A 56,647-nucleotide genomic window follows, 5' to 3' on the forward strand; every position below is an offset into this window, starting at 1 on the left:
CGCCCGAAATTATCGTCACCTGACCCATCGCACCGTCTCTAGTACCGGTGCAAACACCAGTGCTTGCACCGGTGCCATCTCCAAATATCAGCCGATCACCGCAAGGCGGCCCTCACCGGAGGCGTACCGCCTTCCTTGCTCAACGCTTCAAGATGGTCGCTCAAACTGAACAGGGACTTCGGATCCACCACGGCTCTCCATAATCGCTCCCGATCAGTGAATCACCATGACCGCGTAAACGCTACAGGTTTTTGCGGGTCTCCAGCTCAAGGAACGCGGCTATCTCGCCGTGGGTGGGCAGATCGTCGATGCCACACTGGTGGCTGCGCCCAAGCAGCGCAACAGCTGGCATGGCGCCTGAAAAGGATGCGATCAAGGCGGGCAAGAAGGCCTGCGAGATCTGGCCCGATGAGCCAGTCAGGGCGGCGCAGAAGGACACCGACGCACGCTGGACGCTCAAGTTCGCAAAGGCCAAACCCTTGGCGAATGGCAAGCCGGGCATCGACATCGCCATCCCGAGCTTCGGCTACAAGAGCAGCGTGTCGATCTGCCGGACCTTCGGCTTCATCCGCAAGGGCAAGGTCACCGACGCAGCGCGCTTCGACGGACGAATGCTGCGTGATGTAGTCACCAGCGACAACACCGCCTCCGATGTCTGGGCCGACACGGCCTATCGGAGCCAAGCCAACGAGGCATGGCTCAAGCGGCAGAGCCGGGTCAGCCGAATCCATCGCAAGAAGCCACGCGGCAAGCCGATGCCCGAACGCACCACCAGAGCCAACGCCGCCAAATCGAAAATCCGCGCCCGCGTCGAACATGTGTTCGCCCGGCAGAAAGACCAGATGGGGCTGTTCATCCGCACCATCGGCATCTAGCGCGCCGAAGCCAAGATCACCCACGCCCCCCTCGTCTACAACATGCACCGACTCATCTTCCATGAACGACGGGTAGCGACGGGATAGCTGCGCCTGAAAGACGGCAATGCCAACAAAAGCCATCAGAATGGAGACCCAAGCGGCCCCAATCATGCCAAATCCTGCGCTGAACGCTCAAGTCCGCTCAGATCAACGGGTTGATGGAGGTGCCCAGGTCTTCTAATTGAATACGCCAGTCGTCGAGGCTCCGTCTACCGTGATGATGCTGCCAGAAATATATGAGGCCCGGGGCGACGCCACGAAGCAAATGACATCGCCGACTTCCTCAGGATCAGCCATTCGCCCGAGCGGGAAGGTTGCGTCCATTTCCGCCTGTAGCGCTTTGGGCGTCTTGCCTTCGCCTTCGGCGCGCTTTTCGATCAGGCGTCGCCAGCGATCCGTCATAACCCCCGAAGGCGCTACCCCGGCAACAAGAATGCCATGCGGCGCGCCATGATCCGCCAGCGACTTCGTAAAGTTGATCAATCCGGCGTTTGTGACGCCGACCGCCATGTAAGACGCTTTCGGGTTTCGCGCAGCAGCACCAACGACGTTGACGATGCGACCGCCGCCCTGATCGCGCATGAGCGGGAACACCGCCTGGGCGGTGCGGATGTAGCATTGCAGTTTCTCATTCCAACCATCCAGCCATTCCTGGCTGGAGATCGCCATAAAGTCGCCAGCGGGTAGTTTACCAGCGGCATTATTGACTAACACGTCAATGCGCCCCGCATAACGCTGCGCGGTCTCGATCAGATTTTGCACATCGTCATCGCGTGTAATATCGCAGGGGCATGCAATTACGTCATGCCCTGCCTTGCGCAACGCGGCGACCTCCACCTCCAAAGCCGGGCTTGCACGCGCAGCGGCAATCACCCGGGCACCTTCCATGGCAAAAGTCCGGAGCGCCGCTAGCCCGATGCCCTTGCTAGCACCCGTCAGCACCACAGTTTTGCCGCTTAGCTTCAAATCCATCGACAGGATCCCTTCTTGGTTTCGACCGGCATTGACGGCCACATCAGAAAATGGCCGAAACAATGTCAGCAGGGTAAACTCACCAGTGACTGTATCTCCTTCTTGGGCGGCGTGGGCGCGCGTGAGAGCCCGACCGTCATTATGATGCTCATGGCGGGAATACATTCGCCGCGCTGCCCCAGGAAATTGGCGAGCCAGGCGAGCGCCGCGCGCGGATCCCCGAGCGCGTTCGCGCCGATCCCATGAGCGATCGTCGCGCCTTTCGACGACATTAGCACGGCGCACAGGCGCAGGTCATCGAGCGACCGGAATGATCGAGGCGGCCGAGCACCACCCGCGCGCTCGAGCTGTTATCCGCGATATTGTCGACCGCGGAAAAGCAATAGCTCTGATAGCGGGTATGCACGATTTCGAGGCTCGCAATTGCGGAAACCACCGCATAGCTGATGCTAACGCGCGTCTGATCGGGGCCATGGACGTCGCGCCCCACACGCAGTGTGATTTCAGGCTCGATCAGGGGATGGAACAGGTTTTCGCTATCTACCCGACCCGTTCTTTCGGACACGAGCAGATCCTTTGTCAGCACGCCGAAATTGGGGTCGTTAATGCCCATCTGCGCGCGCATCTCGGCGCTAGTGTAGCCCAGCTTGAAACCGATCTTCTGTCGGTCGCGCCTCTGGAAGGTGCGCGCGGCAATTGCATAGATGTCGTCCTCCGACAGCCTGGGGTGAGCGGAGCTAAGCGGCGCAATGCGGCGGCGCTCCCATTCCGCCCGCCACAGTTGTGCCGAGCAAGCATCTGTCAGACCAGCAGGCGACTGGTCGCCACGATTCTCGCCGGCGTCCGCTTTCCACAGACCCTCTGAATTGTTCATGATGCTTCTTCCTGAATAGCCGTGCCCGCACGATTGGCGCGCCGCAGGATTTGGCGGGCGCGGACCCTGACCGGGGCATCGACCATGGTTCCATCCACGGAAGTCGCGCCATCCTCACCTGTAGCCAATATCCTTTGCGCCCAAGCCAGCTCCTCCCGTGTGGGGGCGAAGCCGTTTCGCACCGGCGCAATCTGACTGGGATGGATGCAGAGCTTGCCGCCGAACCCAAGATCCAAGGCATAACGCGCGTGATCTTCCAGCAGCGCTTCTTCGCCCAGCGACGTGCACACGCCGTCGATTGGCGAAAGCAAGGATGACAGACGCGAGGCGAGTACAATCTCGCTGCGCGCCGCCAGCAGCGGCTCGCGCCGATGCGCGGCGCCGATATCCGCGCAATAATCGATGCTGCCGAACGCCAGGCGCCGCACGCAGGCGGAGGCGGATATCTCTCGCGCCCTCGACAAGCCAAGCGCCGTTTCGAGCAAGGCGATGACCGGCTGGCCCGCGACCACTTCGGAAGCCTGCTCGACGTCATGCGCGGACTCGGTTTTGGCGAGCATCAACCCGGACAGGGGAAGCGATGCGATCGCCGCCAGATCCTCTTCGTGCCATGGGGTATTGACTGCGTTTACACGCACAAAAATATCCATGTCAGCGGGCAAGGCGACGACGTGGCAAAGTGCTGTACGGGCTTGCACCTTATTGGCGGGAGCAACCGCATCCTCAAGGTCGATGATAATAGCATCCGCGCCCGAGGTGGCCGCCTTCGCATAACGCTCGGGCCGGTCGCCAGGCACGAAAAGCAGTGTGATGCTGCTCCGCATGGTCAAGATACCTTCGTGTCCACGGTGCATATGCCCCAAGTAGGCCCTCGACTGCACCACATACGCCGCACCCTTCTCTGCCTGGTCCTGTTCAAGACAGGGCAAGACCAGCTCAACCGCCGCGCTTCAGGGTCTCGCGCGCGATCACCAATTGCTGAATCTGAGAAGTGCCCTCGTATATACGAAAGATGCGCACGTCGCGATAGAAGCGCTCGATACCATGACCGGCGACATATCCGGCGCCGCCGAAGATCTGCACCGCGCGATCGGCAACCCTGCCGACCATTTCAGACGCAAACAATTTTGAAGCGGCCGCCTCCAGTGTGATACTCTCGCCGGCGTCGAGCTTGCGCGCGGTCTCAAGCATTAGCGCTCGCGCGGCCAGCGCCTCGGTTTTGGAATCTGCGATCATCGCCTGGACGAGCTGGAACTCGGCGATAGGCTTGCCGAACTGGCGCCGTTCGGAGGCAAAGGCGACGCAATCGGAGATCAGCCGCTCGGCCACGCCGACGCACAAAGCCGAGAGGTGCAGCCGGCCGCGGTCGAGCACCTGCATCGCCACACGGAACCCGCTTCCCTCCTCGCCGAGGCGGTTCGCCGCGGGGACACGCACGCCGTCGAAGTTGACCGTGCAGATATGCGCGCCCTGCTGGCCCATCTTGCGCTCGGGCGGCCCGACGCCCAACCCCGGCAATTCACTGGGTACAAGGAAAGCGGTGACGCCTGCCCCGCGCTTTTCATCCGGGTTGGTCCGCGCCATCACCGTGAACAGACCGGCCTTGTCGGCATTGGTGATATAGATCTTGGATCCGTCGAGAACATATTCGTTACCCTCGCGCCGCGCGCGTGTCCTGACCGAGCCAGAATCGCTGCCGGCCTCAGGCTCGGTCAGCGCGAAGCTGGTGATGATCTCTCCGCTCGCGATTCCCGGAAGCCAGCGGTGCTTCTGCTCATCATTGCCGAACATCACGAGGCCCTGGCTGCCGATGCCAACATTGGTGCCGAAGGCCGAGCGGAATGCCGGGCTGGTACGACCGATCTCAAGCGCGACGAGACTTTCATCTTCCATGGACAGCCCCAGCCCGCCGAATTCCTCCGGGATCGACAGGCCGAACAAGCCGAGCTGGCGCATTTCATCAATCACCTCGTTCGGGATCTCATCCGCCTCGGCGACCTTTGCCTCGATCGGCCGCAGCCGTTCGCTAACAAAACGGCGAATGGTGCCGATCAACTGATCTCGTGTCTCCAGATCGAGTGCCATGGCGGCATTTCCTTTCATCTTTTGATATTCACGACCGTATCGTTGCAGAGGCAGAAATAATGGTACGGCCGTCGTGTCCGATTGCGGCAAGACTGATTTCACCGCCGTCCCGCCGCCCCACAAGATGCATTTCAGGCCCCGCGAAAGCGGGCGTGCGGGCACGAAAGGCGAAGCTGGTGAGTACGTCCGAGCCGAGTTCACGCACGCACAAATCGAGCAGCAGGCTTGCCGTCAGCGGCCCTTGTACCACTAGGCCGGGATAGCCCTCAACCGCCGTCGCATAGGGAAGGTCATAGTGGATGCGGTGGCTATTAAAGGTTAACGCCGAATAGCGGAACAACAGCACCTCGTTCGGGACCATGTGCCGGTGCCAGGTCCAGTTTGATAGATCGGGCCGTGCTCCCCCCGTATTGGCCGTCGCCTGGACGGATCCCACCGCTTCACGATAGACGATCGTCTGTCGCTCGCGGATCGCGACGGTTCCACCCGCGCTGGTGACGTGATCGACCTCAACGAACGCAAGGCTGCCCGCGCTCCCGTCCTTTTCAGCGACCGACATTACCGTCGAAACACGTTCGATCTGCGCGCCGATCTGAAGCGGGGTATGGAAACTGACATCACTCGCCACCCACATCCGTCGCGGGAGCGCGATCGGCGGGAGGAACGCGCCCCGCACGGGATGCCCGTCACTGTCGATATCGGCCATGTTCGCATCCGGCAAGCACAGGCACCAATGGAAGCCGTGGGGCGCATCCGCGCCAATGGGTTGCGGCACGTCGAGCAGCGCGGCGAAGCGGTTCACCGCCGGTTGCGAAACCATGTCGTGCGTACGCAAAGGCTTCCCGAGCCAATCGTTCCAGCGTTGGCTCATCGTGCGACCCTCGCCATCAATAGGCCCTTGGCAGGCCAAGGACATGCTCGGCGAGATAGGATAGGATGAGATTCGTCGAGATCGGCGCGACCTGATAAAGGCGGTTCTCGCGGAACTTGCGCTCGATATCATATTCGGCGGCGAAGCCGAAGCCACCATGCGTTTGGACACAGGCCTCGGCCGCGGCCCAGCTTGCCTCGGCCGCGAGCATTTTCGCCATATTGGCTTCAGCTGCGGGGTTCTCGCCCGCCTCGTAGCGGCGCAGCGCGTCGTGAACCATCAACTCCGCGGCGCGCATCTGCGCATAGGCGCGGGCGATCGGGAACTGAATGCCTTGATTCTGTCCGATCGGCCGCCCGAAAACGCACCTTTCCCTGGCATAGGCGGCGGACTTGTCTATGAACCATTTGGCATCGCCAACGCATTCGGCAGCGATCAGTATCCGCTCGGCATTCATCCCGGACAAGATGTATCGGAAGCCCTTGCCCTCCTCGCCGATCAGATTGGCGCCAGGGATGGCCACATCGTCGAAGAAGATTTCGGTCGTCGAATGGTTCATCATGGTGTCGATAGGACGAATCGACATGCCCTTCCCGTGTGCTTCACGCATATCGACGAGGAAGGCCGAAAGGCCATCGGTGCGTTTTTCGACCTGGTCGCGGGGGGTCGTACGAGCGAGCAGCAGCATCAAGTCCGAATGCTCGGCGCGGGACGTCCATATTTTCTGCCCGTTCACAATGTAGCGATTGCCGTCGCGCTGCGCGAAAGTCGTGATAGACAAGGTGTCGGTGCCACTTGACGGTTCGGTCACGGCGAATGCCTGGAGCCGCAGCGCGCCGCTGGCAATTCCGGGCAGATACTCGGCCTTCTGCGCCTGCGATCCATGGCGGAGCACCGTGCCCATGATGTACATTTGCGCATGGCAGGCGCCCCCATTACTACCCGAGCGGTGGATTTCCTCCAAGATCGCTGCGGCCGCCGAAAGCGGCAGCCCGGCACCGCCATATTCCTCCGGGATCAGCGCGGCGAGATAACCCGCGCTGTTCAACGCCTCGACAAACTCGCCCGGATAAGCGCGGTCCTTGTCCTTCGCGCGCCAATATTCGCCCGGGAAGTCGGCGCACAACTTGGCAACCTCTTCCCGGATCGCCTCATACGCCTCGGTCATCGTTCTGCGGTCCCGCGCTCGAGGAGACCACGTGCGATAATGTGCGCCTGTATCTCGGCCGCGCCTTCGAACACAGAGAGGATGCGCGCGTCGCACAGGATGCGGCTGATCTCGGTTTCCAGCGCATATCCGTTGCCCCCGTGGATCTGCAGGCTCGCGTCGGCGTTGGTCCAGGCAACCCGCGCGGCAAGCAGCTTCGCCATCCCTGCCTCTACGTCGCTGCGTCCGCCGGCGTCTTTGGTGCGCGCCGCAGCATAGGCCAGTTCGCGGGCAGCCACCGTCTCGAAAAGCATCGCAACGAGCTTGTCGGCAACCCGCGGGAAGTCGACCAGCGGGCGTCCGAACTGGTTGCGCGCAAGGGCGTAATCGATCCCGAGCTCGTACGCACGCCAGGCAACGCCGACCGCGCGCGCAGCAGTTTGGATGCGTGCGCCTTCAAAGGTGCGCATGAGTTGGCGAAAGCCTTCGCCCTCAACGTTCCCGAGCAGGCTCTCAGCGGATGCCTCGAAGCCATCGAAACTCAGCTCATATTCGCGCATACCACGATAGCCCAGGACCGCGATCTCGCTTCCGGCGAGACCAGGACCAGGGAACGGGTCGGTCTCGCTACCGCGCGGCTTGGCGAGCAGGAACATGCTGAGCCCACGATGGCCCTCGCCGCCGGTGCGTGCGAGCATGGTCATCAGATCGGTACGTGCGGCATGGGTGATCCAGGTCTTGGCGCCTGAGATGCGCCAGCTCCCGTCGGGCGCCGCCACCGCGCGCGTGGTCAGGCTGGCAAGGTCGGACCCGGCACCGGGCTCTGTGAACACCGCGGTTGGCAGAATCTCGCCGCTTGCCAGGCCCGACAGCCAGCGGGCCTTCTGAGCCTTGCTGCCGCCGAGCCCGATCAACTCGGCGGCGATTTCGCTACGCGTGCCAAGCGAACCAGCCCCGATCCAGCCGCGGCTCAGTTCCTCAGTCACGACGCACATTTCCAGCTTGCCAAGCCCAAGCCCGCCATATTCGGGATCGACGCATATGCCGAACGTCCCGAGTGCGCCGAGCTCTGCGATCAGCGCGTCCGGTATCAGCGCGTTGTCGAGATGCCAGCGATGTGCAAACGGCGTGATCCGCTCGGCGGTGAACCGTCGAAACTGAGCGCGGATTTCGTCGAGCGCTGCGTCGCCGGACGCCTCGTTCACGCTGGCCCCGGCACGCACCAGCGCGATCAGGCTGGCGCGGCTTCGCGCGTCCGCGCACGCGATCAGCGCGCAGACTGCAGGATCATCCACCATCCGGCGTGCCGACGCCTCGAGCCCCATTCGCCCGGGCCGAAAATATTCGTTGGGGCCGATGGCGAGTCCCCCTGCAAGCTGGCTGAGATAGTCGGCGAAGGCGAGGCGCAGGATCAGCGCATCGATTTCGCCGAAATCGCCACGCTCCTGCGCCGCCACCGCCCAGCCCATCAGCGCTTTGAGCGCGGCGATCGTCGTTTCAATCCAGGCATAGCCATGGGCATCATGCTGATGGTGATCGAGCAGCGCGGGATTGACTGCGGCGCCCTCACCGACATTGCCCAGGAGCCGGCTACGAACGTCGGCGGCGAAGCTGCGCGCTGCGTCAAGCGCCGCTGCCGTCTGGTCGACCAGAGCCTCGAGCGACGGATAAGCCGAACAGCCCATCTCAACCCGCGGCCACGATGCCGCTGTCGTGCAGCTTGCCGACCTCGCCGGAGCTTAGGCCAAGCACGTTGGCGAGAATCTCATCGGTATGCTCGCCGAGCCGCGGCGCCCGGGCCGGTGGCAGCCGTTCGGCTTTTGGGATTGTGGCCGGCGCGCCGGGTATCGGGTAACGTGCACCGCTTGGCTGCTCGACCTCGGTAAAGATCGGATTGGCACGGACCAGATCGGGATCATCGGCAGCTTCCCGCATACTCTGGTAGGGACTCCAGCAAACCCCGAGCGGTTCGAACGCGCAGGCAAGATCGGCGAGTGTGCGCTTGGCGACCGCCTCCTCGACCAACGGCACCAGCTTATCGCGATGCTCGAAGCGGATACCTTCATCGCGTGCGAACGAAACGCCCTGCCCGGCCTCGATCTGTGCAACCCCTTGGGCAATGCCGAGCGCCTCAACGAGACCTTGCCACTGGCGCACAGTAAGCGCCATCAGCATCAGCCGGTGGCCGTCGGTGGTTGTAAAATCGCGCCCGAACGCACCAAATATCTGGTTGCCGAGCCGTGGCCGGTTCGCATCGCTGTCGAGCACTTCGGCAAGCATACCAAGGTTGGCGACACTGGCGATCGCCATATCCGCCAAGGGGACGCGCACTTCCTGGCCAGCGCCGGTATCGCGTCGATGGCGTTCGGCAGCAAGGAAAGCAAAAGCGGAATAGGCACCGGTCAGCAAATCCCAGGCGGGCAGCACATGATTGACCACCGCATCGCCAAGGCCGGACGGTCCGGTGATCTGGGGAAAGCCAACCGCGCAATTGACGGTGTGGTCTAGCGCGGGACCGCCATCGGCGCGGCCCATGATCCGCAGCGTGACGAGGTCCGGCCGCAATGCAGAAAGGCGTTCATGCGACAGGAACCCTTCGACAGGATAGTTCGTGACGAACAGTCCGCCCGTTGGCCCTGGCGCGGTAATCAAGGTGGTCGCAAGTGCGCGGCCTTCAGCACTTGCGAGATTGATCGCAATCGACTTCTTGCCCTTGTTGAGCGATTCCCAATAGAGACTGGCTCCGTTCTTCGCGCGCGGCCAGCGCCTGAAATCGGGCCCACCGCCAATCTGATCAAAGCGGATCACCTCGGCCCCCATTTGCGCCAGATACATGCCGCAAGTGGGAGAGGCGACGAACGATGACGCCTCGACCACGCGCATCCTGTCAAGCAGCCGGTACATCGCCGATCAGCCCGGCGTTGCGCGCGGGCGTGCCGCAGTTCCGGCCTGGTAACTACGCATCCGGAAGGCCCACGATGGCGACCGCACTGACATTCTGGTTGGGCATACCGCCAAGGTTGTGCGACAGGGCGAGCCTTGGCGGTGTGCTGCGCTGGCGTTCGCCCGCGCGCCCGAGCAATTGCAGATAATTCTCGTAGATCATGCGCAGTCCCGACGCGCCGATCGGATGGCCAAAGCATTTGAGCCCGCCGTCAATTTGGCAAGGCACCTTGCCGTCGGCATCGAAGAAGCCGTTGAGCACGTCCTTCCAACCCTCGCCTTCGGGACTAATGTAAAGGTCTTCCATCGTTACTAATTCGGTGATCGAGAAGCAGTCGTGAACCTCGATTAGGCTGATTTCGTCTCTTGGGTTGGTGACACCGGCCTCGTCATAAGCCTTGACGGCGGCGGTACGCGTGGTGTGGAAATAGCTTCCGTTCCAGCCCGTGCCCTGGCTCTCCCACCCGTTGGAGGTGACGATTTGTAGCGCCTTGACTGTTACCAGGTCCCGCTTGCCCAGCGTATGGGCGATCTCGGGTGTCGTGACGATCGCGCAGGCCGCGCCGTCGGAAACACCGCAACAATCGAAAAGCCCCAGCGGATCGGCAATCATCGGCGCGTTCATGACTGTGTCAATGTCGATCAACTTGCGCAAGTGTGCTTTAGGGTTTTTCGCACCATTGGCGTGGCTCTTTACCGAAACATGTGCCATCGCCAGCTTGAGGTCGTCCTTCGACACCCCATGCGCGTTGCGATAGGCCGCAGCGAGCTGGGCGAAATTGCCGGGTGCAGAGCCAGTGACGCCGATCATGTCGAAGGTCGACCCGCGCGTGCGCACCGGCAGCCCGCCATAGCCGGTATCCTTGAGCTTCTCGACCCCGACCGCGAGCGCAATGTCGGCGGCACCCGATGCGACGGCATAGACGGCGCCGCGAAACGCCTCGGTGCCGCTGGCGCAATAATTCTCCACCTTGGTGACGCCGATATTGGGCAGGCGCAGCGCGGTGGCGAGCGGGATGCCGGACGGGCCGATATTGACCGCGTCGAACGCCACGCTCAGCCATGCAGCGTCGATCTGTGAGGTGTCGATGCCCGCGTCGGCGATGGCTTCCTGAAAGGCCTCGACGGCGAGCTGCTCGGCGTCCTTGTCCCAGCGTTCGCCAAACTTCGCGCACCCCATGCCGAGGATTGCGACCTTGTCCTTGATGCCTTTAGCCATCGGATTACTCCCCCGCTGCCGGTTGCTGCACCGGCACGGCTTTCCAGAAATACTTGATGAAATCGCGTTTCTCGTCGACCGCCTTGATGCGGAACATCATCTTCATCGCCAAGCCGACCTCGATGCTCTCGGCATCGACATCGGCGAATTCGGTAAACATCCGCCCGCCGCCCTCGAAATCGATCATGCCATAATATTGCGGCGGGGCAGGCGAATAGGTCAAGCTGTCGGCGGTGTAGGTGACGATCCGCGCCTGCTTTTCGGCGAGCGGATAATCTTCCTGCGTGCCAATGGCACGGTCGGTCGGATTGACGCTGATTTCCGAGCGCGGGAACTGGACGGTCCCGGTCTTGGTGCAGCGCCCGCCGACCAGACCAAGCACTGTCTTGCGGTTGCGGAACAAGGTTGTGCCGGGCTGCTTTTGGTCGGCCTCGGCACGCATGCCACGGTCGAGATCGAGCAGGCCGCGGTGGAACAGGAAGCGCAGGTAATTCTCATCCGCCTTGCCGCGCGCAAGCGCGCCGGAAAAGCCGTCACGCCTCGGCAGGTTAGCGATGGCTTCGGTCGTCTCGAACAGCAGCACGTCGCAACCCTGTCCGAAGCCGACCAGCATGATCGTCTCGCCGGGCCTTGCCTGTTCCAGCGCCGCCGCCAGCATCAGCAGCGGATGGGCAACTCCACTGTCGCCGACGTTCGGCGCAAGGGTATCGGCAACGGCGGCGGCGGGCACGCCAAGCTTTTTTGCAAGGCCTTCGGGCACGCCACGCACGGTGATGGGGATCAGGAGGCGGTCGATCTTCGCCGGATCAACGACAAGAGTTTCGATCGCAGCGGCGAGCGCATCGCCGAGGAGCATGGAGTAGCCCTCGTCCCGGATCCAGCGGCTTTCCCACGTATAATCGAAGTCGGCACCCGATGCTCGGAAATGGTCGACGAAGTCGAGCGTCACACTGTGTGACCCGATAAAGCGCGCAATCGGATCGCCAGCGCCAACGAGTATCGCGGCGGCAGCGTCGCCCTGGACCAGTTCCCCTTCTGATGCGGGACGCGCCTTGCGCAACTCGGACGCGACGCAAAGCTGCGTTCCCCCGTTTACTCCGGCGTTCAGCGCCTGAATAAGCGACGATGTGCCAGCACGCTGGCTTCCCGCGACGTCCAGCGCTGAGATGCTGTCCGACAAAGTCAGCGCTTCTTTGACTATACCGCTGTTTAGCCGATCGGCAAAGGGGTGGGTGGTCGAGGCGAGCGACAGCGCTGTGACTGTGCCGCGGTCAAACCCGGTGAGGCAATCGCGCGCCGCCTCGACTGCCATCGTGACGCTGTCCTCATCCCAGTTGGCAATCGCACGCTCGCCCATCGCGAGGCCTTTGAGGCCGGCCGCAAACCAAGCGTTGGCCGCGAATATCGCCGAACGTTGCAGCCGCAAGCGAGGTATGTAGGCGCCATAGGAAAGGATTCCGGAATCGGCGTTCATGATGGTGCCATCTCCGCATAACCGTTGTTGAGAACGACCACACTGCGCTCCTCAGCAGTCGCTCGGAAGGCGGCGCGGTCGCCATCCTCACGCCAAATTTCTACCCTGATCGTCTCCCCCGGAAAGACTGGGCTCGAGAAGCGTACATCCATCCGCTTAAGCAGCGTTGGATCGTTACCGCATAGAGCCGACAGAACAGCGCGGCCCGCAATGCCGTATGTACACAGGCCATGTAGGATTGGACGCGGGAACCCTGCTGCGCGCGCCACGTCCAAATCGGCGTGCAGCGGATTATAATCGCCTGACAGCCTGTAGATCAGCGCCTGTTTCTCATCGGTGGGCAGCTTCACGACATGGTCAGGTGCGCGATCGTCCGGGAGCGGACGGGGGCGAGGAGCGCCATCGGCCTGGCCGCCAAAACCGCCGTCGCCGCGCAGGAGCAGAGTATTGCGCACCGTCGCGAGGTGTATACCGGTAGAATTCTCGATACGACGCGAGGTAAGTATGATCGCGCCCTTGTCCACGCCCTTATCGAAAATGGCATCAATGCATGTACGGCCCAAAAGATCGCCTTCTGTGGGAAGTGTCGCAAACAGTTCAACCGAGGTCTCACCATGAAGGATCTTCTGCCATGAAATGCCGTAAGCAGGATCCTGCCAGAAGAAGCCGGGATAGGCGAGTACCACTGCCATTGACGGCAGGGCCTGCAACCCCTTCTCGTACACGAAGCGCAAATCATCAGCACCCACACCCAAAGCGTATAAGATCGTGTCACGTTTGGTGAAGCTGTGCCGGGTTTCCTGAGGCGGTAGCTGTAGCAGTCGATCCGGGTCGAGCGCCACCTCAGATAGGATCCCAGCTGAAAATATCTGTCGATCTCTGCAGCGGGTGGAAGCTGGGCTTAAGCGCAGGCAGCAATTCGCTCGCGATCGTCTCGACGGTCCAGCCGTCGGAGCGGTGTACAGAGCGGAGCGGACGCGGCACGCTGAAAAGGAAAATCTCGTTCTTTCTAACCGCAAATATCTGGCCGCTCACATCTTTCGATGCGTCGCTGGCGAGGAATGCGGCAAACGGCGCGATCTTTGCCGCCGACATCGACTTCATTCGCTCGACGCGACGCTTGTCGTCCTCGGTCTCGGCCTGGATCGTGCCGATCATTCGGCTCCAGGCAAAGGGCGCGATGCAGTTTGAGCGTATGCCAAAGCGCTGCATGTCGAGCGCAATCGAGTTTGACAAGCCCACAATGCCCAGCTTCGCGGCGGAGTAATTCGCTTGACCAAAATTGCCGATCAATCCTGACGTTGACGTGAAATGGATGAATGCCCCGGAGCCCTGCTCCTTGAAGTGCGGCGCGGCAGCTTGCGACACGAGGAAGCTACCATGCAGATGAACGTCTATCACGGCGCGCCATTCGGCCTCATTCATTCGGTGAAAAATGCGGTCGCGAAGGATACCGGCGTTGTTCACCACGGCGTCGATGCGTCCAAAGGTGTTGACCGCATCCTCGATAATCGAAGCCGCGCCAGACGAATCAGTGACACTGGCGAGATTAGCGCACGCCTTGCCGCCCGCCGCCTCGATCTCGGCAACCACTTGTGATGCGGGACCCGCATCCTTGCCTTCGCCCGAAGAGGAAGTGCCAAAATCATTGACTACAACGCAGGCGCCTTCGCGAGCGCAAAGCAACGCGATCTCACGACCAATCCCTCCTCCCGCACCAGTCACAGCAACGACCTTATTCTCAAGCATTCCCACCCTTCGCATCTCCCTGTAATGCCGTGGCTCTCCCTCAAGCTCGGTAGCCAAACGCGGTTCAAAGCCAGCGCCATGACCACTCCGTCACCGAGCCACGGATGCCGACCGCCATCATTCCGCCGGTTGGATTGTCGAGTCTCTAGATTGACGATAGGCTAGATGAGATGCGATGTTTTCTGGCTTGAGCCCGAATGCTGTCTGCCTGCTGATGTCCTGACGGTTGATCTCGTCATATTTAACGAAATAGGCCCTGTGCATCCGGTAAAAAGGAATTTCCGGATAGAGATGATGGATCAAGTGGTAATTCTGATAGACCAGCAATGGCGTCAGCAGCCATTCCCATCCATAGCGCATCGTTGTCGCCATGTAGGGCTGCTCGTCCTGCGCGACCATAGCCGGATAGTGCGGCAGAATCACGAAAACCACAGCAATCAGGAATAACGTTATGCGCGAGGGCAGGAACCATAGCATGAACAGTTCAAAACCAAATCCAAAATAGAGCGCACCTACGAACAAGGAGAGCAAACCGCTATAGAACAGGACGAGTTCTTTCCCGTGTCTCTTGCGAACGCTCTGGCCTCGTTTCAGGAAGTAGTGGATGTACGCACCATCAAAAAACGTCCAACGGAAGGGCACCTGCCACCAAGGCGATTCATGCTCGAAGCGATCGGGGTCGAGTGGACCATTGGCGTAACTGTGATGCTTGTTGTGTACCCAGCGTAATAGCACCATCGGCGCATAGGGGAACAAGAAGAAGAGCCCGATCGCCCCAATCGACTCATTCAGCCATTTTACTCTCGAGAGAGAATAATGCGCTGCGTCGTGTATTACGCTGAAAAGTAGGTAAGTGATCAAGCCGTTGGCAATGGTGCCAAGCCAAATGGGCATCTTCCCCGTCAAGGAGAGATACCAGACGCAGCCGATACCACCCATCGAGGCGACAAACAACAAGGCGGTTGGCAGCGCCAGCACTGGAGGTTGGCGAAGTTGCTCAAAATATTCTTGCTGGCTTTTTGGAAAAGCACTCGCAACCATGCCACGTCTCCCGAATTCTTACTTGTTGATGAGGGCGGCCAATCAAGTTTAGCGCCCAGTCTGCCAATTGGCCAATTACGGTCCGCGCGTCCCAATTTTGGCTGTCGTTCAACAGCTTTAGCTATAGCAGGTGTTGCATAATATGCAACACCTATCACCGGATCGTCATATCGGATAGACCAAATATCGTGGAAGCACAGAGGTATCGAGCTCAGCCCGCCGCGACAATAGCTTCAGCCCGCCATTCTTTTGTTGCCGCACGCTGTCAAGATATTGGCCTGCGGCAAGCACCTGGGTGATGCCACTGTCTTTAGGCGTCATGAACACGGAAAAGTTGGACCGCATTTCCAAAGTGGCTGTATCGGCTCGATGATAGCTGGTCATTTGCACGAAATGACGTGTACGATAGTCCTGAAATGTGCCGACCCAAATGTCATTTACGAAAGTGACGCGATCCTCGAGCCTCGCCCGGCAGTCGTCGTACATAAAGCCAAGGGCAAGTCCGTGCTCTGAATTTTCCGCCGAACGGCAGAAATACGACGCATTCTCCTCGTCCGCGTAATTATCAAGCCATCTCTGCATATCTTTGCTATCAAGCGCGTCAGCATCCGCTAGCAGAACGGCATTGAGCGCCGCTTCAAGCGACATATCTGTCTCTATCATGCCGTCGCCCTCTCGAAACCCATGACCGACCGATAATATTCCCAGCGCGGCAGATTGCCGCTCTCGTCGTTTTGAAGGAACTCCGATTCCAGCTTCAAAGGGTCATGCACTCCCTTTTGGAAGATGGCAGAGCCGGGCGTATGATTTCCGATATGGATGCGATGGAAAATCGAGGCATCTTCCATGCTGATCAGGCCGCATGGCCCCAGCAGGTTTGAACTTTGCCGCAGTCTGTGCCGAACCATGTCCTCGTCGTCATCCTGATGTGCGAAATAGGCGTAGTGGACCTCGACCGTCTCAGCATCGATTGGTGTCGCAAAACGCAAATTGATGACATCAAGATGCTTCGTCGAAACAAAAGTGGGAAAGAGAGAAACGATCCGTGAGCCGACCGCCGGATCCTGCCCTTTGAATTCGATCAGCGATTTGTCTTTCAGCACGCTGGGCCCGGTTGCCACAGAAAGCGCAGATTCGAAACAAATGTGGCCGCGTTTTGTTGCTGTAAACTGGCGACCGTTGCCGCCTTGCCAGTTAAGCATCTTGAACGCCTGATGAAGCAATGGGGCATGATAGCCATCATTGTCGGTGTACGACTTCCAGTTCGTATCATAGCGCACTTTCTGGTAGCCGAGCAGTTTGAGACGCCCATCGCCTGCTAGCAGTTCGCGCAACGTATTCTGCGAATCTCCAAGATATGCCAATAGCGGCTCGGTTTCTGATGAGAGCGTGACGAAAACAAGGCCGAAAAAAATGTCAAACCGCGGCTGGGCAAGCGGATAGTCTGCTTTGTTGAAGCCGGGAAGAAATTCCCGAGGGTTCGGACAGCCGACCAGATCGCCTTTCGAATCGAACAGCCAACGGTGATAGGGGCATTCAAATTCGGTCTTGTTGCCCATGACCGCCGTTTCGAGTTGATTGCCGCGGTGCGAGCACGCGTTATAAAACACCCGCACCACGCCCTCGACGTCGCGCCCGATAAGCAGTGGCACACCCGACAATCGGTATGTCTTGAAATCACCTGCGTTAGGCAATTCACTTTCATGAGCGACCGGATGCCATTCAGTACCGTGGAAGATACGCTTGACCTCTTCCGCGTATATGTCCTCTCGGACAAAAGCCTCTTTTGGAACTTCATTGTAGTTTTTTGGCCAGGACAACTTCATTTCGGTCATCGCTCTCTCCCAGTTATCACGCTTATCTTATTTCTCGGCTTCGAGCGCTCTGCCGAGATCCGCCCACATAATGCCCGATTTACGGGCACCTTCCAGGAACGGTTCGGGACATAGATGATAGGGCGGGCGCACCGGACCAGCTTTCATCCACCCACCTGCATTCATCCGAGCCTTTTCAAGCGCGATGTTGTACGTTGAGAAGTCTTTGAAACTCCCATTAGGAAACAGCGGCGCTGCGGTAGGACCGAGCAGCGCCTGAAAGGCACGTGCCTCCTTCCAGTTACCGGTCGAGCGCGCGTTCAACACTACATCGCGCAAGGTAGTGGTTACCAACGGGCAACATACAGCACCACTCGACCAGAATGCGTCGATCGAATCGTCCATGCGGGCCGCAGCATAGTAGTCGAAGTCGATCGGCAATAGCTTTATGCGGCCCCGGATCGTTGCAAGGTCTGCCAGTAGATTGCCGACACCGATATATTTCGCTGTTACGACCTGAGGAATATCAGCCACCTGACCCCAGAAGGAGCGCGAAAATTCGAATTTGAAGGCTTCGGGATTGGCATAGATCGCTATGTTCATCTCTGGTACGGCTTCAGCGACATCCTTGTAGAACTGGACTGCAACCTCAAGACTTGGCGCGCACCACATAGGAACTCCAAGCATTGTACCATCCGCACCGAGCTCTAGTGCTTGCCGGGTCAATGTTACGGTATCGCGGGTATTGAGACAGGTTGTGCCGACAAATATTGGCACTCGACCGGCTGCGGCATCAACCAGCGCCTTTATGAAATCGAGCTTTTCCCCGTGAGTCATAGTCGCCGCTTCGCCAAGCGTCCCCATGCTGAGTATCCCGTTTATACCCGCCTCTACCAGGCCATTTACAACGCGAGCAGTTTCATCGAGATCTACGGTATTCGTCGCTCTCCAATCCGACGCATTATCCTTCGCCGGAGTGGGAATAATCGCCCACGCACCTGTCACCTCACTAGGGGTCATAAGTCTATGGGTCATCTTCGTGGCTCTCCTAACATTTGGTCCGATGATGCAGCCGAGCTGCTGGACGTTATTCATTGTGTAATGCTTTGCCTTGCATGACACAAGGCGAGAGGATAAACAAGGGCAGCGCGATACGGCTTTTCGGTTCGTTGCGTGAGCTCGCTAAGGATGGACGCCCTAATTATGACTTCGACAAGACGGTTCGATAAACAAGTCGCAGTCGTGACGGGTGGAGCGCAGGGGATCGGGCTAGCCACCGCCACACGCATGGCGGAAGAGGGTGCGATCGTAATCATCGCCGACCGCGCCGTTGAGGCTACGCGGGCTGCGGTCGAACGGCTGCAGACCAGTGGCGCGAATGTCCACGCCGCCAACTTCGACCTAGAGACTTGCGAGGGGGCCGTCGAACTGTACCGGCTGGTTGCCGATCGCTTCGGAAGAATCGATGTGGCGGTTCACAACGTTGGCGGTACTATTTGGGCCAAACCCTACTGGGACTATACATCAGACGAGATCATAGCTGAAATAAACCGGTCATTGTGGCCGACTCTTTGGTCCTGCCACGCCGTTTTACCCTTTATGTTGGCAGCCGGGCGCGGTTCCATTGTCAACATCGGTTCTGTCGCCACGCGCGGCGTAAACCGGGTGCCTTATGCTGCGGCCAAGGGTGGGGTCGCTGCATTGACTGCCGCTTTATCGCTTGAACTGGAAACGAGCGGAGTTCGCATCAACTGCGTTGCGCCGGGCGGTGTCAATGTGACGCGTGTAACGCCACGCGATCCTGTTCCGATGACCGATGCTGTGAAATCAGGCTTTGTAAAGGTCATGGAGCAGACCGTGCGCGACACCCCAATGGCCCGGTTCGGCGAACCCGAGGAACTCGCCGCAGCAATTTGCTTTTTCGCCTCTGAGGAAGCGTCCTATATCACCGGGCAGACTCTATTCGTTGCAGGCGGAGGGATCGGATAAGAACCCTCAGCTTAGCCAAAAAATGGCTAAGCTGCCTGCTGGAGCAATTCGCGTAAAGACACGCCTGTATCGCCTAGCCGATCCGCGCCGGCGCTCAACCGACGTTCGACAAGTCGCTTGCCTATCCCCATATCAGCGGCCCTGTTGACGGTGAGGACGCCGTCAATGATTTTGTCTGACAGGAAGAAAGCAACGAAAGCGTTGCTTTCGATATCCCCGCGAACGACGATTTCTGCCTGCACCGGAATTTGTCCCGAAAACTGAATGTTCAAATCGAACTGATCGCTCCAATACCACATCGGCTTACAGTAAGCGACCTCATGGCCCAGCATAGCCAAGGCTGCAGCCTGAGCTTGGTCGACCGCGTTCTGATATGTTTCCTGCCGGAAGCGTCCGCCAAAAAAACCATCCTGCTCGGCCACATCACCTGCGGCAAATACCGCCGGATTACTGGTCTGGCATCGACGATCGACAACGATCCCGTTGTTCACTGTCAAACCTGCGTCAATCGCAAGAGACGTTGCGGGAATGATCCCCACTCCGACAACGACAGCATCGCAGGGGATGAGAGTGCCGTCGTCTATCTCGACAGCGGAGACACGCTCGTTCGCGAATTTGAATCCCGTTACGCCTCGGTTGAAATGAGTTTTGACGCCTCGCTTGCGGTGCTCATTGCCGAGCCACTGCCCGAACCGCTTGCCAAGCGCCCGCTCCATCGGCGCCGCCAACGGCTCAACTACGGTCACATCACAGCCCAGCTTGATCGCACTAGCGGCCACTTCAGCGCCAATCACGCCCATCCCCACGATGACGACCCGCGCCCCCGGCCGAAGATCGACGGCCATTCTGGCGGCGTCTTCACAAGTGCGCAGATAATGCACGTTGGAGCATTCAGCGCCTGCTAAGTTGAGCTTGCGGGCGTGTCCACCGGTCGCTAGCAGTACCTTGTCAGCGATGACCATCTGCCCGCCCGCCAGGCGCACTCCGCCCCCGGTCAAATCCAGTGATTCGACCCGTGTATTAAGCAGCAGATCGATCCTGTTCTGGGCGTACCATTCTTCATCCTGCAGGAAAAAATTGGCTGGAGCTTGGGAAGTATTCCAAAGGAACTCCTTTGATAAAGGCGGCCGTTCGTAGGGCCTCAAAGGCTCCTCACCGATCAGCGATATCCGACCGTCGAATCCAGCCTGCCGCAGCGCCTCTGCCGCTCGCCCACCAGCGAGATTGGCACCTACTATCGCTACCGATCGCAATTATTACCTCCCAGTTCGATGGACACATCCATACCCTAAAATCTATTCTAATATGTATCTACCATTGCACATTATACAATTGGTTAAGAAGCGTCAACAGCAGCATCAGTCGGGTCGGTGCATTTTCTCGAGCTTGAAGGCAAGTTGCCGACGTGTCAGCCCCAAATCTCTGGCCGCTTGAGCAACGTTGCCACCAGTGGCTTCAACTGCAGCCTGTACGATGACACGTTCTATCGACGCAAGCGTTTCACCCTTTTGACGCATCAAGCCAGCAAGCTGCTCGATCGATAGTGTCTCTTCCTGCTGCGCATCCGCTCCGACGAGGTGGCCCTTCTCGTTCAAAGCAAGTCCGCTTTTGACGTGCAGCCGATCAGACCCGATGAAAATATGCCCCAAGTCAATAGCACCAGCTTCGTCGGCAAGGAGAACGGCGCGCTCTACCATTCTCTCCAATTCCCTCACATTTCCCGGATAATCATGCATCAGCAGCGCGTTAATCGAGCGCGCTGTGAAACCTTGAACCGCACGCCTGTGGCGCCTGGCATATTTGGCCCGGAAATGTTCCATCAGACGCGGAATATCTTCCCTGCGCTCCCGCAAGGGCGGAACACGTATCGGAAGCGTAGAAAGGCGGAAATACAGATCGGGCCGGAAGGCACCCGCAGCCATAGCAGCCTCTAGATCAATATTCGACGCGGCGATAAGGCGGACATTCACATGGATTGTCTTGGTGTCTCCTACCCGTTCGAATTCGCCCTCCTGAACTGCCCGCAAAACTTTGCTTTGGGCCAATGGCGAGAGCATCGAAATCTCGTCAAGAAACAGCGTGCCGCCGTTGGCGAGTTCGAAGCGCCCCAGCCGGTTGGCCACGGCTCCTGTAAAAGCCCCCTTGGCCACGCCAAATAGTTCCGCTTCGATCAAACCTTCAGGAATCGCAGCACAATTCAGAGCGACAAAAGGCGCATCTCGACGAAGGCTAAGTTGGTGGGCCATCTTGGCAAACACCTCCTTGCCGACGCCGGTTTCCCCCAGGAACAGCAGACTGGCGTCGGTTCCCGCCGCCCGCTCGATTAGATTACGTACTGCGTGAAAGCCCGCAGATACGCCGGCGACAAAGTCAGTTTCTGGGCATTGACCTCCAGCCGACACGAGCGGAACCACGGCCCTTTCCGTATCCTCCAGGCCGGACCATTCGGATTCTGGTTTAGCATGGAGCACGCAGACCGGATCACCCATCCCCTGACACTCGATTTCGCGCATGATTATCGACTGTCCAGCAAATGTACTGGCAAACCCGCTGGCGAAACCGGTCTGCAACCAGCACACCGGATCGGCGCTGATCCCTTCGGTAGCAAGGTGGATTCCCGCCTCGATCGAATCGTGGACCAGGAAACGCCCTTCGAAATGGCCGCTTGCAAGGTCGCTGTCCAAAGTTTCGATTTCGGTCCAGCCGAACCCGGTCAACGCATGAGCCTGCGGACCCACTGAAAAGGCTTCGAGAAAATCACGGTTGGGCCGAAGATTTTTTGCCTCCACGGCACACCGCGCGCCTTCCGCGAAACCTAACTCCCAAAATAGCTGCCGCGCGCTGGCGAGACCCAACTGGACGACCATCGCGTTCCGCAACATGGTCAGCGCCGAGTTACTGAGCAAAACGCAACGTTCGCTGTCACGCCAGATGCGGCCCTGTTCGGGCGAGAACCGCAGTCGGCTTGTCAAATCGGCATATGTGGGGAGATGCTTCATGGCTCGTCATAACATATATGGCCACTGGCTGCCATAGAAGTCCCAGCATTCGACAAATATGTCGATATTTCGGGTGGCTGCGATACCCCATCTGCGCAATCTTCCTGGAAATACGCTGTTCCATGATTTGGCACGGTTCATGCTAACAACACTTGGAACAGGCGTCGGAGCGCGCTGACCGCGAGAATCTGACGGCGGACATTGGGAGAGGGAAGACAGAATGGATGTTTCCGGACTGGTCGATACGGCAACGGGCCGTCAATCGCGGGCGATATATTCGAGCGAGGAACTTTACCGGCAGGAGCTCGAACGCATCTTCGGGCGGTGCTGGCTGTTCCTCGTGCATACTAGCCAGATTCCTGAGGCTGGCGACTATTTCCGTACCTTTATGGGCGAGGACGATGTCATCGTCATTCGCCAGAAGGACGGAACGATCAAGGCCTTCCTGAACAGCTGCACGCATCGCGGCAACAGGATCTGCCGCTCCGACCGAGGAAACGCGAAGGCGTTTACCTGCAATTATCATGGCTGGTCGTTCGCACCGGACGGCTCGCTCAGCGCTGTACCGCTGGAGAAAGAAGCTTATTTCGGTGAGTTGGACCGCAGCAGGCTGGGCCTTGTTCCCGTGGCCCACGTTGCTGAGTATAAAGGCCTCGTCTTTGGCTGTTTCGATGCCGATCCGCCTTCACTCGAAGACTATCTTGGCGATGCAAAATTCTTCCTCGACGTCTGGCTCGATGCAATGCCGGGTGGAACGTCACTCGTCGGTGAAACCCAGAAGATGGTGCTCGCCAGTAATTGGAAGCTGCCAGTAGAGAATGTCTGTGGCGACGGCTATCATCTCGGCTGGGCGCACGCCGGGGCGATGAGGGCGGTGCAGTCTCTGGATCTTGCCGGTCTTAGCGTCGGCAATTCGAGCACGGATCTCGACGGCGGGCTTTCCGTTGCCGGGTTGAACGGCCACATGGCCCTGACCTCCCTCGACGGGGTTTCGGGCTATGCCTTCTACCCCAAACCAAAGCCAATGCTGGACTATCTTGAATTCAATCGTCCACAGGTGATCGAACGGCTGGGCAAGGTGCGCGGCGAGCAGCTCTGGGGTTCGCAGATCAATATCACGATCTTTCCCAACCTGCAGTTCCTGCCGGGCCTCAACTGGTTCCGGGTCTATCATCCCAAGGGTCCGGGCCAAATCGAGCAGTGGACCTGGGCTATGGTCGAAAACGACATGCCCGCCGAGATACAGGCGGCGATCCTGGACAATCAGTGCCTGACCTTCGGCCTGGCCGGCCTCTTCGACAACGACGATGGCGATAATCTTGCTGCCTGCACCGAACAGTCCCGTGGATGGCGCACAGCGCAAATGGACGTGTTCACCAACATGGCGCTAAACCGTTCAGGGCCGCGCGAAGGTTTCCCCGGCGACATCGCCGCCGGATTGGTGAGCGAGCACAACCAGCGTTATTTCTACCGCCGTTGGCAGGAACATATGCAGGCTGACAACTGGGCCGGTGTTCCCACCTACAACATCAATTCAGTGGTCGCCGAGGAGACAATCAATGCTTGAGTCGGGCGTCGCTCCGATGTCCACGGAGAGTGTCACCGGCCTGACTCAGCGCCTGTACCACGAAGCGCGTCTGCTCGACGCGGAGCGCTTCGAGGATTGGTTGGAATTCATGTGCAACGATGTGACTTATCGCATGGAGCTCAAGAGACGGCGGTTCCGGGCGGATCGTTCGCCGCCCGCGGCGGTTGGCGTCGGCGTCGTTTTCAACGAGAATCTTGCGCGGCTCAAGCTGAGGATCGATCGCCTGCGCTCCGGATTTGTATGGGCTGAGGATCCGCCAAATTTTGTGCGCCGCGTCGTTTCAAATGTTGAGGTCGAGCGCGCGGATGCCGAAAACGAGGCTATCGTGCACTCGGTGATCGTCATCCATCGCAACCGCATCGACGGCCTGACAAGGGTTCTTACTGCCGGGCGCTCCGATCGTTGGCGTATGCATGCCGATGGCTGGAAATTGGCGGCGCGCGAAATAGCACTTGATCACGCGGTACTGCCCGACAGCAACATCAACGTATTTTTCTAACATGTAATCATTGAGAGGAGAATGACATGCGCATTGAGCGGATCGGTCGTGAGCCGGAGTTTTCGCGTTACATGAATCTCAAGGAAGGCTGGCTCGATCGCAGGATCTTCAGTGATGCGGATATCTATGAAGAAGAGCTCTATCGTATCTTCGCACGGTCCTGGCTGTTCGTTGCCCATGAGAGTCAGTTGCCTAAGGCTGGCGATTTCCTGACAACCCACATGGGTGAGGATGGCGTAATCGTCGCGCGACAGCCCGACGGTTCGATCAGGGTGTTCTTGAATTCCTGTCCCCATCGCGGCAACAAAGTTTGCTTCGCCGATGCAGGTAACACCCGCCGCTTTGTGTGCAATTATCACGGCTGGGCGTTCGATACTGCTGGCGATCTGAAAGGCATGCATGAGGAATATTGTTACGACGACAACGATATTGATCGCCGTAAGAACGGGCTGAAGCAGGTTGCCAGGGTTGGCAGCTATAAGGGGTTGGTGTTTGCGACGTTCGCCGAGGACGGTCCTAGCCTAGATGCTTGGCTGGGCGACTTCCGCTGGTATCTGGACATGCTGCTCGACAACGAGGACGGCGGCACCGAACTGATCGGCGGCTGCATCAAGTCAGTGATGAACGCCAACTGGAAGTTTGGCGTCGAAAATTTCATCGGCGACGCCTACCATGCTGGATGGACGCATGATTCAGGCTGCCGCTCGATGAACAACGGCGAGCCCTTTCCGCCGATCGATATGGAAAATTCCTACCATGCCAGCGTCAATGGCCATGGGTGGGAGTTTGGCACCGAAGGTGTGGGCGACCTGTTCCTGCTGGGCCGACCGAAAGTTCTCGAATATTATGAGAGAATTCGCCCGAAGATGGCCCAACGGCTTGGTGAAATGCGCTCAAAGATCTTCGGATCGGTCGCTTCTGCCTCGATCTTCCCCAACGTATCGTTCCTGCCAGGTATTTCGACCTTCCGGCAGTGGCAGCCCAAAGGCCCTATGGAATTCGAGCTTAAGACTTGGGTGATCGTCAACAAGACGATGCCTGATGACATCAAGGATGAAATCACAAAGGGGGTCATGCAAACCTTTGGCCCGGGAGGCACGTTCGAGATGGATGATGGTGAGAACTGGAGCAACTGCACCACCGTAAACCGTGGTGTAATCACGCGTCACGAACGCCTGCACTACCGTTGCGGTATTTCACGCCAGATCGACCATGATACGCTTCCGGGTATCGTTTACCGCGGGCAATATAACGATGCCAACCAGCGGGGCTTTTACCAGCGGTGGCTCGATATGATGGAGGCCGACAAGCTGGACACGATGCCCCAACGGCCGGAACCTCGCCTTTCCGGCGTTGGCGATACACGCAATCTCCCCGGCCTGTTCGCGCTCTGAAAAGGATCACTGCAATGATACAGAATGCTACATTGGAACGTCCAACCACTGGACAGAGCGCCTCCGTTGAACAGACGCATAGTTTGACACAGACGCTATACCGCGAAGCGCGGATGCTCGACGAAGAAAATTACGTCGATTGGGTCAAGCTGCTGGCCGACGATTTGCTTTACCATATGCCTGGCATCGAGACTCGCTATCGCCGTGACAAAACAGACCAGGTCAAGGACTTGACCAGGATGGCCTATTATAATGATAATCTTACCGAAATTAAGAAACGTCTCTCTCGATTGGAAACAGGTACTGCCTGGTCCGAGGATCCCGCCACGCGTTATACTCACATCATTACAAATGTTGAGGTAGAACTGACCGCAATACCCGGCGAGTACCAGGTTTTCTCCAACTTCTATGCATATCGCAATCGTAATGAACGCGAGGAAGACTCGCTGATCGGCAACCGTATCGATATCTGGCGTGAAGTAGAAAATAGTTTTCAGTTAGTGATGCGTCGTATCATTCTAAAGCATAATGTTCTCCTCAGTAAAAATCTTAACATCTTTCTCTAATCAGCCTATAGCTTACGGTATTAAGCAAGCTGTGCTGGTCGCCGTTAACAAAATTGATGATGACGGGATGATTTCTGACCGCCCGATTCATTCCTTTGGTCTGAATTGTTTGCTGTCTTTCGGATGGAGAGATGAAATGGACGCACTGCGATATTATCTGGTGCCTATGGTTACACTCGCGGCCATCGCCGGATTTGTCCTTGGCGGGCCATTTGTGTGGCTCGGCATTGGTACATTCCCTGTGCTCATGCTGCTGGACATCGCCTTGCCTAGTGATCGCAAGATGCGCGTGCGCGGCATATCGGCCGCTGCGGATTTCGCTATCTACTTGCATTTTCCGCTGATGATTGCGCTCTATCTCGCTTTTGCCTACTCTGTTGAATCAGGCTCCAACCTAATTTGGGGGGCACCGAGTTCATCCTGGCAATTGGCTGGGTCGATCGCCAGCCTTGCCTGGCTATCCTCGGTTCCCACCTTGCCCGTGGCGCACGAACTCATGCACCGTCGGCACTGGTTCCCGCGCGCTCTCGCCAAGGGGCTTAGCGCCTTTTACGGCGACCCCAATCGCGATATCGCGCATATCGTCACCCATCACGTCCACCTAGACACGCAGAAGGATAGCGACACGCCGCCCCGAGGGCAGACGATCTACAGCTTCGTCCTTTCGGCGACGTGGGGTTCTTATCGTGATACTTGGGAAAAACAGGGCGAAATGCTCTCACGCATGGGCTATTCGACGTGGAGCTGGCGCAACGCGATGTGGCTACTCCCAATCCTGCTTGGCACAATTGTTGGCGGGGCAACCTTACTCGCGGGGCCTGTTGCTGGTATCGCCACTGCTGTCGCCATTTTTCTCGCCAAAATGTTGATCGAAGGCTTCAATTACTTCCAGCACTACGGGCTGATCCGGATTGAAGGCGAACCCATCGCCAAGCATCATGCCTGGAACCATCTGGGCATGATCTCCCGTCCGATCGGGGTGGAGATTACAAACCACATCAACCACCACCTCGATGGCCACACACCGTTCTACGAACTCCAACCCGAGTGCGACGCGCCGCAGATGCCGTCATTGTTCCTGTGTTTCCTCTGCGGACTTGTCCCTCCGATCTGGCACCGGTTCATAGCCCAGCCGCGTCTGAAAGACTGGGATACAAGGTTCGCATCGCCCGGCGAGCGCAAGTTGGCAGATGCCGCGAATGCGCAGGCCGGCTGGCCGCAGTGGCTCGCCACTGCATGAAACAGTCCACCCCGCATGGAGACGTACGCGTTTGATTGTCTCTATGTGAACTGAGCGTCATCCTTATGGGATGACGCTCCCTTGTCTTCACCGCACCGCCCTCACTCAACATAGTAGATCCGCTTTATGTTTTCCTTCTTGAAGAAGCCCCCACCCAACAAGGTAATCTTTGCCTCGGAAGCCCGGACACTGCTGGTCGCTCGAGACAAGACGTTGCTCGAAGCCATGCTTACAGAGGGCTTGGCGATGCCTCATGATTGTAAAGTCGGGTCCTGCGGCACGTGCAAGTTCAAGCTTCTTGACGGCAAAATAAGGGAGCTCAGTCCTTCGGCGCTGGCTCTGGAACGTGATGAGTTGCTCGCTGGATACAGGCTAGCCTGTCAAGCGATACCCCGGTCAGACTTGACGATTGCACTCGACGCGCCACTGACGGTCCAGCAAACCGTGGACGACTATCGCGCAACAATCGTGTCAGTTCCTCGGCTTTGCCCTGACATTATCAATCTTACGGTCGAGCTGGACCGGCCGCTTTCCTTCGTCCCTGGTCAGTATGCAGATATTGGTGCGCCGGGTGTGGATGGTCTACGAAGCTATTCGTTCGCTTTCGCTCCCATAGCAGGCTCGACCCGGAACTTGCAATTCCACGTCCGCCATGTCCCGGGCGGCGCGTTCACGGACTGGCTGTTCGCAGATGATCGGGTCGGGGCTTCTTTGACGTTGAGAGCACCCTATGGCGCGTTCCACCTGAAGCAAAGCGCAGCGCCCATTCTGTGCATTGCAGGCGGCAGCGGCCTTGCGCCTATCATCTCCATATTACAGGAAGCACTTGCGCTGGGGGCGACGCGGCCGGTAACGCTTCTTTATGGCGCAAGAACCCGGACCAACCTTTATTGTCTTGATGAAATCGGGAGACTCAAGGCCACCTGGAGGGGGCCATTCGATTTCATCCCGGTGCTTTCTGACGAGGCGGCCGATAGCCCTTGGCAGGGCGCCAGAGGTCCGGTGACCCAGCAGATTGCTGAACTCCCAATTGAGATGCGGTATGAGGCCTATCTTTGCGGACCGCCCGCCATGGTTGACCTCGCGGAAGCAGAATTACTCGAGGCCGGGTTAGCTCCCGATGCGATCTCCGCAGACCGTTTCGTGGACCGCAGCGACGTACGTTAGCCGACATGGTAGGGACCGCTCTCAAGCCCCCTGTCGATCGCGGCTATGGCAGAGGGTGACATCGAAACAAATCAGTTATCGACCCGGATCATCTTTCCAGCCAATTCCTGGACATCCACTTTTTGAGTGTTATCGAGCAGTACGGCAACACGGTTCATAGTAGCAATAACGGACGTATATTGACCGTGGGCATAAAAAGCGTCGATTGGATAAACCACCGTCTTATCGACCGGCGCCCGATGGTAGCTCAGCTGGCCAATCCCATAAATCGCAAGCCCTCCAGCTTCGGCATGCGCCATCATTCGTTCCGCACGATCTCTCGTCAGATTGCCGCCGAATTCCACGAGTTGAGGGGGAGATACCGTTGGGCCTAGATGGGTCGGCTTCCACCTAGCAGCGCCCATGACTCCCGAAATGATGAGAAGATCAGAAAATTGAAATCTCTCAGCCATGGCCGTTTCCCTCCGATGTGCTTGCTATTAACGGCCTTAGGCCAGTTGTATGCTGTTCAACCTTGAGGGCGCTTACCGATGCCGATGCCGCCATCGCTAAGCAGCACCGTTCCGGTCACGTATGAAGAGTCCCGCCGCGAGGCCAAGAGGGCGTACAGACCTGCGTGATCGGCAGGCTCCGCGATCCGCCCAAGCGGGGTCATTTCGGATATCAGGACGTCAAGCCCCGGCATCTGTTCCATTTTCGTGTCTGAAAAACCTCCGGTCATCGCACCGCTGAGCGGGGTGCGTGTCCCGCCCGGCGCAACACCGTTGACCCTGATGTCGGGCGTTAGTTCCCAAGCCAGTTGCTTGACCAGGCCAAGAACGGCGTGTTTCGACGCAACGTACAACGTGCCTCCCCCACCGGTATAGTAGCTCGAAGTCGAGGCGGTGAAAATGATGCTGCCCTTAACCTTCCTGAGTTCAGGAATGGCCGCCCGGGCACCTAGAAAATAGCCTTTCAGATTTACATCAAAGATTTCATCAAAGACCTTAGCAAGCTGTTCGGGCTCCTGCTGCTCTAGCGGCACCATAAAATCCCAGATCCCAACATTTCCGACAAAGACATCAAGCTTTCCGAATGCCCTGACAGTTTCCGCCACGGCGCGGGCATTGTCCGCATAGGACCGCACGTCTCCCACCACCACCACAACCTTGTCGCCGTGGCGCGAACGCACGAGTTTGGCCTGGTCTTCACCCCTGACGAGGACACCTACCCTGGCGCCCTCCTCTATATATCGGGCGACGACCGCTGCCCCGATCCCAGTTGCGCCACCGGTCAGCAACGCCACCTGTCCATCAAGCCTTGCAGACAATGCCTTCTCCTCCACCATTTACGTGTCGATCGGTCAGAAATTACTGATCGAACATACCAGTGCGACCTTCCTGCAGGTTAACCACGACCGATTTGGTCTGGGTGTAATGATTGAGTACTTCATGACTGAATTCACGACCGAAACCACTCTGTTTGTAGCCGCCCAGCGGCATATTTGCCTTAAGATTGTAATAGCGGTTGATCCACACTGTGCCGGTTTCGAGCTTACGCGCCAGGCGGTGCGCACGCATAATGTCGCGGGTCCAGATGCCCCCAGCGAGGCCATAGTTCGTATCGTTGGCCGCCTTCATCATCTCCTCCTCGTCTTTCCAACTGATGACACTGGTGACGGGCCCGAAAATCTCCTCGCGCGCGATGCGCATCGAGTTGTTGACGTTGGTAAAGACCGTCGGCATGATGAAATGCCCATCTGCAAGGCTGGCATTACGGGTGCCGCCAGTCAAAATGGTAGCACCTTCTTCGGTCGCCATATTGAGATAGCTCTCGACCTTGTCCATCTGCATCTTCGACGCCTGCGCGCCGAGTTGCGTCGCGAAATCAAGCGGATCGCCCTGACGAATGCCTTCTAGTGCCACCTTGAACTTGGCCAGGAACTCTTCCTGGATCGTTTCGTGCAGGAAGAGACGCGAACCCGCCAGGCAAACCTCGCCCTTGTTCAGCACGGTGGACATCGTCGCGCTTTCGACCGCAGCATTGATATCGGCATCGGCACAGACGATGTGAGCGGATTTGCCGCCCAATTCCAGCGTCTGCGGGATAATATTGATCGAAGCATACTGCATGATCCGGCGGGCCGTTCCCACCGAACCGGTGAACGCCACCTTACGGACGTCCTCGTGAGTGACAAGCGCCTCGCCAACGTCAGCGCCGTAACCGGTGACCACGTTGATAACGCCCGGCGGCAGAAGATCGGCCATTTCCACGAAGAATTCGATCACTGACAGGCATACCGTCTCTGCAGGTTTGAGCACTACCGTGTTACCCGAAGCAAGGGCGGGGGCAATCTTGCACGCCATCATAAGCATCGGCACGTTCCAGGGGATGATCTGAGCACAGACCCCCAGCGGCTCGCGATGAACGATGCCCACGGCGTCAGGATAATCCATGGTCTGTCCATGAAGGCCATAGGCCGCTCCGGCGAACAGTTCAAATTGGCCGATAGCCTGCGGCATGTCAAAATACATCGATTCGCGGATAGGCTTGCCGTTGTTCAGCGTTTCGAGCGTTGCGTAATGCTGATGCCGTGCCTTAAGCCGCCGGGCGACCTCTATCAGAATATCCTGACGCTCAGCGGGCGAGCTTTCCGACCACTTAGGGAAAGCGCCTTTAGCGGCAGCAACTGCGCGTTCGACATCCTTTGCATTGCCGGCCTGGATCTTGGTAAGGATCTGTCCGGTTGCAGGGTTGACTAGGTCAATTGTCTTACCGCTGTCACCGGCGATCCACTCTCCCCCGATAAAGTGGCCATATTCACTCTTGATTCCGTAGTCGTTTGTGTCGCTCTTCAACTGGGTAGCCATCGCAACTCTCCTTAGAATTTATCCAACTTCGATCAAAAGGTCACTCGCCGGAAACAATCGGCAAGCAAGAGCAAAGCCCGCTTCCCGTTCTGCCTCGGAGACTCTCGCCGTACTCATCTTACCGGTTCGGTAATCGCCATCGACGACCCTGATGCGGCAAATACCACAGCCGCCACCCCGGCAACCTACTCCTATGTCATTCTCTCCGCATCGCTCCATCGCGATTAGAACCCGTTCGTCCGCCGCACAACGGAAGTGCGCTCCGCCCACTATACGAATCTCATAGGGTTCAGGCATCACGCAATGCCGCTTCCGCGGCCTTCGCTGCAAATGATAGCCCACCCACCGCAAAATGTTCCGCTTGCATCTCCCGCAAGATAATCCGCACAGATTCACGGGGCGCAGCAATGGAACTTATCGCTGCCTCGGTAAGTGCGTGAATCAGTCGCTCCTTGTCCTCAGCCGATCGCCCTTCGAGCAGATTTACTTCGATGATCGGCATTTACGCCTCCACCCGGAACATAACAGAACCAAGCCCTTGAATTGTCGTGCGTACAGTCTGGCCCGGCGCGAGCGTTGGCGCGGCGGTAATCCCGCCTGCCATGACAATATCACCTGCCGAAATCCCTTCCCCGCCTTCGGCGACGAGCCGCGCTGCTGCGACGAGCGATCGAAGGGGGTGACCCAGGATGGCGGCGGTCGAACCGACCTCTATCACCTGTCCGTTTATCTCGACTATCACACCCAGATTCGAGAAATCCTTGGTCGGATCATTCCACGGCCCGATTACGAGGCCGGAGGACGAGGTGTTGTCGGCAATCACGTCGGAAAGCGCGAACTTGAAGTTTTCGTAGCGGCTGTCGATGATCTCCATTGCAGGTGCGATGGCTTCGACCGCTGCGAGCGCTTGAGCGGCAGTGACCCGGCCGCAGAGCGGTGCCTTCATCAGGAAGGCCACTTCCGGTTCAACCCGAGGATGAACGAAGCGTGCGCGCGACATCGCCGCACCTTCCTCGATCAGCATCGCATCGGTCAAACGGCCCCAGGCTACTTCATTGACACCGACCTGCAGCATCTTGGCCCTGCTGGTGAGCCCCATCTTGACGCCGATCCGGCGTTCGCCGCGCGCCAAGCGACGATCAACCGAGAGCTTCTGGACCTGATACGCATCAGCCACACTCAGATTCGGATCGCTGGACGTTAACTGTGGTGTAGCGTGGGCACCCAACGCCGCACCATCCAAAGTTTCCGCATATCGTGCAAGTTTATCCATGGCCATCTACCTATGCCGCTCGCGCGGAAACGAGATCGAGCGCGACATCGACGATCATGTCTTCCTGCCCGCCGACCATGCGCCGCTTGCCCAGTTCGATCAGGATCTCGCGGGTATCGAGACCATATTGCCCGGCCGCTTTTTCGGCGTGGCGTAGGAAGCTTGAATAGACGCCGGCGTAACCGAGGCTGAGCGTTTCGCGATCGACCCGGACCGGGCGATCCTGCAACGGGCGGATAATGTCTTCGGCCGCGTCCATCAGCGCCATGACATCGCATCCATGATTCCAGCCCTTGCGGTCAGCGGCGGCAATGAACACCTCAAGCGGCGCGTTGCCCGCCCCCGCTCCCATACCGGCGAGACTAGCGTCAATCCGTACAGCTCCTTCCTGGGCGGCAACGATTGAATTTGCGACACCTAATGAAAGATTGTGATGGGCATGCATACCACGCTGGGTCGTCGGCTTGAGCACGCGATCGTACGCGCGCAACCGATCGCGCACGCCGTCCATGTCGAGCGCACCACCACTGTCCGTCACATAGACGCAGTGCGCGCCATAACTTTCCATCAGCAGTGCTTGCTGGGCCAAAGCTTCGGCGTCTATCATATGGCTCATCATGAGAAAGCCCGAGACGTCCATGCCGAGATCTCGAGCAATGCCGATATGCTGCTTGGCAACGTCCGCTTCGGTGCAATGGGTAGCAACCCGCACAGAGCGAACGCCCAATGTATAAGCGCGACGGAGTTCTTCGACCGTGCCTATGCCCGGCACAAGCAGCGTGGTCAGCACAGCCCGTTTGATCACGTCGGCTGCCGCCTCGATCCATTCCCAATCAGTGTGGGCACCAAACCCATAGTTGAACGAGGTGCCATTGAGGCCATCGCCGTGCGATACTTCGATAGCATCGACACCAGCATCGTCAAGGACCTTGGCGATCGTGCGGACGCTATCGGTGCCGTACATATGAAGTATGGCGTGCATGCCGTCACGAAGGGTGACGTCCTGTATGTAAAGCTTGTCGGTTTCGGGATCGAAAGTCATGATGCCGCCTTCTCAAGGTGTTTCTGGGCAAGCCTTTCACCGGCTGCTTTGGCAGCGGCGGTCATGATGTCGAGGTTACCCGAATATTTGGGCAGGTAATCGCCCGCACCCTCGACTTCGAGAAAAACGCTGGTCTTCAGACCAGCGAACTCGCCATAGCCGGGAATTTTCAGCGGCTGATTAGAGCCGAACCGCTCGAACTGCACTTCCTGCTTGAGACGATAGCCGGGAACATAGGACTGAACGGTCGCCACCATGTCCTGCACAGACTGGCGGATCTTGTCCTCATCGACTTGATCAGTCAGCGTGAAGATCGTGTCGCGCATGATCATCGGCGGTTCGGCGGGATTGAGAATGATAATCGCACGCCCGCGGCTCGCACCGCCGACGACTTCGATCGCCTTCGCCGTTGTCCGGGTAAATTCGTCGATATTGGCTCGCGTACCCGGTCCCGCCGAGCGCGACGAAACCGATGCGACAATCTCAGCATAATGAACTGGGCTCACGCGCGACACCGCCGCGACGATCGGGATAGTCGCCTGGCCTCCGCAGGTAACCATGTTCACGTTGCGAACATGGTCATCCAGCGCGCTATCGACCGGTGGCACGAAAAACGGCCCCAGCGCAGCAGGTGTCAGGTCGACGACCAGCTTGCCGTCCTTTTGCAGAGCGGCGTCGTGCTCCTTGTGAGCGTAAGCCGAGGTAGCATCAAAGACGATGCCAATTTCTGGATAGACTGGAAGCTTGCGTAGCCCCTCGATGCCATCGTGCGTAGTCGTCACTCCTCGCTCGCGGGCCATAGCGAGACCCTCTGAAGCCGGGTCGATGCCAACCACTACGGCGAGTTCGAGCCTGTCCGAACCTTTCAGCAACTTGATCATCAGATCAGTACCAATATTTCCCGAGCCGATGATCGCACACTTCATCTTTGCCATATGCTTGTTTCTCTTCCAATCTTCAGACGGCGTCGGCGGCGAAGGCCGCCCGTACCGTTCCGACTCCGTTAATTCTTGCTTCCACAACATCGCCGCGGCTCACCCCCGCCATGGGCCCGAGTGCGCCCGACAGGATCACGTCGCCTTCGAGCAACGGACGCCCGACGCGCGCCATGACCCGCGCCAGCCACAACGATGCGGTGATCGGGCTGCCCAGGCAGGCGATGCCTGCCCCGACTGAAACAGGCTCACTCTTGATCTCCATGACCATTCCGCACTCGCGCAAGTCGAGCGCCTCGAGTTTGCGCGGGACGGCTCCCAGCACAAACAGGCCGCTGGAGGCATTATCGGCCACAGTATCCCAGATGCGAATGTCCCAGTTGGCTACACGGCTATCGACGATCTCGATCGCCGGCACGACATATTCCACCGCTCGGATCATTTCGGCAGTCGTAAGGTCCGGATAGAGAAGGTCGCGGCCGATGACGATGGCGATCTCCGCCTCAACCTTGGGTTGAATGACCTGATTAAGTGAGATCGGTATGCCCTCGGGAACGTCCATATCGGCAAACAGCATACCGTAATCGGGCTGATCGACACCAAGCTGCCTTTGGACCGCAAGCGAAGTAAGGCCGATCTTGCGGCCAACCAGCCTTCGACCGCTGTCGAGATAGTGTCGCGTATTGACCTCCTGCACGGCATAGGCCGCATCAACGCCACCGGCCGATATGAGATCGCGTACCGGCGTTACGGGCGTTCCGCTTATCGCTGCGCCGCGCAACAATTCGGCGGCTTGTTGAATGACCTGAGGGTCTATCGTGCTTTCCATGTTCATGATCTCAAAGCTTCAGGCAGATATTTGCGGTTTCAGTGTAGAATTCGAGGCTATGGACGCCCCCCTCCCGGCCGATCCCGGATTGACCCGATCCGCCAAATGCCGTGCGCAAATCGCGCAGGAACCAGCAGTTGACCCAGCACACGCCCACGCGCATGGTCGCAGCCACCCGGTGCGCGCGCGAGACATTCTCGGTCCATACCGTCGCGCACAGACCATAAGCGGTGTCGTTGGCCAGTGCGGTGACCTCATCCTCCGTGTCGAACGGAATAACCCCGCAGCATGGTCCGAAGATTTCTTCGCGCATCACGGTGCTGTCGTGCGCAAGGCCGGTCCATAATGTTGGCTCGATATAGAAGCCGTCCGCGTGCTCTCCATCGATCTTGGGGATCCCGCCGCCGACCACGACCGTTGCCCCTTCTTCTATCGCTTTCGCGTAATAGTTGAGGACCTTGTCTCGGTGCTCCGCGCTGATCAGCGGGCCAAGATAGGCCGGATCGCCGATGGCGCCGGGTCTAAACGCCTCTGCGGCCCGCGCCATCCGCCGGACAAATTCGTCGTATAGCGGACGTTCGACATAGACCCTCTCCGTGCCAAGGCAGACCTGGCCGGTGTTGAGGAAGACCGAGCGCGAAAGTCCCTCGATTGCCTTGTCGAGATCGGCGTCGGCAAAGACGATCGCCGCATTCTTTCCGCCGAGCTCGAAAGAAACGTCCCGGACCCCGACAGCGGCCTTCTGCATGATCGCCTGGCCAGTTCCGGTCTCGCCGGTGAAGGTAATTGCGTCGACATCCTTGTGTGAAGTCAGATATTCCCCAGCCGAACCCGCGCCGAAACCATGGACGACATTGAACACACCCTCGGGCATCCCGACTGCATTCATCACCTCGCCCAAGAGGGTCGCGGTCCTGGGCGTCTCTTCCGACGGCTTGACCACCACCGTATTACCGCAGGCCAGAGCGGGTCCGACCTTCCAAGTCATAAGCAGCAATGGAAAATTCCACGGGCATATCACCGCGATCACGCCCTTGGGCTTGCGCACGGCATAGTTGATCGCCTGCCCGCCATCAGGCGTCGGCGTGTTGAACGATTCAGTCGGCATGGTCGCAACGACATCGGCGAACATGCGAAAATTCGCGGCGCCGCGAGGAATGTCGATGTGCGAGGCAATGTGACGCGGTTTGCCCGTGTCGGCTACCTCGGCCTCGAGAAAGTCGTCCGAACGACGCTCGATCTCCGTGGCTACGGCACTAATCAGTTTAAGCCGTTCGGCCGTCGTCATACTGCCCCACGGACCATTGAGCGCTGCCTTTGCCGCCGCGACAGCGTCGGCCACGTCAGCTTCGCTCGCTTCATGAACCGTGCCAATCTCCCGGCCGGTCGCCGGGTTAACGTTGACAAACGTCTTGCCATCCCCGCCCTCGCGATATGAACCCGCGATGAAATTAAGAATGGTGTCGGTCACGGATCTAGACATATTGCTGTTCATCTGCTTACTTCGTTCCAATCTTATCTGCATGTGCAGACTTCTTAGTGCTGTCGCCCGCCGATCGCTGACAAGCCGGCGTTCGCACATGCAATATCGAGTTCTTCAGACCCACCCGAGACGCCGATTGCGCCGACGAATTCGCCGTCGATTACGATCGGCAGTCCTCCGCCGAACATTACAATTCCCGGTTGAATCGCCAGACCGGTGCTCAGAGCTGGATTGCCCGCTACCATCTGGTACACTTCAAGGGTCGAAACCCTGAAGCTGGCAGCGGTATAAGCCTTGTCCTGAGCGATCTGCGACGAGGGGAATGGTGCGCCGCTCGCGCGCAGCATTGCCACCAAATCGCCCCCTCCCCCGATGACTGCGGCAACGACCGCGCAGCCGGCTTCCTGTCCCTTGGCAACCGAAGCCGAAACCGCTTGAGCGGCAAGGGCGTGTCCGATTGTCCGGATGGTCACCAGGCCGTCCATGGTCAGGTATTGACCGTCATGAAGCGGTCGTTCAGTGCCTTTTCATAATAGAAGATCGCCTTGCCGGCATTCTCGGCCTGCCACATGCGGCGTGGGTTGTCCGGATAGTAGAAATAACCGCCGCTGAACGTCTCGTTGCGATTGCCGGACGGGTCGAAGAAATAGATCGTCTGGCCGCGGGTGATACCATGGCGCGTCGGCCCGATATCGAGCGAGATATCGTAACGGCTGATAATGTCAGCTGCGTGCCCGACGTCATGCCAGGATTCAAGGCAGAAAGAGGTGTGGTGAATACGGCCGTCTTCCGGATATCCCAGAAAAGCGACGTCGTGGGCCTTGTTGCTGCACGACAGGAATATTCCGAGGCGTTGACCGGAGGCTTCGTCGACCAATTCCTCGGTTACTGAGAAGTCCAGAGCTTCGACGAAAATCTTGGCGCTTGCTGAAATGTCCACGCCGTTGAGTGCGCAATGATCAAAACGCGTCGCGCGCATTCCTCGCGGTTCGGCAATCCAGACATCGGGATTTCGGACTGCAGGTCCGGTTTCGGACAGCTCCATTTCCGCAAAAAGGTCGAACATATGTCCGGTTGGCGTATTGAAACGGATCTTCCGCCCAACCCCGGGTTCCTCACCGGCCGGAATGACATCGACATGCACGCCCGCATCGAGCAGGCGCTCGGCAAAATGATCCAAGTCCGAATCCTTCGCGACCTTGAACCCCATTCTGTCCAGACCGGCCGAATCCGCCTCGCGCAGGATGATGCTGTGGCGGTCAAACTCATCGAAAGCCTGGAAAAAGGCGCGACCGCCTTCAACGCTGACGAGATTGAGACCGATCCGGTCGCGATAATGAAGGATGGACTCTTCAAGGTCCAGAACCCGCAACTGCACATATCCAGGGCGGAGTACACCGGTCAAAGCCATTCTAGTTCTCCTAGTCCAATCAGGCCTTCAGGCCGTTGGTGAAAAATTCAGACACAATTCGATTGAAACTGGCCATCCGTTCGATCTGGACCCAATGGCCGCACTCGCCGAACACCTGCAAGTCGGCGCGGGGCAGCAGATTTGCCATGCGCACACTCGAGTCCAACGGAATGACCTGATCGAAACGACCGTGCAGGATCAGTGTCTCATGCTTCAACGCGGCAATATCTTCTTCGCGGCTTGCCAACATCGCTACATTGCGCTGACGGTCTTCGCCGCCAAAGGTCGCGTGATAGGGCTCATGCGCGTCCGGTCGCGCGCTCGCTTCGTACCGGGACTGGATCAGGTCTTCCGTCAGCCTGCTCTGATCCCAAGCCAGAAACTTTAGAGAAGAGCGCATGGCCTCTACCGATGGTTCATAGCCCCAGACTTGATCCAGTGCCGGTGTGATCGGAAAATTAATGCCCGCCGGCCCCATTAGCACAGCCCGTTCCACGCGATCTGGATGGGCGATCATGAAAGCGAGGGTAATACCGCCGCCGAACGAGTTGCCGACCATTGACACCTTGTCGATACCCATTTCGTCAAGCAAGGTGACTAACTGGCTGACCCAGACCTGCTTGTCTTCGATCCTGCCCTTGGAATCGGAATAGCCGAACCCAAACATATCCGGTGCGATAACGCGGAAACGCTTGGCAAGTTCAGGCATGTTTAGCCGCCAATTAGCCCAAGCGGTTACTCCGGGACCGGATCCGTGGATCAGCAGAACCGGAGCGCCCTCTCCCACATCATGATAGTTGGTTACACTGCCATCGACAACCAGCGACGTGCCGATCTCGGGGCGCGCGACATCTTTCATTACGGCCACCTTAGCTCTCCCAATCTATCATTTTCTACACTCCTGCGCCGCTATTTTCTGTCGCTAAAATGGGAAATGCATTGCTTAGAACGCTTCAAACGACTTACTCATTATTGCACTAAAGAGAACGCATTTGCAAATGGGGAATGCATGTCGCGGATTATGTGCCTGCGAGACGCATTTTGCGAAGGCTCAGTCCAATCCCTCAGCTTTGAACGCGGCCCCCACTGCGGGACGCTGACCGATCTTGCCGGAATAAGCGCCAAGCGCGGGATAGCCGGACATATCGATCCCCACATATCGCGTCCATCCCAGCATCACGAACAGGTAAATATCCGCAACGCTGAACGCATTGCCGGCGTAATAATCTCGACCGGTTAGCTCCTTTTCGAGCAGAGAAAGGTGATTCTGGACCGATACTGCTGCTGCCGCCTTGAGATCGTCAGACGTTCCGGGAGCAAATAGGGGCACAAAGGCCTTGTGGAATTCAGAGCTTAGGAAGTTGAGACGGCTCAAAAACTGATAGCGCTCAAGGCTCCCCTCGCTTGGTGCCAGCCCAGATAACGGACTCTGATCAGCGACATAAAGCAAAATAGCCGGATTTTCCGTCAAAATTTGGCCACTGTCCAAGACAAGGGCCGGGACTTTCCCGGAGGAATTGACCATCAAAAAATTGTCGCCTGCGTCGGTCTTGCGGGTGGCGAGATCGACCTTTACCGCTTCAAAATCCGCACCAATTTCGAGAAGGGCAATATGTGGAGCGAGCGAGCAGGCACCGGGGCTGATGAACAACTGCATTGTGGTTCTCCTCTTGCATCTTTCAGTAAAAACGACCGCAGAAAAATCTCTACTGTCAGATCGGCGTCGCCAGCAGGGTGGCAATGCGGTGGGTATCGTAGACGCACGTTCGGCTCATGAGCATTGCAGCGCCGTCCTCAACAAGAAACCGATCAACATACTTCCCCGCGTTGTAAATGCGCGTCTCACCGTCGTTACGGGTTTGCAGCACGGCATAGCTCGCCTCAGCAGTAACCACGTGAGCATCGACCGCCGTTAGGACCGCTCGCGAGATCAAGTGGCGACTGAAGTGTTCAGGAAAGACGTTGGCTCGACGCAACGCGACCACGCGGTCGGCGAGCATGCCTTTGCTGTCGCAATACATGACCGCAGCCGGAAAGCCGTTGTCCACGTTCTCGCGGGCTATCACTTGATATAAACAGTCATCCACGAAGAACTCCGGCCACTCCTCGAGCCGTCCGTCATCCAAGCAAAGACCATAAGCAGCGTTCAAAGAATCGACAAGACCCTGTAGAACGGGATCAACCAGGCTCACGCGAGCACCTCCGCGGTCGAAGGGGCTAAAGCATCGTCCATCAGCTCCAGATATCCTTTCCAGAACCCGCGTACGGCGTTCTCATCCATGCCCATCGGCGCGTAGTATCCGCGCACGTCATCCCCGCCCATTTCGATGAAGTTGTATTTGCCTTCCGCTCCAACGGTACCTTGCTGGCACAGTTCAACCGCCTCGCCGTCCTCCATCGATATCAGCCCGGAAGGTCCCACCAAATTCAGGTTGCGCAGCCGGTGTCGGGTCGTTTCCTCATCGTCATCGGCGTAACCAAAATAGGTCCAGACCAGTTCGGTCTTGTCAACGCTATGTGTCACGATCTGTCGCGTCGCCAGCGTGTTTTGGATCTGCTGCAGCACAACGGATGGAAACAGCGACTGAATATGCAGCCCGATATCATCTGCAATCTCCGGCCGGAACTGGAGTAGACTTTCATCCTGCAATTTCGTGGCCCCCTGCATCTCCCGATTGGCCTCGTCACCAAATGACGTATAATCGATGTCACCCTTAGGCTTTGAGACGGTAAAGACGTTATGGAAGCCTTGCTCGGCAAGCTCCCCGGCGCTGTCCTGGCTTTGGCGATAGATGCCGAAGGTTGGATAGAACAGGTGCAGCAAGGCACCATGATAGCTATCCCGACTGTTTTCGGAATAGAGCTTCCAGTTGCCGGACATGTACTGACGTGCATAGCCCAGCACTTTGACTGGACGATGGAAAACCCTATCAATATATTTGCGCATCACAGGACCCAGGAAATCCTCAAGCGGCTCCATCTCCAACGAAAACGTTCCGAACACCATCCCCTTGTAGCTTTCAACCCGTAGCGTTTCGAGCGAGTGATTGGCCGGGTCGAAATCCTTGTCATACCCCCCGACGCCCTTCATGCCACGCCGGAACGGCACGCCAACCAGCTTACCTTCGGCATCGTATGCCCACTGGTGATATACACAGACGAACGCGCCATCTGCCTGGTTGCCGCGTAGCGACCGGCACACCGTTGCTCCTTTGTGCGCGCATCGGTTAACCCAGGCATGAATCTGGCCCTCTCGTCCACGCACCAAAACCACGGGTGTTTCGCCGACATGCGTCGCTCGAAAATCGCCAGCATTGGGGACTTCCGCATCGAGCCCCAGGTAGCACCAGGTTCGACCTTTGAAGACGTTTCGCTGCTCAGCGGCGAAGACGTCCGGCTCGTGGTAGACCCTGTAGTCGATCGCCGTCGGAGTGGATCGTTCAGCCTCTACCCGTCCGATGGAATTCATTTCGTTTCTCCTCCAAAGCCCTGTCCCGATGCGAGTTGTCCGCAGATGCGCATCGCGCTGAGCATCATTGAAGAGTCCGCCTTGCCAGTGCCGACGATGTCATAGGCAGTGCCATGGGCAACCGACATGTGGAGATAGGGCGGCCCCATCATGATCACGCAGTTGCCGGAAAATCCCCACGTCTTGACGGCAATATGCCCCTGGTCGTGGAACATGGCCAAAACCATGTCGTAGCGACCCTCAATACACTGGCGGAAGACCGAGTCCGGTGCGACGGGTCCTTCAACGGCGATCCCCATGGCCTTCGCCTGCTCGACACCCGGCGCAATGGAGAGCCGCTCTTCGTCGCCCATGGCATGGGGATTGAGCCCGGCAACCACAATCCTCGGGTGGGTAATGCCCCAGGACCGCATGGCGTCGTTGACCTGCCCGATAGCACTAGCCACCAAGTCAGCCGTTATGACGTCGATCACTTGGCGTAGGGGCATATGATCAGTCAAATGCGCGACTCGTAAAGGTCCGGTCAAAAGAACAAGATAGCTCTCACCAGGTGTGGGGCTGATGACTTTGTCCAGCTTCCCTGCCATCTTGAGAGAGCCGGTACTGATCGGACCCATGATCGTCGCCGCGAAGGACCCGTCTCGCGCTAGCGCGTCCAGTTGATCGAGCCATTCCGCGGTGGCGTGACCCGCGGCCTCGGTATCTTCGCCCAGCGGTAGAAACCCAGCGGGCAAGGCCCCGGTATCAATCACGTCGATAACGCCCCGATCGTCGCTTGGCATCTCGAACGATCTCATGATACGAACGCGCGCTTTCACGCCTGTGAAGTCGACAGCCCGCTCTACGGCAGCGGCCGATCCGACCAGAACAGGGACCGATTCGTCGTGAACGCGACCGCTTGCAAGGGCCTTGACTACAACCTCCGGACCGATACCCGCTGGGTCACCTATCAGCGTACCAACAACCGGCCTAGGGCCTGACGAGACCATCAGTCGGTTAGATGCTGTAGACATCGAGCATGGTCTTCGCGACGTCGTTGATAACAATCGTCTTCTTGCGCCTGATTACGAAGGAATTGCCTGCCGGAGAGAGATCATAGTGCGCGGTTCCGCTGTAGACGGTAACATCCCCTTCAAGCACCGATGTCACGGACCATGACGTGCGCGCATGCAACGCATCGTCCGTGTCCTCCAGAGATAGCAGGCTAAATATATGCTGTGTACGAGGAGGAGGCGTACTAGCCGAAGACCGACCAGTCCGGATGCGAAAGATCCTATCTTCCAGCCCGCCCCGATTATGGTAATAAATCAGGGAAATTTCACGTTGCGGATCGACCGTCAGGCGTTCGCGGTCATCCCAGGCAGGCACCCAATATTCAGCGTCCTCGGCATAGAGTGCGAGCCAGGAATCCCAGTCTTTTTCATCGAGCGCTTGAGCCTCCCGGCCCAAAAAACGGCAAACCGTTACCCATCTTGCATCTACGTCCGTCAAGAAATCAATTCCTTGTCCCCAAAAGCCATTAGTTCAGCGCTTTCACGATCAATCGCCAAGTGCATCCGGTTCACCCACTCATCGTGAATCGCCACGTAAAGGCCTTCGTCAGCCACGGCGGGACTGCTAAGAACTGCGTCTACGCCCAACCCCACACCGAATTGGCCGGCTCCCCGTTCCCACCTTGGGGCACCGCGCGACATGTCGTTCATCCGGCCTTCTCCGGCAGCAAAAGCGATCTGGCAATTATTAAACTCAGTTAGATCGTCAGGCGTGGCCATGCCGCTAGCGTTGAAGAAGTCTTCATACTGGCGAATCCGCAAAGCACGGGCTTTGGCACTTTCGCCAACGGGCGCAATGCAATATGTCGTAACTTCGGTTTCATCGACGGACACAGGTTGAATGATCCTGATTTGACTACTGGTCTGGTCCATCAGAAACACATTAGGAAACAGTTGCAGATTGCGGATGCGCTTGTTCATCCATAATGCTTTCTCATCGCCATGACTGGCAGTGAGCCACTCAAGCGCCTCAAAGTTAGGCCGGTCGCTGAAATTCGCGTAGTCAGCCCATAATACAGTATGGCCATTCTTGAAAGAAAACGAGCCGCCATCCTGCCGATTGAAATTCGCAAAGTCGATAGCTTTTGTATCGTTCTTCGATTCACCTAGGACACGCCTTTGAACGGTCATGAAGTAGTTCGCGTGTACCGTGCTGACGTGGTACCCATCCAGCCCATTCTCAACCTGCATTTTCCAGTTACCCCGATAACGGTAACGCGTTGCGCCAGGAATTACCTCCAGTTCGCCGTTCTTTGATTGGTCGACCAGCAGATCAATGAAGGCTTTAGAACCGGATAAATAATCCTCAAGCGGTAAGACGTCTTCGGTAAGGCTGGCGAAGATGAAGCCGCGATAGCTTTCGACGCGCGCAATTTGCGGTAAGCCGAAATCGGCTTTGTTGAAGGCGGGAGCATAGCCGCCAGCCGCTTCTTCCGTTACATCCAGAAGGTCCCCTGCAGACGAATATGTCCATCCGTGGAACGGGCACATGAAAACCTTCTTGCTGCCAGCCTTCTCCCGACATACCCGTGCCCCCCTATGCGCGCAGGCATTAATCATGCCGCGGATAACACCCGCCCTGTCGCGCGAGATGATGATGGGCACCCGCCCGATTTTCGTCGTGACGAAATCGTGCGGCTTGGCGACCTGACTCTCGTGCGCAACGAATACCCAATTGCGTTCGAAGACATACTTAAGCTCAAGCTCGAAAATATCGGGGTCAGTAAAAGCTGCGCGATCAACCTGATATATACCACGCGCCGGATCCTTGGACAGCCAGGATTGCAGACGCCCCCGAAGGACCTGCAGATCTTGTATACGGCCCGCCAGATCTTCCATAGCATTCATGTTTGATCTCTCCCGCACTTATTGATCCTCAGTCAGCCGCCGATAATGACGATCCCAAACTGCCAAGCCACGATTTCCCAAAATCCACCGGAAAAACAGGGAACGCGCACCTCGTGCTAAGGAACGACTCGAAACCCGGACTTGCATTGAGCCTAGTACACGGATAATTTTTGTCGTGCAATGTATTGCACACTATGAAATATGGGGCTAGACGCTTTCATGCGACCGTGCTCCATTGCGCGACTGCCTGCGCCTCTTTCTCGAAAAAGAGCGTCCGGAACAAAGATTAAGGGGAGAAGCTGCCAATGCCATCGGTCACAGAGCTTGGATATCTCGGCCTTTCGGTGACAAATCTTGCTGCGTGGCGGACCTACGCAGCCGAGGTTGCCGGGATGGAAGTCGTCGATGACGGAGAGGGCGATCGCATCTACCTCCGGATGGACGCGTGGCACCATCGCATTGTGCTACACGCGGGCGAGGTCGACGACCTCGCCTACCTCGGATGGCGGGTTGGCGATCCAGTTGAGTTTGAGGCTATGGTTGGCAAGTTATCGGCTGCGGGTATCGCAGTTACCGTTGCGAGCGATGCCGAAGCGCGTGAGCGCCGCGTCCTGGCGCTGGCAAAACTCGTGGATCCAGGCGGTAACCCAACCGAAATCTTTTACGGTCCTCAAGTGGATGCTCATAAACCTTTCCACCCCGGTCGGGCAATGTTCGGGCGCTTCTTGACCGGTTCGGAGGGCCTCGGCCATTGTATATTGCGCCAAGATGATGTCGCCGCAGCAGCCAGCTTTTATGGTTTGCTGGGCCTGCGCGGTTCGGTCGAATACCATCTGCATCTGCCCAACGGCATGGTTGCGTCGCCCTACTTCATGCATTGTAATGATCGCCAGCATTCGATCGCCTTCGGCCTCGGCCCGATGGAAAAGCGCATCAATCACCTGATGTTTGAATATACCCATCTCGACGACGTAGGTCTTGCACACGATATCGTGCGGGAGCGGCAAATCGATGTTGCGCTACAGCTCGGTAAGCATGCTAACGACCAAGCTCTTACGTTCTATTGCGCCAATCCTTCAGGGTGGTTGTGGGAGTTCGGATGGGGTGCCCGCAAAGCCCCCAAACAGCAGGAATTCTACACCCGCGATATTTTCGGTCACGGAAATGAAGCCCAGGGATATGGTATGGATGTTCCTCTCATGTAAGAGGGCTTGAGATCGGCTGTCAAACTAGAATGCAAGAGGATTACATAGCACGATGTCAAATAAGGTACGCCTTTGCCCAGTTGCCGATGTGAAGGAGGGCGAGCCCGTAGGCGTGTTCCTCGAGCACTTGCCAGCACTGGCTGTCTACTACGTCAGCGGGGATATATATGTCACCGATAATATGTGTACCCATGGAAACGCAATGCTGACCGACGGATACCAGGATGGAGGTATCATTGAATGTCCGTTTCATGGCGGCTCGTTCGATATTGTCACCGGTGCAGCCAAGGCATTTCCCTGCCAAGTACCGATCAAGACCTACACCGTGGCAATCGACGAGGGCTGGGTTTGGATCGACAAGCCGGGGGAGCCAAGCCGAAAATGACCAGCGCGACATTTGATCGACTTCGGCTGCAGCAATTTGCGAGCGACTTAAACGCAACCCATGCTGAATTTATTGATGAAGATCGGCTGGAGGAATGGGCCGAACTCTTTGTATCCAATTGCACCTACAGGGTCATAGCGCGTGAAAACTTTGACCGCAATTTGACGTTAGCCGCGATATTCTGCGACAGCAGGGGCATGCTGCTTGACCGCATCGTGTCACTGCGCAAGGCGAATATCTTTCCCGTTCACAACTACCGCCATATTCTTGGTCCAACACGCATCGTTTCGGAACGGGGATTAACGGTTACCGCACAAACCAATTACGTCGTTCTTATGACGCGAACCGACGGGCACACGACAATATACAATTCTGGAAAGTATATTGACGAGATAGAATGCGACGAAGACCAATCGCGTTTTATTTCAAAGATCGCTGTATTCGATACCAATGTCATGGACACGATGATGGTTCGTCCAATCTGACGCTTTTTTTGGGAGTTTAGCCATGGTAGAAACAGCGCTTAAAGACAAAGTGGCTTCGGAAACGACGGGCACAGCTGGCTACCGTGTTCCTTATCGGGTATTCACTGATCCGGCCTATTACCGGCGCGAACAAGAGCAAATCTTCCAGGGTGAGACCTGGTCGTTCGTCGCTCTGGAAGCAGAGGTGCCTGAGGCGGGTGACTTTAAGTCCACGTTCATCGGTGAAACGCCGGTGATAGTAACCCGCGCAAGCGACGGCCGAGTTCATGTTATGGTGAACCGCTGCGCCCACCGCGGTGCAATGGTCTGCCGCGAGGTTCGCGGCAACCGGCCCAACCTTGAATGCGTGTATCATCAGTGGGCTTACGATTTGGAAGGTAATCTCGTCGGGGTTCCGTTCCGCCGCGGGCTCAAGGGTCAAGGCGGCATGCCAAGCGACTTCGACATGAAGCAGCATGGTCTTAAGAAGTTGCGCGCTGGCTCGGTAGATGGCCTTGTGTTTGCAACTTTTTCAGAGACTGTTGAACCTCTAACGGACTTCTTAGGTCCGATTGTGGTCGAGCAAATCGCGCGCATCATGTGCAAGCCAATCAAGGTTCTTGGAGATCAACGGCAGAAGGTTCACGGCAACTGGAAGCTTTATGCGGAAAACACCCGCGACCCCTATCATGCGAGCTTGCTCCATCTGTTTCATAATACTTTTGGGCTCTACCGCTCTACCCAGACTGGCAAGAGTGTCATGGACGCGAGCAAGCGCCATTCGCTGCTTTACTCGATTGCTGCGAGTAACGACGATGCGTCAGACAAAAAGGCCTATGGCGACTCACGAACTTTCGATACTGAGTTCAAGCTTCAGGATATGTCGCTCCTGAAGGGTCGGCAGGAATTCGATGACGGAGTTTCCCTCGTCATCCTCGCCGTGTTCCCAAACCTGGTTCTCCAACAGATTCAGAACACGCTGGCGGTCCGGCAAATTGTGACGCAGGGCACCAATGCGTTTGAACTTGTCTGGACCCATTTCGGGTACGCGGACGATGACGCCGAGATGCAATCGATCCGGCAAAAACAGGCGAATCTGATCGGGCCTGCCGGGCTGATCTCGATGGAAGATGGCGAAGCGGTCGAGATCGTGCAGCGATCCATTATTGGCGAGAATGACGCGACATCCTACATCGCCATGGGTGGCGGTAGCCCGGATGACGCCGATCATCTGGTCACCGAGGGCGCAATTATCGGATTTTGGCACAACTATGAGAAGCTGGTTGGATACGAGTTCAATTCATGAACAAAACGATCGATTTCTATTTCGATTTTATTAGTCCCTTTAGCTATCTTGCGCAGCTAAAGCTTCCAGACTTGGCACGCAAGACAGGTTGCACGCTCGAATATTGGCCGATTGACATTCCAGAAGCGAAAATTGCTGCCGGCAATTATGGGCCCTCCAACCGGGAAGTGGTGCCGAAGATCAAGGTCATGATGGCCGATCTGCAGCGGTGGGCTATCAAATATGCAGCGCCATTGAAGTTCCCCGCCAGTTTCGCCTGTGCGGACTGGAATTGCGCGGTGCTCTACGCTCGCAGCCAAGGTAAGGCCGAGGCATTTGTAACGGCAGCGTACCATCAGATCTGGGGGCTTGGCATCGATCCAGGCAATGCCAGTGAGCTGCGTCGGTGCGCCCACGACGTAGGGCTTGATGCTGATGCATTGTTACAGTTTGTTAATTCGTCCATTGGCCGGAACGAATTTCGTAAAGTGCGGAGTCAAGCTTACCAGAGGGGTGTGTTTGGCGCACCGCTAATGTTTGTCGATGAACAGATATTTTGGGGCAACGATCGGCTCGATTTTCTTGAATCGTACTTGATCAATAGCCGATAGTCTATTTTGATTTGGAATCGTGTTTATGTTGATCGAAGAACAAACAGAGCCGTCCGTTGACTCTATGGCCGCTAAGCTGATCTTTGGAGAGTTTTCTGCATGGGCGCACAATATTGCAGCGAGAAATGGCGATTGCCATGCTGATTTCGCAAGGCTCGACAAATGTGACGCTATTGTTCCCGATCAGGAACTGGCATCAAGGGATTCATCTATCGGTGGCGCTGTTCAAGTCTTTGAGCAACGCTCATTAACCCAGATCTTCAAGCAGTTTTTCGGAAGGCTAATAACCTCGTTCAAAGATTGGCCTTATAAATAAAATCGTTCATGGACATGACATTTAGTCAATTTTCCAGACGGAAGAATTGTTACTAGTTGTATCTAGGTTGTTTCACTTGATAAACGATTACTTTAAGTACTTATAATAATAATAATATAAAGGATAAATGTGGTGGAAATTTCACTTTATTCTATCAGGGAGAGAAAAATGAACACTATTTTGCGCATTGCTAGGAAGCGGGCATTCTTTTTGGCGGGCAGCAGCTTAGCGATTGGATATATAGTCGCATCGTCGACCTCGGCCTGGGCCCAGGATGCGGCAGCTCCCCAAGCCGCTAGTGAGCAGAGCAGGGGAGGTCTCGACGATATTGTCGTAACCGCACGCAAACGCGAGGAGAATGCGCAGGACACGCCAATTGCCATCACGGCAATGAGCGGCAGTATGATTGAAGACCGGCAGATCGCTAACGTGGCGCAGGTCGCATCCTACGCACCAAACGTCAATATTCAGCCGGTAGGCAATATCTCTGGGTCTAGCGCGTCGCTCACAGCCTTCATCCGCGGTGTCGGTCAAACCGACTTCAATATCACAGTAGATCCTGGTGTCGGAATCTATGTTGATGGCGTCTATGTTGCGCGTTCGGTCGGCGGTCTGCTCGACATGGCCGATATCGGCAGTGTGCAGATTCTGCGCGGGCCGCAGGGCACACTGTTTGGCAAGAATACGATCGGCGGCGCAATCATTGTCAACAGCAAACAGCCGACGGACAAATTCGAGTTGCAGCTTGAGGCGACAACCGGACGGTTCAACCGAGCCGACGTTAAGGGCATTGTGAATATACCCATCAGCGATACACTCGCCATGCGCGCAGTTGCCTCCTACGAAACGCGAGACGGGTACCAACGTCGCTTGTTCGACGGCGGCCGGCAAGGCGACAAGGACAGCTTTTCAGGACGTGTAACGTTTAAGTGGGAACCTAGCGATGCTTTCACCGCGACCCTCGCGGGCGACGTGAACATCCGCCGAGAAGCATCAGCAGCCTACACGCTCGTTGAGAATCGGGACTCGCCCGACCTATTGCAGATCGTGAACATTAACGGTCGGACGGTGGCATTTCCCAGCTCCAACTTCGGATATAACAAACTTGGCGGCGGTGCTGGGCAGTGCGGCGCACCTGGAGAGCTTGCTCCAGTTAGTAATCCCAATTGCGTCTCCTCTCGTTGGCTAACCGACGACATCGACGAGACCTGGGCCGGTGGCCCCAACCGATCCGATTTCGACCTCTGGGGAACGAACTTGACGCTGGAATACGACATGGGAGATGTGACGCTTAAGTCGATCAGCGCCTATCGCGACCAGAAGTCGACTATTGAATTTGATTTTGACGTGACCCCGCTTGAGGTGCTGGGTCTTACCAACAATATCGATCTCTGGCAGGCGTCACAGGAGCTTCAACTGATAGGAAGCGTACTAGATGACCGGCTTAAATTCACCCTGGGTGCCTTTTACCTTAAGGAGAAAGGTGAGGACATCGAACCATTACGATTCGGCTTTGCTAATTTCTTCAGCGGTGGCAAAATTAACAATGACAGCTACGCCGCTTATCTTCAGGCAACGTTCGACGTTACAGATCGCCTGTCAATAACTCCCGGTATTCGCTACACAGATGAGACCAAACGCTTCGATCCTTCGGCACAGGTCATTACGCGTGATTATACGCAAGGCGTACTTCCGCCATATCCTGATGGCGTATTTATACAGTATAGTCGCTGCATTGTCGGACAGGCGGTACCGCAGCTTCTGCCAAATGGGTTCCCTGACCCGGCGTGTGTGCCTGCGGCGGTCAATCCCGGCGGCAACCATCCCATTCCTGCCGTCGAGGTTAATGCAAAGGCGAAGGAATGGACACCGTCGGTCGCGGCGAACTACCAGTTAACGGATGACATCATGGGGTATGCCTCCTACTCGAAGGGCTTTAAAAATGGTGGCTTCAGCCAACGCATCTTCCCGGCCGAACAAGTCACGCCCTCGTTTACACCGGAATTCGTGACATCTTATGAAATCGGCCTTAAAACCGAACTGTTCGATCGGCGCCTCCGCTTGAACCTGGCGTTGTTTCAATCGGATTACTCCGACATCCAGATCGTCGTGAACGAGGGGATCGCGCCGAAGGTACGCAACGCCGGCAAGGGACGGATCAAAGGCTTCGAAGTCGAAGGACAGGCAGCTCCAACCGATTGGCTGCGGATCGATTATGGCCTAGGTTATCTCGACGCCAAATATCGCACAGTTGATCCGTCAGCGTTTCCCGTCATGCTCGGTTCGAAATTCGCTTTCGTGCCCGAGTGGACGACGACCGTGGCAGCCAACATTACCGCATTCGACAACGACAACGGTAAGCTGACAATCCGAGGAGATTGGTACTATCAAAGCGGCACCTTCAAGGATGCCGTCAACAACCCGCAACTGTATCAATCAGGCTACAGCGTCTTTGGTGCGAACGCATCTTACGCGCTGCCAGGCGAACATTTCACCGTAACTGCTGGCGTAACCAATTTGGCCGACAAGCGCTACATCCAAGGCGGATATGTCGATTTGGACGTTGGCGGTGCGGCAGGCGCCACTTATTCCCGACCACGCGAATGGTTTCTCAAAGTAGGCTACAAGTATTGATCATTGGGGCCAGGGGCGGTGACACACGCCGTCCCTGGTACTTGGCAACATGAAGGCGGCAGAACAATGACGATCGCAGTTCTCTTCACTGAATCTCTAAAACAATCGGTTTTGGCTGCCACCCACCCATGAAACGTATTGTGGTCGCCATAACCGGAGCGACAGGTGCGATATATGGGCAGCGTCTATTATCAATGCTGAGAGATCATGGAGGCTGGGAAACCCATCTCATCATGTCGCAAGCCGCCTTGCTTAACATCCGCGAGGAACTTGTTGACGGTCGTCAGCAGATCGAGGCCGCCGCCGATGTGCTTCACAGCATTCGCAATGTTGGCGCAAGCATCGCGAGCGGTTCTTTCCTGTGCGAGGGTATGGTGATCGCTCCATGTTCGATGAGGACGCTCGCCGCGGTTGCCAACGGGCTATCCGACAATTTGATCACACGCGCAGCTGACGTCATGCTCAAGGAAAGGCGCAAATTGGTGATGATGACGCGTGAAACACCGCTAAACCTCGCACACCTGCGCAACATGATCGCATGCACTGAAATGGGAGCGGTGATTTTTCCTCCGGTTCCTGCATTTTATAGCCGCCCCATCGACCTGTGCGACATCGTCGATCATAGCTGTATGCGGGTGCTCGATCAGTTTGGCGTACATGGTAACATACAGGATCGCTGGCAGGGCCTTACCGGCGAACGCGCCGAAACTTCGACCCCACTCCAACCCGAAAGGCAGTGATGATGGATTGGATGATCAGACGTAGGGATGTGTTAGGGGCCTGCGCGGCCGGAGCTGCAGCAACAGGCTTGGGAAGCTTTCTTCTTAGAATGCCAAGAGCGCACTATGGCGTCACGTTGGTTGAGGAAAGCGCCGTCCCCGAAAGCCGCCAGTTCGCCTCCGCGTTGGCTGTTGGCGGATCAGTAGATAAAGTAATCCGTATCGACCGCTCGCTCAACGGGTTGCTCGAAGAGCTCGAAGCGCCAGTAGGCATGATTGTTGGGCTAACCTCTGACCCCGCCGCGATGATCGCCGGCATGGTGTTGAGCCATCGTGGCGCTTATTCGCGTCTTCTTTGGCAACATCATTATACAGACAGTAGGTGGGTTCATCGGACCGTGGGCGAAGCTCGCCTCCTCGAGGCCGCAGCGCACGACTGGCCAGTGGCGGTCGCGCAAAAGTTGCGTGACGCCGTTGATGGCAGATCTGAGCCATCGGCGAACATCTGCACATCAGCCGAGTGCTCGCTGCCCGACAGCAGCCCGGGTATGCTGACTTCGTGGGTTTATGAATTGGAAGGACACCGGTCATGAGCCCTATTCTTCCCCAGGGAATTGCACCTGCCGACTTCGAAAAGGCGCTTGACGAGCTCGTCGGGGTGGTAGGCAAAGCGTGGGTGTTCATTGATGAACAACCTCTTTCGAGTTATCGCGACGCTTATTCGCCACTAGCCGATGATGCCATGCTGCCGTCCGCAGCGGTTGCACCTGACGGGGTCGAACAGATTCAGAAGATCCTGGCGATCGCCAACGCATACAAAATCCCGCTCTGGACGATCGGCACCGGTCGAAATCTTGCCTATGGCGGCCCTGCCCCCCGCAAGTCCGGCTACGTCATCCTCGACCTGCGACGCATGAACAGAATTCTCGAAGTCAACGAAAAATACGGTTACGCTCTTGTCGAACCGGGTGTATCGTACATGCAGTTATACCGGCACCTGCGCGCAATTGGCAGTAAGTTGTGGGTTGATCCAGCTGCACCGGCATGGGGCGGCGTGATGGGCAACGCGCTGGAGCATGGGGCAGGCTATACACCTTATGGCGACCATTTCATCATGCAGTGCGGCATGGAAGTGGTGCTCGCTGACGGCGACGTGATACGGACCGGCCAGGGGGCTCTTGCAGGCTCGAAACATTGGCAGGCGACCAAGCACGCCTCTGGGCCTCAGTTCGACGGCATGTTCACCCAATCAAACTTCGGCGTAGTTACCAAAATGGGCATCTGGCTGATGCCTGAACCCCCCGGCTACAAACCTTTCATGATAACTTACCAGCGGGAAGAGGACCTCGAGGCTATCTTCGAGATCACGCGCCCGCTCAAGGTTAATCAGATAATCCCCAACGCCGCTGTCGCAGTTGATCTTTTGTGGGAAGCGTCTGCCAAGACGACGCGTCGTCATTACTTCGATGGCAAGGGCCCCCTGCCACCTTCAATCCGCACTCGGATCGCCTCGGACCTGCATTTGGGGATGTGGAATTACTATGGGGCGCTGTATGGACCACTTCCTGTGATCGCGAACAACTGGAAGATCGTCGAGGACGCGCTGATGAGCATCCCGGGGGCCAAATTGTATCTCAACCGTGAGAACGACCCGGCCTGGGACTACCGCGTGCGACTGATGCGCGGGGAGCCAAATATGACTGAATTTAGCATCATGAACTGGGTTGGTGGCGGCGGGCATATTAACTTCTCACCGATATCCGCGCCAAGTGGCTCGGAAGCTCTTGCGCAATATAATCTCATCAAGCGGCGCTGCCATGACCATGGGTTCGATTATATCGGCGAGTTTCTCGTCGGTTGGCGCGACATGCATCACATCCTGATGATCATGTACGACCGGGCTGATGAGGCTATGCGCAAAGGTGCCTACGATCTGTTTGGTTTGCTGGTCAATGAGGCGGCGGAAGGCGGCTTTGGAGAGTACCGCACCCACCTCGCTTTCATGGATCAGATCGCCAAGACCTATAAGCATAATGACGGCGCGCTGTGGGACGTTCACCATCGCATCAAGGATGTAATGGACCCAAATGGCATCCTCTCACCGGGCAAGCAGGGCATCTGGCCCAAAGCGATGCGCGCGCTGTCATGATCGAAGCCGCGGGTTCCGCGCCCAAATCAAGGATCGAAGAGCAATGAAGAATTTGGACCACTGGATCGGCGGAGCCCCGGTAGCGCCGGGTGGCAACGCCTACTTCAACGATCTCAACCCGATCGACGACAGTGTATATGCAAGAGTAGCGGCTGGCACTGTCGACGATGTCGATCGCGCGGTACAGGCAGGAACTGTTGCATTTCGCCTCCACCGTGATCTGCCGGCCGCAGTTCGCGAAGGCTGGATGGTCAAGGCAGCAGAGATACTGGAAAGGGATATCGCCAAGTTCCAGGACGTATTGATCGACGAGGTCGGCTCGCCTGTCGCCAAGGCAGGGTTTGAGACCCGATTTGGTATCGGTTTTTTGCGCGCAGCCGCAGGCGTTCCTCGCCGCGTCCGAGGCGAAACAATCCCGTCCGACACCCCAGGTCGTTTCAGCATGAGCTTGCGCCTGCCCGTGGGCGTCGTGGCAGGCATAACCCCGTTCAACGTGCCTCTCATCAAGGGTATAAAGCAGTCGGCCATGGCGCTGGCGACCGGCAACGCTTTTGTACTGCTTCCTTCGGAAGCTGCGCCGCGCCTTGCCGATCTACTCGCCGGGCTGTGGCGTGAGGCGGGCGTACCCGATGGCTTGTTCAACATCGTCTACGGAAATGGCGCGGAGATCGGAGATGCTCTTACCGGCCACGCCAATGTTGCCGCGATAACATTCACCGGTTCGTCCCGCGTGGGCAAGCACATTGCCGAAATCGCAGCGAGGAACCTTAAGAAATATACGCTTGAACTGGGTGGCAAGAGCCCCCTGATCGTCTGTGCCGACGCCGATCTGGACAAAGCTGTTAGCGCAGCGCTGTTCAGTATTTTTATGTATCAAGGTCAGGTATGTATGGGCGCTTCTCGTATTTACGTTGAACGCCCCGTATTCGAAGCTTTTGCCAAAGCCTTCGCCGCCGCAGCCACTGGCGCCAGAACGGGCGACCTTCGCGATCCAACCACCATGTTAGGGCCGATCATTTCCAGCCGCCAGCGTGATCGTGTGCGCAGCCATGTCGATGATGCCCGCGCCAAGGGCGCTGAAGTGCTCGCCGGCGGTGAATGGAATGGCAACTGCTGCGCTGCCACGGTGCTCAGCGGCGTTACTGCTGATATGACCGTGTTTGCAGAAGAAACCTTTGGGCCTGTAACGTCGCTCTATCCGTTCGATACGCTCGAAGAAGCGATCAAACTGGCCAACGAGACCGACTATGGCCTCTCTGCCGCGATATTCACGCGCGACCTCGACAAAGCCTTGCGCTTTGCCAGGGAAGCCGAGAGCGGAATGGTGCACATCAACGCCCCAACCCTGTACGATGAACCGCATGTTCCATTCGGGGGAACCAAAGCTTCCGGGTTCGGACGGGAAGGAACCGAAGCAGATCTTGAGATCATGACCGAATGGAAATGGGTAACAATCCAATCTGCAACGGCTATTGCCAGCAGCCACTGAACGGCAGCGGAAGGAACGGGACATGAACGATTTGGCCGATAGGGCGCGCGGCATTTCCTCTTTGCGCGATTTTCTGGAACTGCTTAAAGATGCAGGCCAAGCGATCACCTGGAGTGATCGGGTGATGCCGGAACCAGACCTGCGAAACATCGCTGTTGCAGCTTCGCGCGATGCCAGCGGCGCGCCTGCCATCATATTCGACAACATTGCGGGCTATCCTGGCAAGCGGACCGTGGTCGGCGTACACGGTTCGTGGGACAATATCGCGCTACTTTTAGGGCGTCCGAAAGGCACGACGATACGCGAACTCTTTTTTGAGATAGCCGGTCGGTGGGGCGACGCCGAGGCGCAGATCAGCTTTGTTCCGGAGGAGCAAGCTCCGGTCCACGAGTGTCGGGTAGAAAGCGGAATTAATCTCTATGATATTCTGCCAGTATACCGTATCAATGAATATGATGGCGGCTTTTACCTCGGAAAGGCATCAGTCGCATCGCGCGATCCGGAAGATCCCGACAATTTTGGCAAACAGAATGTCGGCATCTACCGGCTGCAGCTGCAAGGCCCGGATTGCTTCAGCCTAATGACCATTCCGTCGCACGACATGGGTCGGCAGATCATGGCCGCTGAACGTACCGGTCTGCCGCTCAAAAT

General features: G+C 57.4%; 58 protein-coding genes (1 of these 58 cut by a window edge). 20 read left to right on the forward strand and 38 right to left on the reverse strand.

Annotated elements, in window-relative coordinates; all coding sequences use genetic code 11:
- Positions 1-350 precede the first annotated feature (350 nt).
- Positions 351-875: a transposase gene (locus KRZ98_RS07970; protein ID WP_217673106.1), complete on the forward strand. Its 525-nt coding sequence runs from the start codon at positions 351-353 to the stop codon at positions 873-875.
- Positions 876-1,094: 219 nt separating this feature from the next.
- Here KRZ98_RS07970 and KRZ98_RS07975 read toward each other — a convergent pair whose 3' ends face one another.
- The 17 genes from KRZ98_RS07975 to KRZ98_RS08055 form a co-directional block, all read right to left on the reverse strand.
- Entirely contained in the window at positions 1,095-1,931 is an 837-nt protein-coding gene (locus tag KRZ98_RS07975) for an SDR family oxidoreductase (protein WP_088189902.1), read from the reverse strand.
- A 23-nt stretch (positions 1,932-1,954) separates the two neighbouring features.
- Positions 1,955-2,161 (reverse strand): hypothetical protein, encoded by a 207-nt coding sequence (locus tag KRZ98_RS07980; RefSeq protein WP_217673107.1) that lies wholly within the window; start codon positions 2,159-2,161, stop codon positions 1,955-1,957.
- Positions 2,161-2,763 carry a 2-keto-4-pentenoate hydratase gene (locus tag KRZ98_RS07985; RefSeq protein ID WP_096063718.1) on the reverse strand — a complete coding sequence of 201 codons (603 nt, stop codon included), beginning with the start codon at positions 2,761-2,763 and terminating at the stop codon, positions 2,161-2,163. Before KRZ98_RS07985 ends, KRZ98_RS07980 begins: the two co-directional genes overlap by 1 nt.
- Positions 2,760-3,587, reverse strand: coding sequence for a CoA ester lyase (locus KRZ98_RS07990; RefSeq protein ID WP_119748731.1), 828 nt, complete (start codon positions 3,585-3,587; stop codon positions 2,760-2,762). Before KRZ98_RS07990 ends, KRZ98_RS07985 begins: the two co-directional genes overlap by 4 nt.
- Before the next feature lie 112 nt (positions 3,588-3,699).
- On the reverse strand, positions 3,700-4,848 hold the full coding sequence (locus tag KRZ98_RS07995; RefSeq protein ID WP_096063729.1) for an acyl-CoA dehydrogenase family protein: 1,149 nt from the start codon (positions 4,846-4,848) through the stop codon (positions 3,700-3,702).
- A 28-nt stretch (positions 4,849-4,876) separates the two neighbouring features.
- On the reverse strand, positions 4,877-5,719 hold the full coding sequence (locus KRZ98_RS08000; RefSeq protein WP_096063719.1) for a MaoC family dehydratase N-terminal domain-containing protein: 843 nt from the start codon (positions 5,717-5,719) through the stop codon (positions 4,877-4,879).
- Positions 5,720-5,735: 16 nt separating this feature from the next.
- Positions 5,736-6,887, reverse strand: coding sequence for an acyl-CoA dehydrogenase family protein (locus KRZ98_RS08005; protein ID WP_096063720.1), 1,152 nt, complete (start codon positions 6,885-6,887; stop codon positions 5,736-5,738).
- Entirely contained in the window at positions 6,884-8,551 is a 1,668-nt protein-coding gene (locus KRZ98_RS08010) for an acyl-CoA dehydrogenase family protein (RefSeq protein WP_088189908.1), read from the reverse strand. The genes KRZ98_RS08005 and KRZ98_RS08010 overlap by 4 nt, the downstream gene beginning before the upstream one ends.
- 1 nt (position 8,552) lies before the next feature.
- Entirely contained in the window at positions 8,553-9,770 is a 1,218-nt protein-coding gene (locus KRZ98_RS08015) for a CoA transferase (RefSeq protein WP_088189909.1), read from the reverse strand.
- A 52-nt stretch (positions 9,771-9,822) separates the two neighbouring features.
- Entirely contained in the window at positions 9,823-11,028 is a 1,206-nt protein-coding gene (locus KRZ98_RS08020; RefSeq protein ID WP_119748705.1) for an acetyl-CoA acetyltransferase, read from the reverse strand.
- 4 nt (positions 11,029-11,032) lie between these two features.
- Positions 11,033-12,502, reverse strand: coding sequence for a hydroxymethylglutaryl-CoA synthase family protein (locus KRZ98_RS08025; protein ID WP_217673108.1), 1,470 nt, complete (start codon positions 12,500-12,502; stop codon positions 11,033-11,035).
- Positions 12,499-13,344: a MaoC family dehydratase gene (locus KRZ98_RS08030; RefSeq protein ID WP_088189912.1), complete on the reverse strand. Its 846-nt coding sequence runs from the start codon at positions 13,342-13,344 to the stop codon at positions 12,499-12,501. Before KRZ98_RS08030 ends, KRZ98_RS08025 begins: the two co-directional genes overlap by 4 nt.
- Position 13,345: 1 nt before the next feature.
- A complete protein-coding gene (locus KRZ98_RS08035) occupies positions 13,346-14,251 on the reverse strand; it encodes an SDR family NAD(P)-dependent oxidoreductase (protein ID WP_119748703.1) in 906 nt (301 codons plus the stop codon).
- A gap of 117 nt (positions 14,252-14,368) precedes the next feature.
- Positions 14,369-15,292, reverse strand: coding sequence for a fatty acid desaturase (locus tag KRZ98_RS08040; RefSeq protein ID WP_096063725.1), 924 nt, complete (start codon positions 15,290-15,292; stop codon positions 14,369-14,371).
- 165 nt (positions 15,293-15,457) lie between these two features.
- Entirely contained in the window at positions 15,458-15,955 is a 498-nt protein-coding gene (locus KRZ98_RS08045; RefSeq protein ID WP_217673109.1) for an aromatic-ring-hydroxylating dioxygenase subunit beta, read from the reverse strand.
- Entirely contained in the window at positions 15,952-17,127 is a 1,176-nt protein-coding gene (locus KRZ98_RS08050) for an aromatic ring-hydroxylating dioxygenase subunit alpha (protein ID WP_217673110.1), read from the reverse strand. Before KRZ98_RS08050 ends, KRZ98_RS08045 begins: the two co-directional genes overlap by 4 nt.
- A 27-nt stretch (positions 17,128-17,154) precedes the next feature.
- On the reverse strand, positions 17,155-18,141 hold the full coding sequence (locus KRZ98_RS08055; protein WP_119748729.1) for a dihydrodipicolinate synthase family protein: 987 nt from the start codon (positions 18,139-18,141) through the stop codon (positions 17,155-17,157).
- Between the two features lie 168 nt (positions 18,142-18,309).
- Between KRZ98_RS08055 and KRZ98_RS08060 the strand changes: the two genes are divergently transcribed.
- Entirely contained in the window at positions 18,310-19,095 is a 786-nt protein-coding gene (locus KRZ98_RS08060; RefSeq protein ID WP_088189970.1) for a 1,6-dihydroxycyclohexa-2,4-diene-1-carboxylate dehydrogenase, read from the forward strand.
- 26 nt (positions 19,096-19,121) lie between these two features.
- On the opposite strand, the gene KRZ98_RS08065 is transcribed toward KRZ98_RS08060, so the two are convergent.
- Positions 19,122-20,348: an NAD(P)/FAD-dependent oxidoreductase gene (locus KRZ98_RS08065; RefSeq protein WP_088189917.1), complete on the reverse strand. Its 1,227-nt coding sequence runs from the start codon at positions 20,346-20,348 to the stop codon at positions 19,122-19,124.
- 105 nt (positions 20,349-20,453) lie between these two features.
- Positions 20,454-22,094, reverse strand: a complete 1,641-nt coding sequence (locus KRZ98_RS08070; RefSeq protein ID WP_217673111.1) for a sigma-54-dependent Fis family transcriptional regulator — start codon at positions 22,092-22,094, stop codon at positions 20,454-20,456.
- A 220-nt stretch (positions 22,095-22,314) separates the two neighbouring features.
- On the opposite strand from KRZ98_RS08070, the gene KRZ98_RS08075 reads away from it, so the two are divergent.
- The 6 genes from KRZ98_RS08075 (at position 22,315) to KRZ98_RS08100 (ending at position 28,548) form a co-directional block, all read left to right on the forward strand.
- Entirely contained in the window at positions 22,315-23,661 is a 1,347-nt protein-coding gene (locus tag KRZ98_RS08075) for an aromatic ring-hydroxylating dioxygenase subunit alpha (RefSeq protein ID WP_088189919.1), read from the forward strand.
- Positions 23,654-24,181, forward strand: a complete 528-nt coding sequence (locus tag KRZ98_RS08080) for an aromatic-ring-hydroxylating dioxygenase subunit beta (protein ID WP_088189920.1) — start codon at positions 23,654-23,656, stop codon at positions 24,179-24,181. The genes KRZ98_RS08075 and KRZ98_RS08080 overlap by 8 nt, the downstream gene beginning before the upstream one ends.
- A 26-nt stretch (positions 24,182-24,207) precedes the next feature.
- Entirely contained in the window at positions 24,208-25,575 is a 1,368-nt protein-coding gene (locus tag KRZ98_RS08085) for an aromatic ring-hydroxylating dioxygenase subunit alpha (RefSeq protein WP_088189921.1), read from the forward strand.
- A gap of 32 nt (positions 25,576-25,607) precedes the next feature.
- Entirely contained in the window at positions 25,608-26,141 is a 534-nt protein-coding gene (locus KRZ98_RS08090) for a 3-phenylpropionate/cinnamic acid dioxygenase subunit beta (RefSeq protein WP_254798201.1), read from the forward strand.
- A 31-nt stretch (positions 26,142-26,172) separates the two neighbouring features.
- Entirely contained in the window at positions 26,173-27,381 is a 1,209-nt protein-coding gene (locus KRZ98_RS08095; RefSeq protein ID WP_275542513.1) for an alkane 1-monooxygenase, read from the forward strand.
- A 126-nt stretch (positions 27,382-27,507) separates the two neighbouring features.
- Positions 27,508-28,548, forward strand: coding sequence for a 2Fe-2S iron-sulfur cluster binding domain-containing protein (locus KRZ98_RS08100; RefSeq protein ID WP_217673112.1), 1,041 nt, complete (start codon positions 27,508-27,510; stop codon positions 28,546-28,548).
- A 71-nt stretch (positions 28,549-28,619) separates the two neighbouring features.
- Here the strand turns inward: KRZ98_RS08100 and KRZ98_RS08105 are convergent, their stop codons facing one another.
- From KRZ98_RS08105 to KRZ98_RS08195, 19 genes are all read right to left on the reverse strand, one after another.
- On the reverse strand, positions 28,620-29,000 hold the full coding sequence (locus KRZ98_RS08105) for a hypothetical protein (RefSeq protein WP_096063845.1): 381 nt from the start codon (positions 28,998-29,000) through the stop codon (positions 28,620-28,622).
- Positions 29,001-29,056: 56 nt separating this feature from the next.
- Positions 29,057-29,875: a 3-(cis-5,6-dihydroxycyclohexa-1,3-dien-1-yl)propanoate dehydrogenase gene (gene hcaB / locus KRZ98_RS08110; RefSeq protein WP_239018997.1), complete on the reverse strand. Its 819-nt coding sequence runs from the start codon at positions 29,873-29,875 to the stop codon at positions 29,057-29,059.
- A gap of 22 nt (positions 29,876-29,897) precedes the next feature.
- Complete coding sequence (locus KRZ98_RS08115) at positions 29,898-31,397, reverse strand: aldehyde dehydrogenase (RefSeq protein WP_119748693.1); 1,500 nt, start codon at positions 31,395-31,397, stop codon at positions 29,898-29,900.
- Positions 31,398-31,415: 18 nt separating this feature from the next.
- Positions 31,416-31,694 (reverse strand): 2Fe-2S iron-sulfur cluster-binding protein, encoded by a 279-nt coding sequence (locus KRZ98_RS08120; RefSeq protein ID WP_088189927.1) that lies wholly within the window; start codon positions 31,692-31,694, stop codon positions 31,416-31,418.
- Entirely contained in the window at positions 31,687-31,899 is a 213-nt protein-coding gene (locus tag KRZ98_RS08125; protein ID WP_088189928.1) for a 2-hydroxymuconate tautomerase, read from the reverse strand. The genes KRZ98_RS08120 and KRZ98_RS08125 overlap by 8 nt, the downstream gene beginning before the upstream one ends.
- Positions 31,900-32,670: a 2-keto-4-pentenoate hydratase gene (locus tag KRZ98_RS08130; protein WP_088189972.1), complete on the reverse strand. Its 771-nt coding sequence runs from the start codon at positions 32,668-32,670 to the stop codon at positions 31,900-31,902.
- Positions 32,671-32,680: 10 nt separating this feature from the next.
- Positions 32,681-33,712, reverse strand: a complete 1,032-nt coding sequence (dmpG, locus tag KRZ98_RS08135) for a 4-hydroxy-2-oxovalerate aldolase (protein WP_088189929.1) — start codon at positions 33,710-33,712, stop codon at positions 32,681-32,683.
- Positions 33,709-34,647 carry an acetaldehyde dehydrogenase (acetylating) gene (locus KRZ98_RS08140; RefSeq protein WP_088189930.1) on the reverse strand — a complete coding sequence of 313 codons (939 nt, stop codon included), beginning with the start codon at positions 34,645-34,647 and terminating at the stop codon, positions 33,709-33,711. The genes dmpG and KRZ98_RS08140 overlap by 4 nt, the downstream gene beginning before the upstream one ends.
- A 22-nt stretch (positions 34,648-34,669) precedes the next feature.
- The gene (locus KRZ98_RS08145) at positions 34,670-35,482 is read right to left on the reverse strand and encodes a 2-keto-4-pentenoate hydratase (protein WP_088189931.1); all 813 of its coding nucleotides are present in this window, start codon (positions 35,480-35,482) and stop codon (positions 34,670-34,672) included.
- Positions 35,483-35,486: 4 nt separating this feature from the next.
- Positions 35,487-36,971, reverse strand: a complete 1,485-nt coding sequence (locus KRZ98_RS08150; RefSeq protein WP_088189932.1) for a 2-hydroxymuconic semialdehyde dehydrogenase — start codon at positions 36,969-36,971, stop codon at positions 35,487-35,489.
- A 41-nt stretch (positions 36,972-37,012) separates the two neighbouring features.
- Positions 37,013-37,444, reverse strand: coding sequence for a heme-binding protein (locus KRZ98_RS08155; RefSeq protein ID WP_088189933.1), 432 nt, complete (start codon positions 37,442-37,444; stop codon positions 37,013-37,015).
- Between the two features lie 2 nt (positions 37,445-37,446).
- Positions 37,447-38,370 carry a catechol 2,3-dioxygenase gene (locus KRZ98_RS08160; RefSeq protein ID WP_088189934.1) on the reverse strand — a complete coding sequence of 308 codons (924 nt, stop codon included), beginning with the start codon at positions 38,368-38,370 and terminating at the stop codon, positions 37,447-37,449.
- A 19-nt stretch (positions 38,371-38,389) separates the two neighbouring features.
- Positions 38,390-39,229 (reverse strand): alpha/beta fold hydrolase, encoded by an 840-nt coding sequence (locus KRZ98_RS08165; RefSeq protein ID WP_088189935.1) that lies wholly within the window; start codon positions 39,227-39,229, stop codon positions 38,390-38,392.
- 192 nt (positions 39,230-39,421) lie between these two features.
- Complete coding sequence (gene gstA / locus KRZ98_RS08170) at positions 39,422-40,027, reverse strand: glutathione transferase GstA (RefSeq protein ID WP_088189936.1); 606 nt, start codon at positions 40,025-40,027, stop codon at positions 39,422-39,424.
- Between the two features lie 55 nt (positions 40,028-40,082).
- A complete protein-coding gene (locus tag KRZ98_RS08175) occupies positions 40,083-40,562 on the reverse strand; it encodes an aromatic-ring-hydroxylating dioxygenase subunit beta (protein WP_088189937.1) in 480 nt (159 codons plus the stop codon).
- The gene (locus tag KRZ98_RS08180; protein ID WP_088189938.1) at positions 40,559-41,839 is read right to left on the reverse strand and encodes an aromatic ring-hydroxylating dioxygenase subunit alpha; all 1,281 of its coding nucleotides are present in this window, start codon (positions 41,837-41,839) and stop codon (positions 40,559-40,561) included. Before KRZ98_RS08180 ends, KRZ98_RS08175 begins: the two co-directional genes overlap by 4 nt.
- Positions 41,836-42,852: a PdxA family protein gene (locus KRZ98_RS08185; RefSeq protein ID WP_088189939.1), complete on the reverse strand. Its 1,017-nt coding sequence runs from the start codon at positions 42,850-42,852 to the stop codon at positions 41,836-41,838. Before KRZ98_RS08185 ends, KRZ98_RS08180 begins: the two co-directional genes overlap by 4 nt.
- Positions 42,836-43,330, reverse strand: a complete 495-nt coding sequence (locus tag KRZ98_RS08190) for an aromatic-ring-hydroxylating dioxygenase subunit beta (protein ID WP_088189940.1) — start codon at positions 43,328-43,330, stop codon at positions 42,836-42,838. The genes KRZ98_RS08185 and KRZ98_RS08190 overlap by 17 nt, the downstream gene beginning before the upstream one ends.
- Positions 43,327-44,739: a Rieske 2Fe-2S domain-containing protein gene (locus tag KRZ98_RS08195; protein ID WP_119748682.1), complete on the reverse strand. Its 1,413-nt coding sequence runs from the start codon at positions 44,737-44,739 to the stop codon at positions 43,327-43,329. The genes KRZ98_RS08190 and KRZ98_RS08195 overlap by 4 nt, the downstream gene beginning before the upstream one ends.
- 305 nt (positions 44,740-45,044) lie before the next feature.
- Between KRZ98_RS08195 and bphC the strand changes: the two genes are divergently transcribed.
- The 12 genes from bphC to KRZ98_RS08255 form a co-directional block, all read left to right on the forward strand.
- Positions 45,045-45,944: a biphenyl-2,3-diol 1,2-dioxygenase gene (bphC, locus tag KRZ98_RS08200; protein ID WP_088189942.1), complete on the forward strand. Its 900-nt coding sequence runs from the start codon at positions 45,045-45,047 to the stop codon at positions 45,942-45,944.
- A gap of 52 nt (positions 45,945-45,996) precedes the next feature.
- Positions 45,997-46,329, forward strand: a complete 333-nt coding sequence (locus tag KRZ98_RS08205) for a non-heme iron oxygenase ferredoxin subunit (RefSeq protein WP_217673113.1) — start codon at positions 45,997-45,999, stop codon at positions 46,327-46,329.
- Complete coding sequence (locus tag KRZ98_RS08210) at positions 46,326-46,814, forward strand: aromatic-ring-hydroxylating dioxygenase subunit beta (protein ID WP_088189944.1); 489 nt, start codon at positions 46,326-46,328, stop codon at positions 46,812-46,814. The genes KRZ98_RS08205 and KRZ98_RS08210 overlap by 4 nt, the downstream gene beginning before the upstream one ends.
- A gap of 22 nt (positions 46,815-46,836) precedes the next feature.
- Complete coding sequence (locus KRZ98_RS08215; protein WP_088189945.1) at positions 46,837-48,099, forward strand: Rieske 2Fe-2S domain-containing protein; 1,263 nt, start codon at positions 46,837-46,839, stop codon at positions 48,097-48,099.
- The gene (locus KRZ98_RS08220; RefSeq protein WP_119748676.1) at positions 48,096-48,689 is read left to right on the forward strand and encodes a 2-hydroxychromene-2-carboxylate isomerase; all 594 of its coding nucleotides are present in this window, start codon (positions 48,096-48,098) and stop codon (positions 48,687-48,689) included. The genes KRZ98_RS08215 and KRZ98_RS08220 overlap by 4 nt, the downstream gene beginning before the upstream one ends.
- A gap of 25 nt (positions 48,690-48,714) precedes the next feature.
- Positions 48,715-49,005 carry a hypothetical protein gene (locus tag KRZ98_RS08225; protein ID WP_217673114.1) on the forward strand — a complete coding sequence of 97 codons (291 nt, stop codon included), beginning with the start codon at positions 48,715-48,717 and terminating at the stop codon, positions 49,003-49,005.
- A gap of 132 nt (positions 49,006-49,137) precedes the next feature.
- Positions 49,138-51,639 carry a TonB-dependent receptor gene (locus KRZ98_RS08230; RefSeq protein ID WP_368389803.1) on the forward strand — a complete coding sequence of 834 codons (2,502 nt, stop codon included), beginning with the start codon at positions 49,138-49,140 and terminating at the stop codon, positions 51,637-51,639.
- 128 nt (positions 51,640-51,767) lie between these two features.
- Positions 51,768-52,379: a UbiX family flavin prenyltransferase gene (locus KRZ98_RS08235; RefSeq protein ID WP_119748665.1), complete on the forward strand. Its 612-nt coding sequence runs from the start codon at positions 51,768-51,770 to the stop codon at positions 52,377-52,379.
- A 116-nt stretch (positions 52,380-52,495) separates the two neighbouring features.
- Complete coding sequence (locus tag KRZ98_RS08240; RefSeq protein WP_254798203.1) at positions 52,496-52,951, forward strand: hypothetical protein; 456 nt, start codon at positions 52,496-52,498, stop codon at positions 52,949-52,951.
- A complete protein-coding gene (locus KRZ98_RS08245) occupies positions 52,948-54,507 on the forward strand; it encodes an FAD-binding oxidoreductase (protein ID WP_088189950.1) in 1,560 nt (519 codons plus the stop codon). The genes KRZ98_RS08240 and KRZ98_RS08245 overlap by 4 nt, the downstream gene beginning before the upstream one ends.
- Before the next feature lie 43 nt (positions 54,508-54,550).
- Entirely contained in the window at positions 54,551-55,996 is a 1,446-nt protein-coding gene (locus KRZ98_RS08250) for an aldehyde dehydrogenase family protein (RefSeq protein ID WP_088189951.1), read from the forward strand.
- Between the two features lie 22 nt (positions 55,997-56,018).
- Positions 56,019-56,647 carry the 5' end (the start) of a non-oxidative hydroxyarylic acid decarboxylases subunit C gene (locus tag KRZ98_RS08255; RefSeq protein ID WP_088189952.1) on the forward strand. The gene runs 826 nt beyond the window's last position, so only the first 629 of its 1,455 coding nucleotides appear in the window; it begins with the start codon at positions 56,019-56,021; its stop codon lies off the right edge, out of view.

It is taken from the genome of Sphingobium sp. AS12 (assembly GCF_019097845.1).
GTDB lineage: Bacteria > Pseudomonadota > Alphaproteobacteria > Sphingomonadales > Sphingomonadaceae > Sphingobium.

Excerpts from the sequence above, each read along its gene's own strand:
- KRZ98_RS07970 (WP_217673106.1), top strand. The coding sequence starts at position 351 with ATGGCGCCTGAAAAGGATGCGATCAAGGCGGGCAAGAAGGCCTGCGAG.
- KRZ98_RS07980 (WP_217673107.1), bottom strand. The coding sequence starts at position 2,161 with ATGTCGTCGAAAGGCGCGACGATCGCTCATGGGATCGGCGCGAACGCG.
- KRZ98_RS07985 (WP_096063718.1), bottom strand. The coding sequence starts at position 2,763 with ATGAACAATTCAGAGGGTCTGTGGAAAGCGGACGCCGGCGAGAATCGT.
- KRZ98_RS07990 (WP_119748731.1), bottom strand. The coding sequence starts at position 3,587 with ATGCGGAGCAGCATCACACTGCTTTTCGTGCCTGGCGACCGGCCCGAG.
- KRZ98_RS07995 (WP_096063729.1), bottom strand. The coding sequence starts at position 4,848 with ATGGCACTCGATCTGGAGACACGAGATCAGTTGATCGGCACCATTCGC.
- KRZ98_RS08000 (WP_096063719.1), bottom strand. The coding sequence starts at position 5,719 with ATGAGCCAACGCTGGAACGATTGGCTCGGGAAGCCTTTGCGTACGCAC.
- KRZ98_RS08005 (WP_096063720.1), bottom strand. The coding sequence starts at position 6,887 with ATGACCGAGGCGTATGAGGCGATCCGGGAAGAGGTTGCCAAGTTGTGC.
- KRZ98_RS08010 (WP_088189908.1), bottom strand. The coding sequence starts at position 8,551 with ATGGGCTGTTCGGCTTATCCGTCGCTCGAGGCTCTGGTCGACCAGACG.
- KRZ98_RS08015 (WP_088189909.1), bottom strand. The coding sequence starts at position 9,770 with ATGTACCGGCTGCTTGACAGGATGCGCGTGGTCGAGGCGTCATCGTTC.
- KRZ98_RS08020 (WP_119748705.1), bottom strand. The coding sequence starts at position 11,028 with ATGGCTAAAGGCATCAAGGACAAGGTCGCAATCCTCGGCATGGGGTGC.
- KRZ98_RS08025 (WP_217673108.1), bottom strand. The coding sequence starts at position 12,502 with ATGAACGCCGATTCCGGAATCCTTTCCTATGGCGCCTACATACCTCGC.
- KRZ98_RS08035 (WP_119748703.1), bottom strand. The coding sequence starts at position 14,251 with ATGCTTGAGAATAAGGTCGTTGCTGTGACTGGTGCGGGAGGAGGGATT.
- KRZ98_RS08040 (WP_096063725.1), bottom strand. The coding sequence starts at position 15,292 with ATGGTTGCGAGTGCTTTTCCAAAAAGCCAGCAAGAATATTTTGAGCAA.
- KRZ98_RS08045 (WP_217673109.1), bottom strand. The coding sequence starts at position 15,955 with ATGATAGAGACAGATATGTCGCTTGAAGCGGCGCTCAATGCCGTTCTG.
- KRZ98_RS08050 (WP_217673110.1), bottom strand. The coding sequence starts at position 17,127 with ATGACCGAAATGAAGTTGTCCTGGCCAAAAAACTACAATGAAGTTCCA.
- KRZ98_RS08055 (WP_119748729.1), bottom strand. The coding sequence starts at position 18,141 with ATGACCCATAGACTTATGACCCCTAGTGAGGTGACAGGTGCGTGGGCG.
- KRZ98_RS08060 (WP_088189970.1), top strand. The coding sequence starts at position 18,310 with ATGACTTCGACAAGACGGTTCGATAAACAAGTCGCAGTCGTGACGGGT.
- KRZ98_RS08070 (WP_217673111.1), bottom strand. The coding sequence starts at position 22,094 with ATGAAGCATCTCCCCACATATGCCGATTTGACAAGCCGACTGCGGTTC.
- KRZ98_RS08075 (WP_088189919.1), top strand. The coding sequence starts at position 22,315 with ATGGATGTTTCCGGACTGGTCGATACGGCAACGGGCCGTCAATCGCGG.
- KRZ98_RS08080 (WP_088189920.1), top strand. The coding sequence starts at position 23,654 with ATGCTTGAGTCGGGCGTCGCTCCGATGTCCACGGAGAGTGTCACCGGC.
- KRZ98_RS08085 (WP_088189921.1), top strand. The coding sequence starts at position 24,208 with ATGCGCATTGAGCGGATCGGTCGTGAGCCGGAGTTTTCGCGTTACATG.
- KRZ98_RS08100 (WP_217673112.1), top strand. The coding sequence starts at position 27,508 with ATGTTTTCCTTCTTGAAGAAGCCCCCACCCAACAAGGTAATCTTTGCC.
- KRZ98_RS08105 (WP_096063845.1), bottom strand. The coding sequence starts at position 29,000 with ATGGCTGAGAGATTTCAATTTTCTGATCTTCTCATCATTTCGGGAGTC.
- hcaB (WP_239018997.1), bottom strand. The coding sequence starts at position 29,875 with ATGGTGGAGGAGAAGGCATTGTCTGCAAGGCTTGATGGACAGGTGGCG.
- KRZ98_RS08115 (WP_119748693.1), bottom strand. The coding sequence starts at position 31,397 with ATGGCTACCCAGTTGAAGAGCGACACAAACGACTACGGAATCAAGAGT.
- KRZ98_RS08120 (WP_088189927.1), bottom strand. The coding sequence starts at position 31,694 with ATGCCTGAACCCTATGAGATTCGTATAGTGGGCGGAGCGCACTTCCGT.
- KRZ98_RS08125 (WP_088189928.1), bottom strand. The coding sequence starts at position 31,899 with ATGCCGATCATCGAAGTAAATCTGCTCGAAGGGCGATCGGCTGAGGAC.
- KRZ98_RS08130 (WP_088189972.1), bottom strand. The coding sequence starts at position 32,670 with ATGGATAAACTTGCACGATATGCGGAAACTTTGGATGGTGCGGCGTTG.
- dmpG (WP_088189929.1), bottom strand. The coding sequence starts at position 33,712 with ATGACTTTCGATCCCGAAACCGACAAGCTTTACATACAGGACGTCACC.
- KRZ98_RS08140 (WP_088189930.1), bottom strand. The coding sequence starts at position 34,647 with ATGGCAAAGATGAAGTGTGCGATCATCGGCTCGGGAAATATTGGTACT.
- KRZ98_RS08145 (WP_088189931.1), bottom strand. The coding sequence starts at position 35,482 with ATGAACATGGAAAGCACGATAGACCCTCAGGTCATTCAACAAGCCGCC.
- KRZ98_RS08150 (WP_088189932.1), bottom strand. The coding sequence starts at position 36,971 with ATGAACAGCAATATGTCTAGATCCGTGACCGACACCATTCTTAATTTC.
- KRZ98_RS08155 (WP_088189933.1), bottom strand. The coding sequence starts at position 37,444 with ATGGACGGCCTGGTGACCATCCGGACAATCGGACACGCCCTTGCCGCT.
- KRZ98_RS08160 (WP_088189934.1), bottom strand. The coding sequence starts at position 38,370 with ATGGCTTTGACCGGTGTACTCCGCCCTGGATATGTGCAGTTGCGGGTT.
- KRZ98_RS08165 (WP_088189935.1), bottom strand. The coding sequence starts at position 39,229 with ATGAAAGATGTCGCGCGCCCCGAGATCGGCACGTCGCTGGTTGTCGAT.
- gstA (WP_088189936.1), bottom strand. The coding sequence starts at position 40,027 with ATGCAGTTGTTCATCAGCCCCGGTGCCTGCTCGCTCGCTCCACATATT.
- KRZ98_RS08180 (WP_088189938.1), bottom strand. The coding sequence starts at position 41,839 with ATGAATTCCATCGGACGGGTAGAGGCTGAACGATCCACTCCGACGGCG.
- KRZ98_RS08185 (WP_088189939.1), bottom strand. The coding sequence starts at position 42,852 with ATGTCTACAGCATCTAACCGACTGATGGTCTCGTCAGGCCCTAGGCCG.
- KRZ98_RS08195 (WP_119748682.1), bottom strand. The coding sequence starts at position 44,739 with ATGAATGCTATGGAAGATCTGGCGGGCCGTATACAAGATCTGCAGGTC.
- bphC (WP_088189942.1), top strand. The coding sequence starts at position 45,045 with ATGCCATCGGTCACAGAGCTTGGATATCTCGGCCTTTCGGTGACAAAT.
- KRZ98_RS08205 (WP_217673113.1), top strand. The coding sequence starts at position 45,997 with ATGTCAAATAAGGTACGCCTTTGCCCAGTTGCCGATGTGAAGGAGGGC.
- KRZ98_RS08210 (WP_088189944.1), top strand. The coding sequence starts at position 46,326 with ATGACCAGCGCGACATTTGATCGACTTCGGCTGCAGCAATTTGCGAGC.
- KRZ98_RS08215 (WP_088189945.1), top strand. The coding sequence starts at position 46,837 with ATGGTAGAAACAGCGCTTAAAGACAAAGTGGCTTCGGAAACGACGGGC.
- KRZ98_RS08220 (WP_119748676.1), top strand. The coding sequence starts at position 48,096 with ATGAACAAAACGATCGATTTCTATTTCGATTTTATTAGTCCCTTTAGC.
- KRZ98_RS08225 (WP_217673114.1), top strand. The coding sequence starts at position 48,715 with ATGTTGATCGAAGAACAAACAGAGCCGTCCGTTGACTCTATGGCCGCT.
- KRZ98_RS08235 (WP_119748665.1), top strand. The coding sequence starts at position 51,768 with ATGAAACGTATTGTGGTCGCCATAACCGGAGCGACAGGTGCGATATAT.
- KRZ98_RS08245 (WP_088189950.1), top strand. The coding sequence starts at position 52,948 with ATGAGCCCTATTCTTCCCCAGGGAATTGCACCTGCCGACTTCGAAAAG.
- KRZ98_RS08250 (WP_088189951.1), top strand. The coding sequence starts at position 54,551 with ATGAAGAATTTGGACCACTGGATCGGCGGAGCCCCGGTAGCGCCGGGT.